Source organism: Streptomyces sp. CB02366, assembly GCF_001905905.1.
Lineage (GTDB): Bacteria > Actinomycetota > Actinomycetes > Streptomycetales > Streptomycetaceae > Streptomyces.
In genome coordinates, this window is the sequence record NZ_LIVT01000001.1 from 1 (window position 1) to 57,671 (window position 57,671).

Annotated in this window: 38 protein-coding genes and 2 pseudogenes (1 of these 40 running past the window's edge); 23 read left to right on the plus strand and 17 right to left on the minus strand. The window is 72.4% G+C overall.

Translation table 11 applies throughout. From position 1 onward, the window contains the following. Positions 1–100: 100 nt before the first annotated feature. Positions 101–709, plus strand: a pseudogene (locus tag AMK24_RS00005) (transcriptional regulator); the annotation flags it as partial. A gap of 51 nt (positions 710–760) precedes the next feature. Here the strand turns inward: AMK24_RS00005 and cutA are convergent. The 3 genes from cutA to AMK24_RS00020 form a co-directional block, all read right to left on the minus strand. Beyond that, positions 761–1,087 carry a divalent-cation tolerance protein CutA gene (gene cutA, locus AMK24_RS00010; RefSeq protein WP_073763620.1) on the minus strand — a complete coding sequence of 109 codons (327 nt, stop codon included), beginning with the start codon at positions 1,085–1,087 and terminating at the stop codon, positions 761–763. 265 nt (positions 1,088–1,352) lie between these two features. Continuing rightward, positions 1,353–2,039, minus strand: coding sequence for a GIY-YIG nuclease family protein (locus AMK24_RS00015; protein ID WP_073763623.1), 687 nt, complete (start codon positions 2,037–2,039; stop codon positions 1,353–1,355). A gap of 262 nt (positions 2,040–2,301) precedes the next feature. Further along, a complete protein-coding gene (locus AMK24_RS00020) occupies positions 2,302–2,982 on the minus strand; it encodes a hypothetical protein (protein ID WP_073763626.1) in 681 nt (226 codons plus the stop codon). A 273-nt stretch (positions 2,983–3,255) separates the two neighbouring features. Between AMK24_RS00020 and AMK24_RS35105 the strand changes: the two genes are divergently transcribed. The 5 genes from AMK24_RS35105 to AMK24_RS00045 all read left to right on the plus strand — a co-directional run bounded on the left by AMK24_RS35105 (position 3,256) and on the right by AMK24_RS00045 (position 7,901). After that, entirely contained in the window at positions 3,256–3,522 is a 267-nt protein-coding gene (locus tag AMK24_RS35105) for a helix-turn-helix transcriptional regulator (RefSeq protein WP_073763628.1), read from the plus strand. Positions 3,523–3,642: 120 nt separating this feature from the next. Beyond that, a complete protein-coding gene (locus tag AMK24_RS00030; RefSeq protein ID WP_107427325.1) occupies positions 3,643–5,079 on the plus strand; it encodes a tyrosine-type recombinase/integrase in 1,437 nt (478 codons plus the stop codon). Positions 5,080–5,238: 159 nt separating this feature from the next. After that, positions 5,239–6,129, plus strand: coding sequence for a LysR family transcriptional regulator (locus AMK24_RS00035; protein ID WP_073763630.1), 891 nt, complete (start codon positions 5,239–5,241; stop codon positions 6,127–6,129). 90 nt (positions 6,130–6,219) lie between these two features. Beyond that, positions 6,220–6,675, plus strand: coding sequence for a VOC family protein (locus tag AMK24_RS00040; protein ID WP_073763632.1), 456 nt, complete (start codon positions 6,220–6,222; stop codon positions 6,673–6,675). Between the two features lie 215 nt (positions 6,676–6,890). Beyond that, on the plus strand, positions 6,891–7,901 hold the full coding sequence (locus AMK24_RS00045; protein ID WP_073763634.1) for a helix-turn-helix domain-containing protein: 1,011 nt from the start codon (positions 6,891–6,893) through the stop codon (positions 7,899–7,901). Between the two features lie 51 nt (positions 7,902–7,952). Here AMK24_RS00045 and AMK24_RS00050 read toward each other — a convergent pair whose 3' ends face one another. After that, positions 7,953–11,759 carry a S8 family peptidase gene (locus tag AMK24_RS00050; RefSeq protein ID WP_073763636.1) on the minus strand — a complete coding sequence of 1,269 codons (3,807 nt, stop codon included), beginning with the start codon at positions 11,757–11,759 and terminating at the stop codon, positions 7,953–7,955. 628 nt (positions 11,760–12,387) lie between these two features. Between AMK24_RS00050 and AMK24_RS00055 the strand changes: the two genes are divergently transcribed. The 3 genes from AMK24_RS00055 to AMK24_RS00065 all read left to right on the plus strand — a co-directional run bounded on the left by AMK24_RS00055 (position 12,388) and on the right by AMK24_RS00065 (position 17,768). Continuing rightward, complete coding sequence (locus tag AMK24_RS00055; RefSeq protein ID WP_073763638.1) at positions 12,388–13,365, plus strand: terpene synthase family protein; 978 nt, start codon at positions 12,388–12,390, stop codon at positions 13,363–13,365. A 216-nt stretch (positions 13,366–13,581) separates the two neighbouring features. Beyond that, positions 13,582–15,873 (plus strand): peptidoglycan recognition protein family protein, encoded by a 2,292-nt coding sequence (locus AMK24_RS00060; RefSeq protein WP_073763640.1) that lies wholly within the window; start codon positions 13,582–13,584, stop codon positions 15,871–15,873. 356 nt (positions 15,874–16,229) lie between these two features. Further along, the gene (locus AMK24_RS00065) at positions 16,230–17,768 is read left to right on the plus strand and encodes a glycoside hydrolase family 6 protein (RefSeq protein WP_073763642.1); all 1,539 of its coding nucleotides are present in this window, start codon (positions 16,230–16,232) and stop codon (positions 17,766–17,768) included. A 76-nt stretch (positions 17,769–17,844) separates the two neighbouring features. Here the strand turns inward: AMK24_RS00065 and AMK24_RS00070 are convergent, their stop codons facing one another. The 7 genes from AMK24_RS00070 to AMK24_RS00100 all read right to left on the minus strand — a co-directional run bounded on the left by AMK24_RS00070 (position 17,845) and on the right by AMK24_RS00100 (position 25,107). Next, complete coding sequence (locus AMK24_RS00070) at positions 17,845–18,867, minus strand: CopD family protein (RefSeq protein WP_384579976.1); 1,023 nt, start codon at positions 18,865–18,867, stop codon at positions 17,845–17,847. A gap of 302 nt (positions 18,868–19,169) precedes the next feature. Continuing rightward, complete coding sequence (locus AMK24_RS00075; protein ID WP_073763646.1) at positions 19,170–19,385, minus strand: EF-hand domain-containing protein; 216 nt, start codon at positions 19,383–19,385, stop codon at positions 19,170–19,172. Positions 19,386–19,424: 39 nt separating this feature from the next. After that, on the minus strand, positions 19,425–20,303 hold the full coding sequence (locus AMK24_RS00080) for a polysaccharide deacetylase family protein (protein WP_073763648.1): 879 nt from the start codon (positions 20,301–20,303) through the stop codon (positions 19,425–19,427). Positions 20,304–20,738: 435 nt separating this feature from the next. Beyond that, positions 20,739–21,254, minus strand: a complete 516-nt coding sequence (locus tag AMK24_RS00085; protein WP_073763650.1) for an ATP-binding protein — start codon at positions 21,252–21,254, stop codon at positions 20,739–20,741. Between the two features lie 274 nt (positions 21,255–21,528). After that, a complete protein-coding gene (locus tag AMK24_RS00090; protein ID WP_073763652.1) occupies positions 21,529–22,296 on the minus strand; it encodes an enoyl-CoA hydratase/isomerase family protein in 768 nt (255 codons plus the stop codon). 91 nt (positions 22,297–22,387) lie between these two features. Continuing rightward, positions 22,388–23,632: a L,D-transpeptidase gene (locus tag AMK24_RS00095; RefSeq protein WP_073763654.1), complete on the minus strand. Its 1,245-nt coding sequence runs from the start codon at positions 23,630–23,632 to the stop codon at positions 22,388–22,390. A 233-nt stretch (positions 23,633–23,865) separates the two neighbouring features. Next, positions 23,866–25,107 (minus strand): L,D-transpeptidase, encoded by a 1,242-nt coding sequence (locus tag AMK24_RS00100; RefSeq protein ID WP_073763656.1) that lies wholly within the window; start codon positions 25,105–25,107, stop codon positions 23,866–23,868. Between the two features lie 153 nt (positions 25,108–25,260). On the opposite strand from AMK24_RS00100, the gene glgX reads away from it, so the two are divergent. From glgX to AMK24_RS00115, 3 genes are all read left to right on the plus strand, one after another. Then, a complete protein-coding gene (glgX, locus tag AMK24_RS00105; RefSeq protein ID WP_073763658.1) occupies positions 25,261–27,543 on the plus strand; it encodes a glycogen debranching protein GlgX in 2,283 nt (760 codons plus the stop codon). A 94-nt stretch (positions 27,544–27,637) separates the two neighbouring features. Continuing rightward, positions 27,638–29,569, plus strand: a complete 1,932-nt coding sequence (locus tag AMK24_RS00110; protein ID WP_079190379.1) for an ABC transporter ATP-binding protein — start codon at positions 27,638–27,640, stop codon at positions 29,567–29,569. After that, positions 29,566–31,446, plus strand: a complete 1,881-nt coding sequence (locus AMK24_RS00115) for an ABC transporter ATP-binding protein (RefSeq protein WP_073763660.1) — start codon at positions 29,566–29,568, stop codon at positions 31,444–31,446. The genes AMK24_RS00110 and AMK24_RS00115 overlap by 4 nt, the downstream gene beginning before the upstream one ends. A gap of 131 nt (positions 31,447–31,577) precedes the next feature. On the opposite strand, the gene AMK24_RS00120 is transcribed toward AMK24_RS00115, so the two are convergent. Next, positions 31,578–32,093 (minus strand): GNAT family N-acetyltransferase, encoded by a 516-nt coding sequence (locus tag AMK24_RS00120; RefSeq protein WP_073763662.1) that lies wholly within the window; start codon positions 32,091–32,093, stop codon positions 31,578–31,580. Between the two features lie 297 nt (positions 32,094–32,390). Between AMK24_RS00120 and AMK24_RS34475 the strand changes: the two are divergent. Both AMK24_RS34475 and AMK24_RS00130 read left to right on the plus strand, forming a co-directional pair. After that, positions 32,391–32,552: pseudogene (locus AMK24_RS34475) on the plus strand (TetR/AcrR family transcriptional regulator); the annotation flags it as partial. Between the two features lie 382 nt (positions 32,553–32,934). Further along, positions 32,935–34,974, plus strand: a complete 2,040-nt coding sequence (locus AMK24_RS00130; protein ID WP_073763664.1) for a M4 family metallopeptidase — start codon at positions 32,935–32,937, stop codon at positions 34,972–34,974. A 142-nt stretch (positions 34,975–35,116) separates the two neighbouring features. Here the strand turns inward: AMK24_RS00130 and glgP are convergent, their stop codons facing one another. Continuing rightward, on the minus strand, positions 35,117–37,786 hold the full coding sequence (gene glgP / locus AMK24_RS00135) for an alpha-glucan family phosphorylase (protein WP_073765535.1): 2,670 nt from the start codon (positions 37,784–37,786) through the stop codon (positions 35,117–35,119). 729 nt (positions 37,787–38,515) lie between these two features. On the opposite strand from glgP, the gene AMK24_RS00140 reads away from it, so the two are divergent. The 4 genes from AMK24_RS00140 (at position 38,516) to glgB (ending at position 46,415) form a co-directional block, all read left to right on the plus strand. Further along, positions 38,516–40,534, plus strand: a complete 2,019-nt coding sequence (locus tag AMK24_RS00140; RefSeq protein WP_073763666.1) for an alpha-1,4-glucan--maltose-1-phosphate maltosyltransferase — start codon at positions 38,516–38,518, stop codon at positions 40,532–40,534. Continuing rightward, positions 40,531–42,237 carry a maltose alpha-D-glucosyltransferase gene (treS, locus tag AMK24_RS00145; protein WP_073763668.1) on the plus strand — a complete coding sequence of 569 codons (1,707 nt, stop codon included), beginning with the start codon at positions 40,531–40,533 and terminating at the stop codon, positions 42,235–42,237. Before AMK24_RS00140 ends, treS begins: the two co-directional genes overlap by 4 nt. A 222-nt stretch (positions 42,238–42,459) precedes the next feature. Next, complete coding sequence (locus tag AMK24_RS00150; RefSeq protein ID WP_073763670.1) at positions 42,460–43,881, plus strand: maltokinase N-terminal cap-like domain-containing protein; 1,422 nt, start codon at positions 42,460–42,462, stop codon at positions 43,879–43,881. A gap of 53 nt (positions 43,882–43,934) precedes the next feature. After that, complete coding sequence (gene glgB, locus AMK24_RS00155; RefSeq protein ID WP_073763672.1) at positions 43,935–46,415, plus strand: 1,4-alpha-glucan branching enzyme; 2,481 nt, start codon at positions 43,935–43,937, stop codon at positions 46,413–46,415. Positions 46,416–46,493: 78 nt separating this feature from the next. Here the strand turns inward: glgB and AMK24_RS00160 are convergent, their stop codons facing one another. The 3 genes from AMK24_RS00160 to AMK24_RS00170 all read right to left on the minus strand — a co-directional run bounded on the left by AMK24_RS00160 (position 46,494) and on the right by AMK24_RS00170 (position 50,616). After that, positions 46,494–47,390: an NAD(P)-dependent oxidoreductase gene (locus AMK24_RS00160; protein ID WP_073763674.1), complete on the minus strand. Its 897-nt coding sequence runs from the start codon at positions 47,388–47,390 to the stop codon at positions 46,494–46,496. A 172-nt stretch (positions 47,391–47,562) separates the two neighbouring features. Next, on the minus strand, positions 47,563–48,864 hold the full coding sequence (locus tag AMK24_RS00165) for an LAETG motif-containing sortase-dependent surface protein (protein ID WP_073763676.1): 1,302 nt from the start codon (positions 48,862–48,864) through the stop codon (positions 47,563–47,565). 387 nt (positions 48,865–49,251) lie between these two features. Further along, positions 49,252–50,616, minus strand: a complete 1,365-nt coding sequence (locus AMK24_RS00170; protein ID WP_073763678.1) for a cation:dicarboxylate symporter family transporter — start codon at positions 50,614–50,616, stop codon at positions 49,252–49,254. A 157-nt stretch (positions 50,617–50,773) separates the two neighbouring features. On the opposite strand from AMK24_RS00170, the gene AMK24_RS00175 reads away from it, so the two are divergent. From AMK24_RS00175 to AMK24_RS00185, 3 genes are all read left to right on the plus strand, one after another. Beyond that, on the plus strand, positions 50,774–52,516 hold the full coding sequence (locus AMK24_RS00175) for a sensor histidine kinase (protein ID WP_073763680.1): 1,743 nt from the start codon (positions 50,774–50,776) through the stop codon (positions 52,514–52,516). Continuing rightward, the gene (locus tag AMK24_RS00180) at positions 52,513–53,187 is read left to right on the plus strand and encodes a response regulator (protein WP_073763682.1); all 675 of its coding nucleotides are present in this window, start codon (positions 52,513–52,515) and stop codon (positions 53,185–53,187) included. Before AMK24_RS00175 ends, AMK24_RS00180 begins: the two co-directional genes overlap by 4 nt. A 191-nt stretch (positions 53,188–53,378) precedes the next feature. Further along, the gene (locus AMK24_RS00185; RefSeq protein WP_107427326.1) at positions 53,379–54,083 is read left to right on the plus strand and encodes a helix-turn-helix domain-containing protein; all 705 of its coding nucleotides are present in this window, start codon (positions 53,379–53,381) and stop codon (positions 54,081–54,083) included. 93 nt (positions 54,084–54,176) lie between these two features. On the opposite strand, the gene AMK24_RS00190 is transcribed toward AMK24_RS00185, so the two are convergent. Beyond that, positions 54,177–55,202 (minus strand): ATP-dependent 6-phosphofructokinase, encoded by a 1,026-nt coding sequence (locus tag AMK24_RS00190; protein ID WP_073763684.1) that lies wholly within the window; start codon positions 55,200–55,202, stop codon positions 54,177–54,179. Positions 55,203–55,552: 350 nt separating this feature from the next. Between AMK24_RS00190 and pta the strand changes: the two genes are divergently transcribed. Further along, the gene (gene pta, locus AMK24_RS00195; protein WP_073763686.1) at positions 55,553–57,634 is read left to right on the plus strand and encodes a phosphate acetyltransferase; all 2,082 of its coding nucleotides are present in this window, start codon (positions 55,553–55,555) and stop codon (positions 57,632–57,634) included. Continuing rightward, positions 57,631–57,671, plus strand: partial view of an acetate kinase gene (locus AMK24_RS00200; protein ID WP_073763688.1) — the 5' portion only. Its footprint extends 1,213 nt past the window's final position; 41 of the gene's 1,254 nt are visible here — the first part of the coding sequence; its start codon is at positions 57,631–57,633; the stop codon falls past the right edge of the window. Before pta ends, AMK24_RS00200 begins: the two co-directional genes overlap by 4 nt.

Below are 57,671 nucleotides of genomic sequence, written 5' to 3' on the forward strand. Positions count from 1 at the left end.
GCACGGCCGCGGTCGCGACGGGATCGGAAAATGATCGAAACGGTGCCGTCGAACCCGGTTTCAGCTCGGGCCATAAGGCGTAATGTTCAGTCATGGACCGGAGTGCGCGAAGAAGGCTGGACACCCCCCTCTGCGCGCCCTGGCTCTGGGCTACGCGAGCTACGGTGCCCCCAGCCCCGCGAAGGCGCTGGAGATGCTTTCGCAGGCAGCTCAGGACGTACGCGGACGTGGCAATGCAACCGCCGCAGCGTGGGCCCTGGGCCGGTACGCGGAGGAGGCCGCTCAGTCGGGCGATGACGCTGGCGCCCTTCGCGCGCTGGACCAAGCCAAGTTCGCCTATGACTTCGCCGACCATACGAGCGAGCAGGCATGGGTCCGCTTCGTGACGCCGTACCGGATGGACTCCTTAACCCTCTCGGTCTACGGCGAACTCAAGCGTCAGGAGCTGACGGCCACCGCCGACTCCGCAGTCGAGCGCCTCGGCGGTGGACTACCCGAGTCCGGTGTGGTCGTCCTGGGTGACCTGGCGTCCGCACTTCTGCGCGGCGGCGACGTAGACCGCGGGGCCTACGTCGCGCACCAGTTCGCAGCAGCGGCGGAGTCGAAGCCCAACACCATGGGCCGTCAGCGGGCGCAGACCATCGCTGCCGGGCTTCCCGACACCGAGCATGATCTGGCCAGCCACCTGCTGACGTTCGCGACACCGTGAAGCGTCCAAGCGCACAGGCTAGGTGAGAGCGAAGCGCTGTCGTGGTGACCTCTACTGCGGACGCGTCTCGTCGACGACCCAGGACAAGTACGCCTCCGACCCTCCGGTCACAGGCAGTGTGACCCACTGGGGGACGTCGTACGGGTGCCTTTCGTGAAGCCATGCCTCCAGTGCAGGGAGGCGGTCCGACGATGTCATATAGGAGATCCGCCACTCCTGCGCCGCTTCGACCTTCCCCTGCCACCAGTAGAAGGCGGTGATGGGCGCATCGATGTGAACGCCCGCCGCCAGTTTGCTCTCAACAGCGCCTCTGGCGAGGGTCTTCGCCTGCTCCTCGTCGTCACTCGTCGTCTGCGCGATCACGATCTCGGGGTCCATGCGGCTACCTCTCCAGGTCGGGTACCGCGACCTTATCCATGTGTTCGACGTAGGCCAGCGAGTGCTAGCCGGCGGGAGACCGCGCAAACGCACTGATTGCTTCTGAAGCACCTGTAGTCCCGCGAAAGGAGCGCTTCTTTGACGTCACTGTGAAGGCGCAACTGGTCGGCAGCGACCCGGGTGATGCGTTGCCGGGGCGCAGCCTCGCCGAGACCGGTCTGGACATCAGAACCGCCTGACCGGCCACGATCCCACGAGCTCAGCCTCAATGGGTGGCGTCGTACTGCTGAAGGAAGGTCCGCGCCGCCTTGTTGATGGCCTTCACTGGGTCTGCAGTGCGCTGGAAGTTGAACCACTCCCCTACGATCCGCAGCCGGGTGAACTTCTCGTGGAGGTGGCTCTCCAACGGAAATCCGCCCGGCGACTGCCAGCGCAGCACTATAGGAGACGCCGACCCAATCTGGAGCTGCTTAAGGCGCTTCTGGATGTTCCCGGCAACACCGATCTTTATGGACTTCGGGTCGGCTTCGGTGGACACGGCATAGACCCACCGGGAGTCCATCTCATTGGTGCTCTCCGCCTCGGGGACACGTGATGCCCGGACCTCTGAGCAGGGCTGGCAAACCCCTCTCAGGCCACTGCACGAGCACTGGCCGCAGTCGTCGCAGGGCACGCACGGTTGCTGGTCGGCTGGAGGTATCGCCTCGAGGTTCACGGAGAGGACAAGACCCAGGCCGTGGTGCTCACGCTTGTCGACTACACCGACCGCGGTGAGTTCAGCAAGGACTGGTAGCAGCGCGTCCGAGTCGGCCAGGCCCACAACGCGGGCAATGTGGTCTAGGTCGAAGGTGTCGCTGCCCTCGTCGACCTGTTGGTCTGCGGTGAGGACGGCGTATGTAAGGCGGGCGGTGGGGCTCAGGTCCTGATTGAGAAGGGTGACGGCGTCGACCAAGACGGCGTAGGGATGTCGGCGGTAGACGCGGATGATGAGCCTCCTTCGGCGGAGGCAGCCCGCAGTGTTCGGGCCGCCATGTGGTGAAAACGCCGGGCGCGCGGATCTGTTCCAGACCTGTGGGGTTCAGCGCCCTCGACCGACCGCCCCTGGAGAGCCGTCGAAGTACCGCCGCCTTGTGGCGACCGCACGGCGCCCATTCGGTGCCCGGCCGAGGGTGGACCTTCACTCGCGAGTGGGCGAGCATTACGCGCCCGCGCCCTCACTCTTCGTACGGGGCCTCCGAGCGAGAGTCCTCCAAGTCGGCGGCCTCTGCCTCGGCTATCTGTGCGGCGATCTCCCTGCGAATGGCCGCCGTGTCCGCAGGCGACCACACCGAGCCGCTCCCGAAGGGCAGCACACGGTCGTGGGGCTGGTAGAGCTCCTCGCTTTCCAGACTGCGGCAACAGGCACGGCACTTCCACGGACGGCGCAGAGTGATCCACTGTCTGAGCCCGCACCAGGGGCACAACACGAAGTACGCGCTGGGCCCGTAAGCGGCGGCCCAACTGGCATAGCCCGAACGGCTGCGAGCCACGTTGATGTCGCCATGGGTGCGTTCCGCGACCCAGCCAAGGAGAACCATCTCGCCACCGGGCCACGCACAGGCGCAGGGGCCGTCGCAGTGGCAGGCGCGCGCCTTGCCTAGCTCGACGGCCTTTTCCTTACGAGGCGTGGACGGTCCCTTGACCTCAAGCCATGTCCCGATCTCGGGTAGCCAGAAGTCCGGCAGGTAATGCGCCCCTGACGGCAGGATGATTCGCTCAGGCTCGTACTGCCAGAGGATGCTGTGGGTGTCGAGGGTGCAGGCCCAGTCGGCTTCGAGCCGAGAACGGAAAGTGGTGCCGCTGTACTCCGTCGGTACGGCTTCGATGGGCTGGCCGTCTGTGGGGAGGTCCGTCACGGCGTCTCCGTTCCAGGTCAGTTATGCGCCGACCCACAGTCTGACCGCTAATCTCGCGCTTCATGAACCGGGCTGTCCGACGAGTGGCCAGTCCCGCTCTCGTTTGCAGACCCATGCCTCGGCCTTAGCGCAGCGGACAACCACCGTTAGCTGCTTCGGCATCACAAGAACCATTTCGGCAACGCCCTCTTTATCGCAAGAACCCGGTTCGTCCAACTCGGCCTTTCCCTGGAATCTCGTCCTGTCATCGCCCCACACGACAGGAGTCGACCCATGCCGGAGCCGCGCGGAGCATCCCAGACCGCTTTCTTGACCCTTCCCAGTGCTGCCGAGTACCTCGGTATCTCACCCAACACGTTGTACGTCTGGCGACACCGCCGACAGGGGCCTCCCAGCTTCCGCATGGGACGGCGCGTGATGTACCGGATCACGGCGCTCGACGAGTGGGTCCGCGATCAGGAGCGAGCGGACTCCCGCTCCAACCGCGCCCTCGACCCGCTGAGCCGGAAGCCGCAACGGCGCTCGAAGGCCACGCAGTAGCGCGGTGGCTAACGCGTCCGGCCTCCCCGAGAAGAAGTTCTCCGCACGGGGATTGGATCGTGCCGCAGATCGCGTTAACACCGACCAGCTCATGATCACGCACCACTGGAGGGCCCCGTCATGGCGGGTTACATAGAAGACCGATGGCTGAAGAAGCGCCCCGACAAGCTGACCGGGAAGCGGGAGCGGACCGCGATCTACGGCACCGGGAAGCGCTACCGAGTGAAGGGGATTCCCGGCATCCAGGACCGGTCGTTCCACACCAGCGAGGACGCGAAGCAGTGGCTCGCCAGCGCCAAGACGGACTCCAGCCGTGGTGAGTTCGTCGATCCCCGCAAGGGCGAGATACTTGTCGCCGACTACATCGCCGAGTACTGGTGGGCGGGCCGCTCCGACGAACCCTCGACGGCGGACCCGATGCGCAGCCGCATCTGGAACCACATCATCCCGTTGGTGGGCGACTACGCCCTGCGTGAGATCGACGCGTCCGCTCTACGGACCTTCAAGGCAGCACTACTCACGAGGGTCGAAGAGTCGACGGCAGAGGTGATCTGGGGACACCTGTCCTCGATCCTCGGCAGCGCCGTCGACGACCAGCGTCTGCTGCGCAACCCGATGAAGGCGAAGAACAGCGTCAAGCCCCCACGAGCAATCGACAGCAAGGCCAAGGCGTGGTCACGTGAGGTCGTCGACGCCGTCCGCGCGGAGTTGCAGGACCGCTACCAGATCGCGGTCGATCTCGGCATCGGCCTCGGGCTGCGCCAAGGCGAAGCGTTCGGTCTCGCCGAAGAGGACTTCGACTTCGCGGCTGGAGTCGTCCACATCCGCCGCCAGCTCAGGTGGGACATCAAAGGCCGCCCCTACTTCTCGCTCCCCAAGGGGCGCAAGACCCGCGAGGTCCCCCTGCCGGCCAACCTCGCCCTCCGGGCCCGAGCTCACTTCCGCCGGTTCCCGTCGACTTCCTGCACGTTGCCCTGGCGAAACCCGGAGGCCCCGACCACCGCGCTCGAGGAGCGCCAGCGGAAGCCGATCACGGTCGAACTGATCCTCACCTCGTCGCACGGCAATCGCATCTACTACCGCACCTGGAACGACCGCAGCTGGAAGCGTGCGCTCGCCGCCGCCGGGCTGATCAAGCCCGTGGGCGAGAAGGTACGGCACGACGGCAACCGGGTTCGCCGGGTCCTGCTCTACGCCGCCCCACGCGAGGACATGTTCCACGTCCTCCGCCACACCTACGCGAGCGTGCAGCTGGAGGCCGGTGAGTCGGTCGTCAGCCTGTCCAAGTGGCTCGGGCACTCGACACCGAAGGTCACCCTCGACCACTACGCTCACTTCATGCCCGGTGCGGGGCAGCGAGGGATCGCCGCGATGGATGCCTGGCTGCGGGACCCCTCCCGGCCGAAAGTCCCTGAGAAGTCCCTGCTGGCATGCAGGGCAGCTCATCTACCTCCGAACATGCAGGTCAAGGGCATAGTGCAACAAGGCACGGACATGTCCGTCAAGTACAAGGAGACGGCGCGCGGCGGGCTCGCGGTGAACATCATCGAGTGCTGAGGCCGTGGGCCCTGACCGGCGCGCTGCCGTCCTCGGCGGCGCCGGGGCCTTCCGCGTCCGCACGGCGGGGGGTCCCCGGCGCCCTCGCCCCGGCAGCGGCCCGGGAGCCGGTCGCCGCCCGGCGTCGGCGGCCCGGCAGCGGCTGTTTAACCTGCGGGGATGGAACTGCGGGAGATCGAGGTGTTTCTGACCCTGGCCGAGGAACTGCACTTCGGGCGGACGGCCGAGCGGCTGGGGATCAGCACCGCACGGGTGAGCCAGACGGTCAAACAGCTGGAGCGGCGGCTCGGGGTGGCGCTGTTCCTGCGGACCAGCCGGTCGGTCGCGCTGACCGGCATCGGCGGCACGCTGCGGGAGGACGTGCGGGCCGGACACCAGCGGATCCAGGACGGAATCGCCCGGGCCGTCGCCGCGGGGCGGGGAGTCACCGGAGTGCTGCGCGTGGGCTTCTCCAGCCCCCTGGTGGGGGAGGCCGTCATGGCCGCCGCCACGTCCTTCCGCGGCCGTCACCCCGGCTGTGAGACGCGTATCCGGGAGGTGCATCTGTCCGATGCGTTCGGCGCGCTGCGCGGCGGGGAACTCGACGTGCAGATCACCGAACTGCCCGTGCGCGAGGCCGGTCTGGACAGCGGGCCGGTACTGCTGCGCGACGAGCGCATGCTGGCCGTGTCCGCCCGGCACCCCTTCGCCCGGCGGGACGGCGCCACCGTGGAGGACCTCACCCGGGACACCGTGCTCGTACCGGCCGGCGCCCCCGGCTACCTGCTGGACGCGCTCGTCCCGCCGCAGGCGCCCAGCGGCCGTACGGTGCGGCGCGAGGAGACGGCGACGTCGCGGCAGGAACTGCTGACGCTCGTCAGCGCCGGTGCGGGAATGGCCGTGGTGGGCCGCCAGGCCGTGCGCTACCACGCCCGGCCCGACATCGTGTACCTGCCGCTGACCGGCCTGCCTCCCATCGAGTACGGGCCCGTCTGGCCGGCCGGCGCCCTGACCGGCCGGGTCCGCGTGTTCATCGAGCTGCTGCGGGCCGACGTGCGGACCGGTCGTTGAGCCCGGCTCAACGACCGTTGCGGATCTCGTCGTTGGCGGGGGCGCCGGGGGCGCCGAGGATGGACTCACCCGACGACGAGAGGAAACGTCATGACGAACCCGGTCCCCGACGCGTACAGGAGCGGCGTCCCCTACCTCAACGTGCACGACGCCGCGGCGGCCCTGGACTTCTACCGGACGGCGTTCGGCGCCGAGGTGAGCACCCGGATCCCGCGGCAGGGCGGCAAGATCGCACACGCCGAGTTCCGGATCGGCGAGGCCGTGTTCATGCTGCGCGACGAGCACCCCGAGTACCGCTTCCGCAGCCCGCGCACGGTGGGCGGCACGCCGGTCAACCTGCTGGTCTTCGTGCCGGACGTCGAAGCGTTCACCCGGCGGGCCGCCGCCGCCGGGGCGCAGGTGATCCGCCCGGTGGAGCTGCAGTTCCACGGCGATCTCCAGGCGGAGCTGGAGGACCCGTTCGGCCACTCCTGGTTCTTCACCACCCGCGTCGCGGACATGGACGAGCGGGAGCTGCGGGAGACCGCGTCCGCGGTGAACCTGTGACCACCGGGCGGATCCCTTCGCGCGGCCCCCGGCCGCCGGGAGGGTGAAGCGCCTGGGCCCGCACCGGCGGGACGCGGGCCCCTCCCGCGGGGCGGACCGGGGCGACTCCGTGCCCTGGCGCCCCACGGGCGCTCGACAGGGCCGCTCGCATCCTGTTCGATCATGGACGTCACCGTGGGCGTCCGCCCGGGGCGGGCGGGGGCGAGGGAGGGCGCATGCTGGAGATAGCGGGCATCGGGGCCGCGGAGGAGCGGATCTACCGCCTCCTGGTGGAGGTGCGGAACGCGGATGTGGACGAGATCGTCCAGCGGCTCCACCTCCGGGAGAACGAGGCGGCGCTGCTTCTGTCCTCCCTGCACGACAAGGGCCTGGTCGAGCGCCCGCCGGGCGACGGCGGCACGCGGTACGTGCCCGTCCCGCCGGACGTGGCGCTGCAACCGCTGCTGGCACGCGGCCAGGAGGCGCTGGAGGGGGCCCGGCGCGGAGTGGAGCAGCTGACCGAGGAGTACCGGGCGGCGGGCCGCTGCCATGACGCGGGGCAGCTGGTGGAGGTGATCACCGGCGGCGGCGCCATCCGCCGGCGTCTGCGCCGGCTCGCCTACGGGGCCCGCAGCGACCTGCGGTGGTTCTGCAAGGCCGATCCCGTGGCGCTGCGCGCCCAGGACAACACCGAGGAGTTCGAACTGCTCGCCCAGGGCATCCGCTACGAGGCGATCTACGAACGGGCCTGCCTGGAGGAGCCCGGCATGGTCGACAACGTTGCCCAGGGCATCCGCGCCGGGGAGACGGCGCGCGCCACCAGCACCCTGCCCGTGCGCATGGTCATCATCGACAGCTCCGTCGCCGTCTGTCCGCTGATGCCGGGCAAGGCGTCCGGAGCCCGCGGCGAGCCGACCGCCGCGATCATCCGCAGCAGCACCCTCCTGGACGCCCTCATCGCCCTGTTCGACATCCAGTGGGCGGCGGGAACCCCGCTGCACGTCACGGCGGAGGGCGGGCTGGCCGACTTCGCCGGGGGCATGGGGCCGGGCGGCAGCCTCGCCGACGACGAGCGCTATCTGCTCTCCCTGGTCGTCGCGGGGGTGGCGGACAAGGCGATCGCCACCCAGCTCGGCGTCAGTCACCGCACGGTGCAGCGCCGGATCACCGCGCTGATGCAGCGGGCGGGCGCGACGACGCGTACGCAGCTGGTGTGGCAGGCGGCGCGGCGCGACTGGTTGTCGTAGGGCGTGCGGAAGCCGCGACCGGGGCCGGTCGCGGCTTCCTGGTCCCGCGTACTACCTCAGCGCGTACGCCCGTTCGATCTCCTGCGTCACCTCGTTCCCCGCGTCGTCCCAGGCGCGGACCCGCAGCGTGACGTACCCGCTGGTGCGGTCCGCCCGGGGGTGGGCGACCCGGACGCGGTAGGCGCCGTCGCCCCGGGCGGAGGCCGTCGCCGTCCGCCAGTGCTCGCCGTCGTCGTACGAGACGGACACCTGCACGCCCTTCACGGAACGGCCCGTCAGACCGTCCTGGTGGCGGGCGCTCACGTCGAAGGCGAAGGATCGGGAGCCGGGGGCGGAGCCCCGGAGGTCGGTGGCCACGTCGTAGTCGAGCTGGAGGAGGGGGAGCGGCGACTTCTCGCCCTCGGCGGGGCGGGGGGCCGTGAACGACCAGCGGGTGCCGGTGGCCCGCGAGAGGGTGCCCTCGGGGCTGGTGCGCTTCACGTCCAGATCCAGCTGGTAGCGCCCGTCGTCCCCGCCCGCCGGGAAGACGCCCCACGCTCGCGGGCCCTCGGCGAGGACCTTGCCCTCATGGCGCAGTACGGCACGGGTCTCGTCGGGGTAGGGGGTGGCGGCGTTCCCGCCGGGCAGGGCGTAGCCGTAGTGGCCGGAGGCGGTGTCGGCGAACTCGGGGATCCCGATGGTCAGCTTGTCGCCCTCGCGCTGGGCGAGCCCTTCGACACCGCGGGGGATCGCCGGGCGCACCACGGGGGCGTACCAGCTCTCCGCGGTGCGCTCACCGGGCCGGTAGGTGCGCAGGGGGCCGAACATGCCGGTCCCCATCGCGTGGACCGCCCAGGCGGTGCGGGGGTTGACCCAGTGCAGCCACCGGGTGTCGGCGGGGCCGCTCAGGTACTCCGTCCGTACCTGGCCGGTGCGGACGTACCGGGACAGCATGGCGACGCCGACCTCCTGCCACGGGCGGTAGGCCTGACGGTTCTCCGTGACGTAGCCCGTTCCGCTCGTGTCCGGGTAGCGCGAGACCACGGTGGCCGTGTTCTCCGGTCCCACCCGGTGGACCACGCGCTCGGGGACGCGTTGTTCGGAGACCTGCAGGACGTCGTAGAGGTAGGGGCTGTCGGGGGTTCCCTTCAGTTCCAGGACGGTGCCCGGCGCGCGCAGCCGCTGTGCGGCGGTGCGGGGGGCGAACAGGGCGATCGCCGGCAGCCGCGCGCTCACCGGCTGCCAGATCGCGGGCTGGTACATGTCACCGGTGGCGCCGCTGATGACGGCGGCCGCCGCTCCCGCACGGGCGGCCTCGGCCACCGCCTCGTCGTAGAACGGCTCCTCCAGTTTCACGAGCACCGCGGCTCCGCGGACGTCCGTCCCCCGTGCACGCAGCGCCGCGTAGTCCTCGGGGCGCCCCGCGCCGGCGTCGACCACCCGCAGGCGCCGCACGCCCTGCACGGCGGGGGAGTTGTGGAGCAGGCGGACGGGGACACCGGTCGCGGCGGAGCGGGAGACCGCGCGTGCGCCGAGCGTGGGTGCGGCCAGCTGCCAGCGGGAGGTGAACTCGAAGACCGTTCCCTCGGGGGCTCTCTCGGTGGGCGTGACGTAGAGGGACTGCCCGCCGCTGAATCCCTGCACGAAGGAGTTGACGACCTCGTGGTCGCCGCTCTTCCAGCGGGTGAAGAAGTGCAGCACGCCCTGCTGCACGGCCGGCTTGGGGGTCCGGATCTCCACGGGGACCGCCTTGCGCGCGTCGAGCACCAGCTCCATGTCCCCGCTCACCTGCACACGCGGGTCGACCACCAGGCTGTAGGCGGCGTTCTCCTCCGTGTACTGCGAGATGAGGCCCTGCAGGGAGTACGTGCCTTCCGGCAGGTTCACCGTCAGGCTCCGCCCGGCCGCCACCTCTTCGTAGACGTCGGAGGCGCCCGTCAGACTCTGCATGATCAGCGGCGAGATCGCGGCCGGCTTCCCGGCGCGGTCGATGCCGCGCAGCGTGACCTTGTGCATGACCGGGGTCTTCGCCGCGGAGAGAACGGTGTGCGCGACGGTCTGCCCGTCGGCCGAGACGGCGGTGAGGCGGCCGCCGTAGACACCTTCCGCGAGGGCGGGCGCGTCGAGGGTCACGGCCACCTCGGCGGTGCCGTGGGCGTCCACGGTGACCTGCTCGGGGAGCTCCAGGACGCCTGCCGGGGCCGGGGAGCCGTAGAGCTTGTCGAAGGTGGCGCGCAGGGTGAGCGTGACGGGCGCGTCGCCGTCGTTGGTGTAGGTGACGCCCACCTTCCGCGGGCCCGCGTCCGGCTCCATGGAGCCGAAGGCGGCCGTGCCGGTGGCGTGTACCCGCTGGCGCACCGAGCGGGCCACGTCCACCCGGCCGGCGCCCTGCTCGTAGACCGTCCGGCCGGGAGCGGTACGCGTCGTGCTCATCAACGCGTCCTTGAGCTGCCGGGCGCTCCAGTCGGGGTGCTGCCCCGCCAGGATCGCCGCCGCACCCGCCACGTGCGGGGTCGCCATGGACGTACCCGACGCGGCGGTGTAGGCCGCGTCCACCGGGCGGCCCATGGACGTACCGGCGGCGCGGGCGGCGACGACGCCGACGCCGGGAGCGGTGAGGTCGGGCTTGGCGCCGTCGTCCCCGACGCGCGGGCCGCGGCTGGAGAAGTCGGCCAGCGCGTCGTCGCGGTCGACGGCGCCCACGGTCAGGGCCTTCTCCGCGGCGCCCGGGGAACCCACGGTGTAGTCGGCGCCCGTGTTGCCCGCCGCGACGACGAAGAGGGCGCCGGTCTCCTCGCTGAGACTGTTGAGGGCGAGGCTGAGGACGTCCGTGCCGTCGGTGGGCTGGCCGCCCAGGCTCATGCTGACGACGTCGGCGCCCGCGCGGGCGGCCCACTCCATGCCGGCGATGATGGCGGAGTACGAGCCGGCGCCGCTGTCTTCGAGCACCTTGCCGACCAGCAGCCGTGTTCCCGGCGCCACGCCCTTGCGCGAGCCGTCCGAGGCGGCCCCGCTGCCGGCGATGGTGGAGGCGACGTGGGTGCCGTGGCCGTGGCCGTCGTTCGCGGTGGGGTCGGTGGTGAAGTTGCGTACGTCGCCGAGTTTCCCGGCCAGGTCGGGGTGGGTGGCGTCGACGCCGGTGTCCAGGACGGCGACGGTCGTGCCCTTTCCGTCGTAGCCGGCCCGCCATGCCTCGGGGGCGCCGATCTGCGCGGTGCTGCGGTCGAGGGAGGCGTGGGCCTTCCCGTCCAGCCACAGCTTCTCGACGCCGCCCTCGAAGGCGGCGTTCTTGAGGGAAGGTCTCCTGGAGGCGTTTCGCGCGTCGCCCCCGGCGAGCGCGTCGTCGTCGATGGCCTTCCAGAAGCGCCCTGCCTGCTTCTTGTCCGCCTTCAGCGCCGAGCCGCGCAGGCTCTTGATGACCTGGCCCTTGCGCGAACCGGCGGGCGCCGCCTTGGCCGTGGGGTCCGTACCGCCGGTGTAGCGGGCGATCAGGGGGATGGCGGAGGCGTGGGCGTCGTCGTAACCCTGCTCGATCAGGGAGGTGATGTTGAACAGCTGCCGGTCCAGCTTGCCAGAGGAGATGTACGGCATCGCGGCGCGGGGCAGCACGTACAGCTGCTTGTCGATCTCCAGCTGGGTGAAGCCGGCCTCCGGAACTCCCGGGGCCGACTCGACGGACACGGTCTTCCGGCCGTCGGAAAAGGTCTCCAACCGCACCCGGTCACCGGTCACCAGCGTGATGGAGGCGACCTGGGGGCGGGCGGCGGAGTTCGTGCCGGGAGGCGCGGGGGCGGCGCTCGCGCCGGAGGAGGTGGGAGCCAGGGTGGCGATGAGGGCCCCTGCCGTCAGAACGGCGGCATGGCGAAGCCGTATGTGCATCGGAACCTTTCCAGGGGGCAAGGAAACGGACACGCGGTGCGGCTCCAGAATCGGGCTCCCCCGACAGCCGCACCAGCTTTTCCGGTGTCGCGCTTACGACATGTCGCTCCTACGACACGGGGCGCGTCCACCCGCGCGGCGCGTGCCCGGCCGGGGCGCGCCGCCGCGTCAACGCCCTTGCGCGCGGCTCTGGTTCAGGCCCGTCGAGCGCGATCGGCCGGATCTCGCTCTTCCAACGCCCCCGGGACGGGGCGCCGCCCGGACAACACGCCGGGGCATGACCTCAGTAGTGCACAGCCGGCTCAGTACTGATCAGGGAATCAGGGGCGATCAGACATTTTCGGTCACACATGCTTCCCTCCGCGCCCCCACTCGGGGTTGACTGGGCATCACCCATGGTGACGCGCTCGCCCACCGGCTCGCCTGCCCTGCCCCGGCGTCCCCGGCCCCCGGCAGAGGAAGGAGGAGGACCGCGATGGCCCTCCCACCTCGCACGGCCGCCCGCCGGCCGGCCTCCGGGCGGGCCCGTCCCCGGCCCGGTCACCCCGAATGAGCCGTACATCATCATCCGCCTGTATTCATCAGACGAGGGGCAGCAATGAGCCAGATCACCTTACCCGCGTTTCACATGCCGTTCGAGAGTGCCGGCTGCCATCCCGGTCTGGCCGAAACGCGTGAGGCCGCCTGGGAATGGGCCGAGTCCGAAGGACTGGACCTCTCCGTCCCGGCCCGCCGGAAAATGATTCGCACCCGCCCGGAACTGTGGATCTCCCTCATCTTCCCGAAGGCCTCCCAGGAACATCTCGACCTGTTCTGCCAATGGCTGTTCTGGGCCTTCCTCGTGGACGACGAGTTCGACGACGGCCCGGCCGGGCGCGACCCCCTGGTGTGCGAGGCGGCGATCGCCCGCCTGGTGGACGTCTTCGACGGGGCGGCGCCCCACGGACCGATGGAGCGGGCTCTGGCCGGGCTGCGGGACCGGACCTGCACCGGCCGATCGCCGCAGTGGAACCGGCAGTTCCGTCGGGACACCGCCGCCTGGTTGTGGACGTATTACGCCGAGGCCGTCGAACGGGCCGCCGGACAGGTGCCGAGCAGGGCCGACTTCCTCCAGCACCGCCGCGATTCGGTCGCCATGCAGCCCTTTCTCTGCCTGCACGAGATCACCGCCGGCATCGACCTCCCGGATTCCGCCCGGAGCCTGCCCGCCTATATCGCCCTGCGGAACGCGGTCACCGACCATTCGGGACTCTGCAACGACATCTGCTCCTTCGAGAAGGAAGCGGCTCTCGGTTACGAGCACAACGCCGTACGGCTGATCCAACGCGACCGGGGGTGCACCCTCCAGGAAGCCGTCGACGAGGCCGGGATCCAACTGGCCCGGGTGGCCGAACGGGTGCACCGGGCGGAGAAGGAACTGATCGAGGAAATCGAGGCGGCGGGCATCGAGGGCCCGACCCGGCAGGCCCTCGAACGCTGCGTCCAGGACTACCGGGGGCTCGTCCGGGGCGACTTCGACTACCATGCCCGCGCCGAGCGTTACACGCGCCCGGACCTGGTGGAGCGCGACGAGCGGGACTCCCTGTCCCGCCACTTCGCCGCCTGAACCGCCCGCGCCGCCCGTACCACCGACCCGTCCGCACGCCGCCGCCCGCCACGGGGCCCGGAGCACCGCTCCCCGGGCCCCGTGGAAGACTGTGGGCCGCAGCATGTCCCGGGTCGCCCCACCGGCCGGGCCGACGGCGACGTCGTGCCCCCGGTCAGCGCCTGACCGGTCGGAACGCTCTGCCTTCCCATCAGCGACGTCCCCGGGAAAACACACATGAGAGTGCAGCGAAGAGTTTGGACCACGGCCGCCGTCACCACGGCCGCCGTGGCCGGTGTCCTGGTGTTCCAGGGCACGACCGGCGCCTTTGACGGCGAGCGCGGCGAGCGGGGGGCCGACGCCAAGTCCGCCCCCGTCACGCCCGATGTGCACCGGGCCGCGCTGAAGGCCTCCGCCGACGGCAGCTCCGCCTCCCTCACCCGTCGCGACACCGCGCCCTTCAGCCTGCTCGGCGTGACCTGGACCGACCCCGCCGCCAAGGTGGACGGCCGGGTCGAGGCCCGTACGCGTTCCGCCGCCACCGGCGAGTGGACCGGCTGGCTGCCGCTGGACATCGAGATCGACGGGCGTACCGAGGCCGGCCGGCCCGGTGTCCGCGGTACCACCGAGCCCCGCTGGGTCGGCCCCTCCAACGGCGTCGAGGTCCGGGTGACCACCGCCGAGGGCTCCCGGTCCGGGCTGCCCGCGGGGCTGCGGCTCGACACCGTGGACCCGGGCGGCTCCCCGGGCCCGCTCGCCGCCGAACCGGCCGCGTTCACCGTCGACGAGACCCCCGGCGAGGAGCCGACGCCCGAGGAGCCGCCGGTCACTCCGCCCGCGGAGGAGCCGAGCGGGACGCCCACGGACGAGCCGGCGCCCACCCCGACCACCGAGTCGCCGGCCCCGCCGAGCCCCGACCCCGTCCCGAGCACCGAGTCCCCCACCCCCTCCGCGTCGCCGACGACGCCCACCGCCTCGCCGACGCCCACGTCGACGCCCGGCCCGCCGTCCACCGTTCCGCAGCCGCCGATCGTCTCCCGCGCGGGCTGGAAGGCGGACGAGTCGCTCAGCACCGAGGCGCCCGACTACCTGGACCAGGTCAAGGCCGTCTTCGTCCACCACACGGCGCAGACCAACGCGTACTCCTGCGCCGACTCGGCGGCCATCGTGCGCGGCCTGCACACGTACCACGTGAAGTCGAACGGCTGGAAGGACCTCGGCTACAACTTCATCGTCGACAAGTGCGGCACGGTCTTCGAGGGCCGCAAGGGCGGCGTGGACCGGCCCGTGATGGGCGCGCACACCTACGGCTTCAACCGGGACACCACCGGAATCGCCGTGATCGGCATGTACACCGACACCAAGGCCGCGACCGCCGCGACCACCGCCGTCGCCCGCGTCGCCGCGTGGAAGCTCGGGCAGTACAAGGCCGACCCGGCCGGCACGGTCCAGCTCACCGCCGGGGCCAACGGCAACAACATGGCCCACAAGCAGTTCGTCGCCGGGCAGCAGTACGGCTTCCAGCGGATCTCCGGGCACCGCGACGGGTTCGCCACCGAGTGCCCCGGCCTCTCGCTCTACCAGCAGCTCCCGGCCGTCCGGACGCTGGCCGCCGGGCCCGTCGCCGGGCTCGCCATATCCTCGGTGACCGGGGCGAACGCCTCCGGCTCGACGTACTACACCCGGTCGCAGGTCACCGTCGGCTGGAAGGCGACCACGCCCGCCGCGCTCGTGAAGAGCTACGAACTCCTCGTCGGCGGGAAGCCCGTGGCCACCGTCGCGGGCAACGTCACCTCGGCGACCGCCACCCTCGCCGTGGGCAAGCACGCCGTCCAGGTCCGGGCCACCCACCAGTCGGGGAAGACCTCCCTGTCGCCGGTGGCGACCGTCGTCGCCGACCGCACCGCGCCGGTCTTCTCCGCCAAGCCGTCCCTCGCCCTGCGCACCGGCACGGTGAACACCACCGCCGCCCCGGTCACCCTGAAGTGGAAGGCCGTCGACGCCGCCTCCCTCAAGGAGGTCCGGCTCACCGCGCCCGTCGCCAAGACATACGGCCCGACCACGGGCAGCGCCTCGCACACCGCGAAGCCCGCCAAGGCCACCACCTGGAAGATGACGGCGTACGACCGGGCGGGCAACACGGCGGCCGCCTCGGTCTCCGGCGCCCCGGTGATCCTCCAGGAGTCCGCCGCCAAGAAGAGCGGGAAGTGGACCACCAAGTCCTCCAGCAGCTACCTGGGCGGCAAGTCCTACTCCAGCAGCACCAAGGGCTCCGCCCTGACCTGGACGTTCACCGGCCGTTCCGTCGCCTGGACGGTGTCGCGGGCCGCCACCTCGGGGCAGGCGTACGTCTACGTCGACGGCAAGAAGGCCGCCACCGTGGACCTGAAGTCCTCGGCCACCAAGTACCGGCAGGCGATCTGGACCACGTCCTGGTCCTCCGCCGGCAAGCACACGGTCAAGATCGTGGTCGTCGGCACCAAGGGCCGCCCGGCCCTGACCACGGACGGGCTGGTCTACCTGAAGTAGGGGGCCCGCACCGCCCGATGGGCCGCGCCTTCCGCGCGCGGCGCCGAGGGGGCGGACGACGGAACAGGACGGTCCACGGACCGGAACGCCGTCGTCCGCCCCCTCTCGTGCTGTCGGGCGGGTCGCGGGGATGGACACGCCCGCACGCCTCCGGTTGGATGATCACCGTTCGCATGCGAGCGCATGTTCGAATAACTGGGGGCGGCGGTATGGAGCGCACACGAAGGCCTCTTCCCGGCGAGGGGGGCGGCGGAGGGCCCCCTCCCCTGAGGACCCCTCAGCCGTCCCCCGCGGGCGCGGCGCCGAAGCGCCCGCACCCGTCTCCCCATCCTCACGAGCAAAGGACACCGACACCGGTGCGTACGAGATCCCTGCTGTACACCCTCACCGCGTTACCCCTGCTGGCCGCCTCCCTGATGCTGCCGGCCTCCACCGCGCACGCCGCGCCCGAGCCGCTGCTCTACGGAGAACTCGCTCCCGAGGGCGACTTCGGCACCGCCCCTCCGACCGGCACCTGGTGGTCCTCCACGGGCACCGGCGCCGACTACACCGGCGGCACGATGAAGACCTCCGTGGGCCCCGAGAAGACCGAGGTGTACCACGCGATGCTGGGGCGCGACGGCGTCCGGCTGCGCGAGGGCGCGCTGTACACCCTCTCCTTCGACGCCCGCTCCTCGGCTCCGGCGGACATCGTGGCGACCGTCCAGGAGTCCGGCGGGAAATTCACCGCACCCCTCCGCGAGTCCATCACCCTGGGCACCGTGAGCAAGCGGTACCAGTGGACCTTCCGCTCCACGATCGATACGACCGCCGGTCAGGGCGGCCAGATAACCTTCCAGCTCGGCGCGCAGAAGGAGCACCGCGCCTTCGCCTTCGACAACGTCTCGCTGACGACGTCCACACCGCGCGAGGGCTTCTTCGTCGACCCCGAGTCCAACGCCAGGAAGTGGGTGGACGCCGCCCCCGCCCCCGAGCACGATCCGTACCGGCTCACCCGCGCCAGGATCCGCACCGAAGTGGCGGACCGGATGACCGTCAAGTGGTTCGGCGACTGGAACTCCGACGTGCGCCTGGCCGTCGACACGTACGTCACCCGGGCCACGGCCGCCGGCCAACTGCCCACACTCGTCGCCTACAACATCCCCGGCCGGGACTGCGGCGGCGCCTCCGACGGCGGCGCGGACGGCCCCAGGCTGTACAAGGAGTGGATGGACGCCTTCATCGCCGGCATCGGCAAGCGGCCGGCCATCGTCGTCCTGGAGCCCGACGCGGTGGCCCAGGCGGACGTGGAGCAGAACTGCCTCACGACCCAGCAGCGCGAGGCCCGCTTCGACATGCTCTGGTACGCCAACCAGCACCTCGACGCGCAGGGTCCGTACGTCAAGACGTACCTCGACGCAGGCAACGCCACCTGGACGCTGGGCGAGCGCCGCGAGGACGACCCGGCGGACAAGGGCATCGGCCTGAGCGACATGGCCGACCTGCTGGGCCGCTCGGGCATCTACCTGGCCGACGGCGTGGCGGTGAACGTGGCCAACTACCACTCCACCGGCATCTCCGACGACTACGGCCGCCGGCTCGCCGCCCGCGTCAAGGAGCGGCTGGGCGTGGACACGACCTGGGTCGTGGACACCTCCCGCAACGGCAACGGCGCGTACCGGATCCCCGGCGACGAGACCAGCGGCCAGGTCGGGTTCTGCAACCCGCCGCTGCGCAAGCTGGGATCGCCCTCCCGGACCGGTGAGGGCGGCGCCGCGTTCTACCTGTGGATCAAGAACCCCGGCGACTCCGACGGCCGGCACGCCGACGACTCACGCTGCTCGGCCACCGGGCCGCAGGTCAAGGCCGGCGACTTCTCGCCGGAGTTCGCGCTGCGGCTCATCGACGGCACGTGAGGAAGGCCCGGCGGGGCCCCACCGCGGTGGGGCCCCGCCGGGGAGGCGCGCGGCGGCGGGACCGCCCCGGCAGGGGTCAGGGCCGCAGCGAGATCCAGTGCGGGTCGGGGACGGCGGTGAGGACCGCCGAGACCACCACCACCAGGGCCAGCACGGCCTGTTCGCGGCGGGCGAGCCGGTGCGCGACGGAGGGGTCGGCGTCCTGGAGCATCCGCCGCCGGGCGGCCACCGCCAGCACGCTGACCACGGCCATGAGCGCCAGTTTGACCAGCAGGGTGCGCCCGTAGGCGGAGGTGAACACCACGTCCAGGGGCAGGCGGCGCAGCGTCGAGACCGTGCCGGTGGCGGCGAGGGCGACGTACAGCCAGATCGCCAGGCGCGCGTACCGGCCGAGCAGCGTGCGGGCCGCGACGGGCGAGCCGCGCCAGAGCCACATGGTGCGCAGGACGTACAGCAGGCCACCGGTCCACAGCGAGGCGGCGGTCAGGTGGACGACGGTGAGGGCGGCGCCGAACTCGGGGCTGTACGCCTCCGGGTGGGCGCGCAGGGCCTCCGCGCCGATGACGACGGCGAGCGGGGCGAGCGCGAGGGCCGGGCGCTTGCTCGCGGCGCAGAGGGCCGCGACGACCAGGCCGTTGGCGATGAGGAGGAGCAGTCCGCCCTCGCGGGTGCCGTACGTCTCGGTGATGCCGAGGCCGCTGACGGCGGCGAGGAGGACGATCTGCCCGGCGGCGGCAGCGGCCCCGGCGAGCGAGGCGGCCACCGCCCAGCTCCGTACGCCGGTACGGGGGCGGCCCCTCACGGGCCGGATGAGCTGCGGGGCCAGGAGGTCGCCCAGATGGAGGGCGAGGGCGGCGAACAGGACGGCGCGGAGCACGGCGGCGAGCCCCGCCCCGGGTATCCGGAGCTCCCCGGTGCCGCGGGCCGCGAGGCCGGGGCCGAGCAGGGCCACGAGGAGCGCGAGGCCGACCGCGGCGCCCACCAGCAGCGGCCCGGCCCACGGGCGTGCGGACCGCGGCCCGGCCGGTCCTTCGGGCAGCGCGTGGGCGCGGGCCGCGCCGGGGTCCGCGGGTCTCGGCGGGGCCGTCGTCGGGGACATGCCGGGCCCGGTCGGCGGGGCCGGGTCCGAGGAGGGTCCGGAGAACATCACGGCCCGATCTTCACTCCTGGACAAAGACGCGGCAAGCCGCACATGACGGGTGTTCCGGTCGAAACCCACCGGGAACGGGCCCTCCGGGACGTACTCCCCGCACCCGTCCGCACCAGTGTCCGGGCCTCGGCCGGATCACGGAGAGGCGCCGCCCGGTCGGCCGGGAGCCGGGCCGGGGCGGCCCGTGCGGATCGGCCGCGACGCGTCCGGAACGACGGCGGTCCGTTCGGTCCGGCCGCGGCCCGTCCGGTTCAGCCCTTGTTCTGCGCGGCCCAGAACTCGTCGAAGGTCAGCTGGCCGTCGCCGTTGGCGTCGTGGGCGTTGATGATCGCCTGCGCCACCGTCTCGGTGACGAAGGGGTCCCCCAGCTGGGCCATGGCGCTCTTGTACTCGTTGGCCGTGATGAGCCCGTCGCCGTTCGCGTCGAACTTCTCGAATACCGTCCGCGCCGACTCGATGTCCGCCACAGTTCCGCCCCTTCGTGATGCCGAATGTCAGGGGTCAGGTTATCGGGCCGCCCCGGCGGCCCCGGCGGCCGGTCGGGCCAGCAGCTCCGTGGCCGTCACGGCGTGCAGCCCGCGCCGCCCGATCTCGGCGAGGAGCAGCGGCAGCGCGGCGACGGTGACGGGACGCCCGAGGCTCAGCTCCACCACCGATCCGTTGCGCAGCTCCCCCGCGACCTTGCGGGTGACGGCGGCGACGCGGGTGGCCGCGTGGTCGAGCGATTCCACGTCGCAGCCGAGGAGGTGGGGGTAGCCGGCCCGCCGCGCGAGCCGTTCGACGAGCGGGGAGGCGTACGTGGTGGGCGAGGGGCGGAACCAGGCGCCGACGGACCCGGTGAGCCGGCGCAGCCGCCGTGCGCAGGAAGCGATCTCCTCGTACGCCGCCCGCTCGTCGAGGGCCGCGAGGTCGAGGTGGTGCTCGGTGTGGTTGCCCAGCTCGTGGCCGCCGTCGAGGATGCGGCGGGCCAGGCCGGGGTGCCGGGCGAGCCAGGTCCCCACGGCGAGCACGGTGACGCGTGCTCCGGCCTGTTCGCACCGGGTGAGCGCGGCGAGCGTGAGGTCGGGGTCGCCCCGCCCGTCGAAGGTGAGGGCGACCCGGGGCCGGTCGCGGGGGCCGTGCGCGATGCGGACGGGCAGTCCGGGGAAGCGTCGGGGGGCGGGCGCCGGGGAAGCGGCGCCGGGCGTCGCCCGGCCGGTCGCGGCGGGCCGAGGAGCCGCGCCGGGCCCGGGCCCGTCGGAGGCGCCGGGGGCGGCCGGGCCCGGGCGGGCGGGGCCGGCCGCCCCGTCGCCCCGGGCGCATCCCGCCAGCAGGGCGGCGGCCAGCGCTCCGGCCCCGGCGCCGAGCGCCTCACGGCGGCCCGGCGGCGTCCCGTACCCGTCCATGCCCGACCACCTCGTGCTCCCCGACTGCCACCGGCTGCCACCGGCTCCCGCCGGTTCCGGAGACACAGTAGAGGCGGCATGGGCGAAATGCGGAGATTGGGCAGTTCATCGAATGATCTATGAATCATTCAGGGGACGCCATAATGATGCATGAAATGCCAGGTAAGTGACGGAGCACACCTGCGATTCACGTATCCGATGTCTGTTTAGCCCTAGAAAATACCGACAAGTCGCTTTGGCACCGAGGTCGCCCGTCTGCCATAGTCGGAGCCACGACCCCCATTGACCCGGGCAAGGTCGCCATAAGCGGCCGTGAACACACCCCCCATTTCACGGCCCCCGTCAGAAGCCCCCGCAGCGCCGCACCCCGGCCGACCGGGGGCTTCTGCGTATCCGGCGGCCGGACGCGGGCCGCCCGACGCGGAGGACCGGCGGTCAGCGGTCGGAGATGCGCATCTCGAACCAGGTGGTCTTGCCGCGGGGGAGCAGGTCCACCCCCCAGCGGTCGGAGAGCTTGTCCACCAGGAAGAGGCCCCGGCCGCTGACGTCCATCTCGCGCACCGGCATCAGGCACGGCAGCCCGCGCGAGGGGTCGCGCACCTCGACGCGGATCCAGCCCCGGCGGCGCACCATGCGTAAACCGAAGACCCGGGCCCCGGTGTGGCGCACGGCGTTGCCGACCAGCTCCGAGACGAGGAGCACCGCGTACTCGGCGGTCTGCGGCGAGAGGGCCCACTGGCGGAGCACGACGCAGGAGGTGAGCCGCCGGGCCGTCGCCGCCGACTCCGGGCGCGACGGCAGCCGGACCTCCTCCTCGGTCGGATTTCCGAACAACTCCAGCGCCTTGAACGCCTGTTCGTCGTCCATCGTCGACGTCCACCGTGCCGCGGTCGCGCTGCTGCGCGGTCGCGGCTGATCCACACCCTCCAGGCCCGCCATGCCCACCATCATGGCCGCACACATCGCCCCCCGGGGCGGATCCGCGGGAATCCGCACCCCCCGAACAGGCCGCCCGAGGAAGGCTTTTGGCATATGCCCCCGGCATGACGCCCTTCTGAAAGACCCCTCTGAGCTGCGGCGACACCTCGCCTTCCGAGGGCAGCCCGGCAAAAGACGGCTCCGGGCCTTAAGGTTGCCTTAAGGCCCGGATAATCCGCTCTCACGGATGAACTCCCCGCGCGGGACCGTCCGTCCCGACTACCGGGGCACCCGTTACGACTACGGCTCAGCGGAACGTGGCCTTGCCCGGACCCTCCTCGACGAAGCTGCGCATGCCCCGCTCGCGGTCCTCGGTGGCGAACAGGCCGGAGAACCAGTTCCGTTCGATCGTGAGCCCGGTGTCGATGTCCGTCTCCAGCCCGGCGTCGATCGACTCCTTGGCCGCGCGCAGCGCCAGCGCGGGCCCCTTGGCCAGCTTGGCGGCCCAGGCGTGGGCCTGCTCGTAGACCTCGGCCGCCGGGACCACCCGGTCGACCAGGCCAAGCGTGAGGGCCTCCTCCGCCGTGACCATGCGGCCGGTGAAGACGAGGTCCTTGGCCCGGGAGGGGCCGATGAGGCGGGCCAGCCGCTGCGTGCCGCCCGCGCCCGGGATCAGCCCGAGGAGGATCTCCGGCTGGCCGAGCCTGGCGTTGTCCGCGGCGATCCGGAAGTCGGCGCAGAGCGCCAGTTCGCAGCCGCCGCCGAGCGCGTAGCCGGTGACGGCGGCGACGACCGGCTTGGGGATGCGGGCGACGGCGGTGAAGGCGTCCTGGAGGCCCTTGGACCGGAGCACCATCGCGGTGTGGTCCATCGCCTGCATCTCCTTGATGTCCGCGCCCGCCGCGAACACCTTCTCGCCGCCGTAGAGGATCACGGTCCGCACGTCCTCACGCCGCGCCGCCTCCTCGGCCAGTTCCCGCAGCCGGTCCTGGATCGCGACGTCCAGGGCGTTCATGGGCGGCCGGTCGAGCCGGATGGTGCCGACGCCGTCGCGTACTTCGAGAGTCACAGTCATGCCGAAAGGTTAACCACCGCTAACGGCGGCGGGCCCGGCGCCGTTGGTCACAGCACCGGGCCCGCCCGGATTCCTCAGGAGCGGAAGGGGTCTACTTCTTCCACTCCTCCCAGTCCATGTTCCAGCCGTTGAGGCCGTTGTCCGGCTGGATCACCTTGTCGTGGGAGTTCTTCACGATGACCACGTCGCCGATCAGCGACTTGTTGTAGAACCAGGCCGCCGGCGTCTGGCCGTCGTAGCCGCCGCGCACATCGCGCAGGCCGACGCAGCCGTGGCTGGTGTTGGTGTTGCCGAAGATCGAGGACGCGCCCCAGTAGTTGCCGTGCAGGAAGGTGCCCGAGGTGGAGAGCCGCATGGCGTGCGGGACGTCCTTGATGTCGTACTCGCCGCCGAAGCCGACGGTGTCGCCGTTCATGCGGGTCACCTTGAGCTTCTCGCTGATGACCATCTGACCGTTGTACGTGGTCGTCGCCGGGGCGCCCGCCGAGATCGGGATGTCCTTGATCTGCTTGCCGTCGCGGACCACCTTCATCCGCTTGGTGCTCGCGTCCACGGTGGAGACCTGGCTGCGGCCGATGGTGAACTTCACCGTCTTGGACTGCTTGCCGTAGACGCCCGGCCGGCCCTCGACGCCGTCGAGGCCGAGTTCGACGGTCACCTTGGTGCCCGGCGCCCAGTACTTCTCCGGCCGGAAGTCGAGGCGGTCGTTGCCGAACCAGTGGCCCTCGATCTCGACGGCCGGCTCGGCCGTCACCCTGATCGCCCGCTCCACCGCGTCCGGGTCGGTGATGCCCCGGGTGAAGTTGATGGAGACCGGCATGCCGACGCCGACGGTGGAGCCGTCCTCCGGCGTGTACTGCCCGATGAAGGTGTTGGCCGGGACGAGCGTGGTGAAGGTGGTGTCCTTCGCCGACTCACGCCCCTCGGAGTCCTCGGCGACCGCGTGGACCGTGTACTTGGTGGCGGCGGCGAGGTGCCGCTCGGGCGTCCAGCTCGCGCCGTCCGACGAGATCTCGCCCTCGACCTCGTTGCCCTTGGGGTCCGCGACCTTCACCGCGGTCAGCTTGCCCCGCTCGGCGCCGATCTTCAGGGCGCCGCTGGTCGCCACCGACTCCGCCCCGTCCTCGGGCGCGATGGACACCACCGCCTGCGAGGCGGCCGTGTCGCCCTTCTCGGCACCGCCCGCGGCGCCCTTCTTGTCCCCCGCGTCGGCACTGCCGCCGCACGCCGTCACCAGCAACAGCATCGCCCCCAGGACCAGGGCCAGGAGCCCCGTCCCGCCGCGCCGCTTCCCGCTCGCCCCGGCCGATGCCCCCGATATCGGCTGCCCGTTCACTGTGGTCGTCTCCCCTCGCACGGCCCGGCTCCCGCCGTGGCCCGCTCCCCCGCGCGCTACACCTGCACGCCCATCGCAAGATAATCACACCGCGAGTGGGGGGAACTCCCTCCGGAATGTCACCGTTCCGTCCCAACTGGTCCGGAGGTTCTCCGGGGAGCCGCGCAGGTGGCGCGGGGACGCCCGGGGGCGGGCGCCGGACCCCTGGGGGTTCGGCGCCCGCCCCCGGGGGGTCAACGCAGGGCGGAGCCCGCCTTCCACTTCTTCCAGCCCATGTTCCAGCCGCCGAGCCCGTTGTCCGGGGCGACCTTCCGGTCCCGGGAGTTGACCACCTCGACCACGTCGCCGATCAGGGTCCGGTCGAAGAACCAGCCGCCGGGCGCGGAGGCGTCGCCGCCCTTGGCGTCGCGCAGCCCGATGCAGCCGTGGCTGACGTTCTCCTCGCCGAAGACGGACTCGTCGGCCCAGTAGTTGCCGTGCAGGAAGGTCCCGGACTCGGTGAGCCGGATCGCGTGCGGCACGTCCTCGATGTCGTACTCGCCCTTGCCCTCCTTGTCCGTGAAGCCGACGGTCGCCCCGTTCATCCGGGTCACCTCGTGCATCTCGGTGACCACCATCCGGCCGTTGTACGTGGTGGTCTTCGGGGCCCCGGCGGTGATCGGGACCGTATCGACGAGTTCACCGTCCCGGCGCACCTCCATCGTCTTGGCCTCCGCGTCGACCCGGGAGATCTGGGAGCGGCCGACCGTGAACACGACGGTCTTGTCCTGGCTGCCGTAGACGCCCTCGGCGCCTTCGACGTCCCGCAGCCCGACGTCGACGGTGACCTCGGTGCCGGGCTTCCAGTACGTCTTGGGCCGGAAGTCGAGCCGGTCCTTCCCGAACCAGTGGCCGACGACCTCGACCACCGGATCGGACGTCACCCGGATGGCCTTCTCCACCGCCGCCCGGTCCTCGATCGGGCGGTTGAAGGAGAAGGAGACGATCATGCCGGTGCCCACGGTGGACCGGTTCTCCGGTTTGAAGTAGCCGATGAAGCGGTGCTCGGGGACGAGCGTGGTGAAGGTGGAGTGCCGGGCAAAGCGGCGTCCCCGGCCGTCCACGGCGACCGCGTCGATGCTGTACTTCGCGGCCAGGGCGAGCCGCCGCGCCCCGCGCTCCGGGGCCCAGGACCGCCCGTCCTCGGAGACGCGGCCCGCCACCGTCTGCTGCTGCGCGTCCTCGATCCGCGTGACCTCGACGCTCTCCAGCCGCCCGTCGGGGACCTTCACGGCGATGCGGGTCTCCTCGTCGACGTCCTTCGCGCCGTTCTCCGGGAAGACGCTGATCGCGTCGCCGGGGGATCTCGCCTTGCCGTTGAGCAGGGCCTCCCGGGTGTCGGTGCAGCCGGTCAGGAGGGCCAGCACGGTCAGCAGTCCTGCCCATGTCAGCACGGCGGCCGAGCCGGGCCGTGCGCTCTTCGCAGTGTGGTTCACGCTCCCCCAACGACCAGGGCCGGTCGGGGGAAACGTGAGTGGGGGGCCGCCGATGGGCAGAACAGGGGGGAGGACTACGGCGACGGGGGCCGCGGCCGGGACGCCGCGCCCCCCTTCTCCGGTGCCCGTCCTACGAGCCGCGGGAGGCTACACGTGTCGAGCGCAGCCGAGCAGGAGGCAGTACAGGACCCCGAGCGGAAGGCGGTGCGGGCCGCGGACGGGGAAGCGGCGGCCGCCGTACGGGCGGCGGTCGCGGAGGACCGCCGCGGCGGGCGGGCCGCGGCCGGCGCGCCCGCCGTGTGGCCCGGGGCCCCGACGCCGCTGGGAGCCCGCTTCCGGGCCGGCCCGGACGGGGCGGCGGGGACCAACTTCGCGCTGTGGGCGGGCGGGGCCGAGGCGGTGGAGGTGTGCCTGTTCGACGAGCGGGGCGTCGAGACGCGGTGCCCGCTGACCGAGCTGACCCACGAGATCTGGCACGGTTTCGTCCCCGGCGTGCGGCCGGGGCAGCGCTACGGCTACCGGGTGCACGGCCGCTGGGACCCGTGGACGGGGGCCCGCTGGAACGCGGCGAAGCTGCTCCTCGACCCGTACGCCCGTGCCGTGGACGGGACCTTCACGCTGCCGCCGGAGGTCTACGGGCACGTCCGGGACTGGCCGGACCAGCAGGTCGCCGACACCGTGCGGGACGACCGGGACTCGGCCCCGCACGTCCCCAAGGGGGTGGTCGTCCACGATGACGACGACTGGGCGGAGGACCGCCGCCCCAAGACCCCCTGGGCCGATTCCGTCATCTACGAGCTGCACGTACGCGGGTTCACCCGGCTCCACCCGGACATCCCGCCCGAGCTGCGCGGCACCTACGCCGGGCTCGCCCACCCCGCGGCGATCGAGCACCTGACCCGGCTCGGGGTGACGGCGGTGGAGCTGCTGCCGGTGCACCAGTTCGCCCACGAGGACCATCTGCTGCGGCGCGGGCTGCGCAACTACTGGGGCTACAACTCCATCGGCTACTTCGCCCCGCACGCCGACTACTCCGCCTCCGGCACCGCCGGCCAGCAGGTCGGGGAGTTCAAGCGGATGGTGCGCACGCTCCACGGGGCCGGGATCGAGGTCATCCTCGACGTCGTCTACAACCACACCGCCGAGGCGGGCGAGCGGGGCCCGACGCTCTCGCTGCGCGGCATCGACAACCGGGGCTACTACCGGCTCCAGCACGACCCTCGCCGCTACGCCGACTACACCGGCTGCGGCAACACCCTGCACGTGGTGCAGCCCCAGGTGCTGCGGCTCATCACCGACTCGCTGCGCTACTGGGTCACCGAGATGGGCGTCGACGGCTTCCGCTTCGACCTGGCGGCGGCGCTGGCCCGCTCGATGCACGACGTGGACATGCTCTCCCCGTTCCTCGCGGTGATCGCCCAGGACCCGGTGCTGCGCCGGGTCAAGCTCATCGCGGAGCCGTGGGACGTCGGCAGCGGCGGCTACCAGGTCGGGGCCTTCCCACCGCTGTGGACCGAGTGGAACGACCACTACCGGGACGCCGTACGGGACTTCTGGCGCGGGGCGCTCCCCGACGTACGGGACCTCGGCTACCGGCTGACCGGCTCCAGCGACCTGTACGCCTGGGGCGGCCGGCGCCCGTACGCCTCGGTCAACTTCGTCACCGCGCACGACGGGTTCACCCTGCGCGACCTGGTCAGCTACGAGCAGAAGCACAACGAGGGCAACGGGGAGGGCAACCGGGACGGCACGCACGACAACCGGGCGTGGAACTGCGGGACGGAGGGCGAGAGCGACGATCCTCACGTCGACGCGCTGCGCCGCCGCCAGCTCCGCAACCTGCTGACCACCCTGCTGCTCTCCACCGGGGTGCCGATGCTGGTGGCGGGCGACGAGATGGGCCGTACGCAGGGCGGCAACAACAACGCCTACTGCCAGGACAACGAGACCGGCTGGCTCGACTGGTCGCTGCTGGAGCAGCCGCGGTGGCGGGAGCTGGCCGCGCTGACGGCGCGGCTGCTGACGCTGCGCCGGACCCATCCGGTGCTGCGGCGGCGCGCGTTCTTCTCGGGGCGGGCGCAGGCCCCCGACGGGCTGCGGGACCTGGCGTGGTTCGCCCGGGACGGCCGGGAGATGACGGAAGCCGACTGGTACGCCCCCGCCGCCACGCTCGGCCTCTACCTCTCGGGCCGGGACATCCCGGGGCGGGACGCGCGGGGCGAGCCGGTGACCGACGACAGCTTCCTGGCGGTGCTGCACGCGGGCGCGGAGCCGACGGTCTTCGCGCTGCCGGGTGCGCCGTGGGCGAGCGCCTACGCGCTGGTCGTGGACACCTCGCTGGAGGAGCAGGCCGAGGCCCCCGGCACGGTCCTGGAGGGCGGTACGGAGCTGGCGGTGCCGGCCCGCTCGGTGCTGCTGCTGCGCGTGCTGGAGTGAGCGCGCGGCGGGGGCGCCGTCAGCCGGGCCGGCGGCAGGGTCCGGCCGAAATCCACAGGACCGATGACAGGGGTGAAACGTAAGGTCGGCCCTGATGCCCGAAAAACCTGCAGAGCGCACGGACCGGTCCGCCGTGCGCTCCCTCCTGCGCCTGTGGCCCTATGTCCGACCCGTGCGGGTGCGCCTGTTCACGGCCGCCTTCGTGGCGATCCTGGCGTCCTGTCTGAGCCTGGTGATACCGCTGGTCCTGAAGTGGATGGTGGACGGCCCCGTGGCCGACCGCGATCCGGGCGGGGTGTGGCTGGGGGCGCTGTACCTGCTGCTTCTCGGCATCGCCGAGGCCCTGCTGTTCGGGTTCCGGCGGTGGCTGGTGGCGCGTCCGCTGGCCGGGGTCGAGGCGTCGATGCGGGCGGACCTCTACCGCCGTCTGCAACGGCTGCCGGTCGCGTTCCACGACCGCTGGGCCTCGGGCCAGCTGCTGTCGCGCGGGACGACGGACCTGATGCTGCTGCGGATGTTCCTGGCGTTCCCGTTGACCTTCCTGGTCGTCAACACGGCCACGATCCTCGTCGGGTTCGTCCTCCTGTTCGCCCAGGACTGGACGCTCGGCCTGGTGCTGCTGGCCCCCGCCGTGCCGCTGGTGATCCTGTGCTCGCTGTTCGAGACGAAGTACTCGGTCGTCGCGCGGCGGGCCCAGGACCAGGTCGGCGACCTGACCACCGTCGTCGAGGAGAGCGTGCTCGGCATCCGCATCGTCAAGGGCTTCGGCCGCCACCGCAGCCAGGCGCGGGCGTTCACGGCGCTGTCGCACCGGTTGCGCACCACCGAGCTGGGGAAGGCCCGGCTGCTCGCCGGGATCTGGGGGCTGATCACCTCGATCCCGGAGCTGGCGATCGGCGCCGCGCTGGTGCTCGGCACGATCCAGGTGGCGGACGGCTCGCTGTCGGCCGGCACGCTGGTGGCGTTCCTCTCCACGGCGCTCGCGCTGCGCTGGCCCGTGGAGTCGATCGGCTTCCTGCTGGCGATGAGCCAGGAGTCCGCGACCGCCACCGACCGGTACTTCGAGGTGATGGACGTGGCGGAGGAGCCCGGGGCCGTGACGGGGCGCGAGGACGCTCCGGCCACCGGTCCCGGGATGGTGTTCGAGGGGGTCGAGTTCCGCTACCCGGACGCCGATCCGGACTCCCCGCCGGTCCTGGCCGGGATCGATCTGCACATCCGGCCCGGTGAGACCGTGGCCCTGGTCGGGGGCACGGGATCGGGCAAGACGACGCTGACCGCCCTGGTGCCCCGGCTGCACGAGGTGACCGGGGGGCGGATCACGCTGGACGGCGAGGACATCGCCACCATGGAGCGCTCGCACCTGCGTGAGCTGGTGTCGGTGGCGTTCGAGGAGCCGACGCTGTTCTCCGCGACGGTCGGGGAGAACGTGACGATGGGCGCCGCCGACGCGGACGAGCGGCAGGTGCGCCGGGCGCTGTCGGTGGCCCAGGCCGACTTCGTGCACGACCTGCCCCGGGGGCTGGACACGGAGGTCGGCGAACAGGGGCTGAGCCTGTCCGGCGGCCAGCGCCAGCGCCTGGCGCTGGCCCGCGCGGTGGTCGGCGAGCCCCGGTTCCTGGTGCTGGACGATCCGCTGTCCGCGCTGGACGTCCACACGGAGACGCTGGTGGAGGCCGCGCTGCGGCGGGTCCTGGAACGGACGACGGCGGTGGTGGTGGCGCACCGCCCCTCCACCGTGATGCTGGCCGACCGGGTGGCGCTGCTGTCCGGCGGCCGGATCGCCGCGGTCGGCACCCATCAGGAGCTGATGCGGGACAACGCGGAGTACGCCTGGCTGATGTCGGGCGCCGGGGACGGCGGCCCGGAGCGTACGGAACGGGCCTGCGAAGGAACCGGGGCCGCCGGGGACGCCGGCCGGTCGCCGGGCGACGAGGACGCCGGTCCCCCCGGTCGGCGGCCGGACGACGAGGAAGAGCGGGGCGCCGAACGGCAGGTTCCCGCCGAGGAGGGCAGCTCCCGATGACCACGACCACCGACGACGCCTCGCTCCCGGCCGCCGACGACGACCGCCTGCGGAAGGAGCCGCCCGCGCCCGGACCGCCGCCGTCCGACGACCCGTTCGACCGGGACGAGCTGCCCGCCCCGCCCGGGGCCACCCTGGCGCTGCTGTTCTCGCTGCTGGCCCCGATGCGCGGCCGGGTCGCGGTGACGGCGCTGCTCCTGGTGGTGCAGCAGGCCGCGATGCAGGCGGGTCCGCTGCTGGTGGCGTACGCGATCGACCGGGGGGTTCCGGCGTTCCGGGACCACGACCACGGGCCGCTGATCGCGGTCGCGGTCGGCTACGCGCTGTGCTCCGTCGGCGCGGGCGCCCTCCAGTACGCCTTCATCCGGGCCGCCGCCCGGATCAACCAGGACGTGCTGCTCGACCTGCGCGGCCGGATCTTCCGGCACGCCCAGGCCCTCAGCATCGACTTCCACGAGCGCTACACCTCGGGCCGGCTGATCTCGCGCTCCACGACGGACGTGGAGTCGCTGCGGGAGCTGCTGAACGAGGGGCTCCAGGAACTGATCGGCGTGGTCCTGTCGTTCGTGTCGATCGCCCTGGTGCTGCTCTGGCTGGACCCGGGCATCGGCGCGATCGCCGCGCTCTCCTTCGTGCCGCTGTACCTGATGGTCCGCCTCTACCGGCGGCGGGCGTCCGTCGCGTTCGCGGCGCGGTCCACGGCGATCGCGGCGGTCATCGTGAAGTTCGCGGAGACGATGAACGGCATCCGTCCGGTCCAGGCGTTCCGCCGGGAGCGGAGCAACGACGCCGCCTTCACCGTGCTGAACACCCGTCACGAGCGGGCGAACGGCGACGCCATACTGGAGATGGCGCGCTACGTCACCGGCTCCCGGCTCATCGCGAACACGGCGGTGGCCGGCATGGTGCTCTGGGGCGCCTGGCGGGTGGCGGACGGCACGCTGGCGCTCGGGGTGCTGGCGGCGGCGGTGCTGTACATCAGGCGGCTGTACGACCCGATCGACCGGCTCGGGATGTTCCTCAACTCCTACGAGTCGGCGGCGGCTTCGCTCGCGAAGGTCGCCGGTCTGCTGGCCCAGACGCCGAACGTGCCGGAGACCGACCGCCCCCGGAAACTGCCGCCGCGCTCCGGGGACCTGCCGGGCCGGGAGGTCGTCTTCGACGGGGTGCGGTTCGCCTACCGCACGGGCGGCGAGGTGCTGCCCGCGTTCGACCTGCGCATCCCGGCGGGCCGTACGGTGGCGGTGGTCGGCTCGACGGGCGCGGGCAAGTCCACGCTGGCGAAGCTGCTGGCCCGGTTCTACGACCCGACCGAGGGGCGGGTCCTGCTGGACGGCACGGACCTGCGCGACCTGGACACGGCCGAGCTGCGCCGGGGCGTGGTGATGGTGACGCAGGAGGCGTTCCTGTTCTCCGGGACGGTCGCGGAGAACATCGCGATCGGCCGCCCGGACGCCACCCGTGAGGAGATCGAACAGGCCGCCCGGGCCATCGGCGCGCACGATTTCATCGCCGCCCTGCCGGACGGCTACGACACCGACGTACGCAAGCGCGGCGGCCGGATCTCGGCGGGGCAGCGGCAGTTGGTGGCCTTCGCCCGCGCCCTGCTTGCCGATCCGGCGGTGCTGATCCTGGACGAGGCGACCAGCTCCCTGGACGTCCCCGGCGAGCGGGCGGTCCAGAAGGCCATGGACACGGTGCTGCACGGCCGTACGGCGGTGGTCATCGCCCACCGGCTCTCCACCGTGGAGATCGCGGACCGGGTGCTGGTGATGGAGCACGGCCGGATCGTGGAGGACGGGGCCCCCGCCGAACTGATCGCCGGTACGGGCCGGTTCGCGGATCTGCACCGGACGTGGAGGGAGAGTCTGAGCTGAGGGGCGGGCCTGCCGCCGTACGAGCGGCGCGGGTCCCGCGCGTTCGCGGGCGTGGGGAACCCGCCGTGTTCCGGCGGGCGACGCGCCGGCCCGTCGCCCCCGTGCGACGGGCCGGCCGGTTTCCGGGTCCGTCAGACGCCGAAGGGCGCCGGGTAGCGGATGACGCCCCGCAGGGCGGGGGCGGCGGGGTCCAGGGCGAGAACCATCATGGCTTCGTCGGGCACCTCGAAGGGCGGGTGGACGCCGTGGTTCGAGGCCGGGGTGAACCCGAAGCGCGGGTAGTAGCCGGGGTGCCCCAGGCAGGTGACGAGGTTCTCGCCGCGGGCACGGGCGGCGTCCAGGGCGGCGCGGATCGCGGCGGACCCCGCTCCCGTCCTCTGGTGGGCGGGGAGCACCGCGCACGGGCCGAGCACGAGAGCGGGGCCGTCGCCGATGTGGCAGCGGGTCAGCAGCGCGAAGCCCGCGACGGCGCCGTCCGGGGTCTGCGCCACCAGGGAGAGGCCGTCGATCCAGGCGGGGTCGGCGCGCAGGGCGTCGACCAGGTCGGCCTCCAGCGGGGTCGGGAACGCGGCGAGGTTGACCGCGCGGATCGCGGCGATGTCGGCGGCGGTCTCGGGGCGGGTGGTCCAGGCGAGGGGAGTGTCCATGGGGAGAGTCTGGTCCGTTCCACGGGGGTACGGGGAGCCGGGGCCCCAGTGGTGCGGTCGTACGCCGCCGCTCGCGGCAGCGCCGGACGCGCCCGTGGCCTCCTGCGGAACACGCGCCCAGCGGGTGCGCGGACGCGGGGAGACGTGAACGCGGCGAAGGCGGGGCGCGGCGGGTGGATGCCGGCGGGATGCGAACCCGCGGACGAGAGAGGGCAGGTCCGTCCCTGCCTCGCCGAGTCGCCACGAGGGGGACCTCCCCCGCGGCGATCGCCCTGGACCGCCCGGCCACGGCATCGCACCCCGCAGCGGGCGGCCGTCGTCACGCTCGCCCCGCAGGCGGCCGTCCCGCACCTGCTGACGAACGGGCCCGGCACCCTCGCGGCGGCGGGGCTGGAGGACCCGGACCGCTTCGTCCGCGACCTCCTGGACACGGTGTACCCGCCGGGAGCGGCCGGCTGAGCGGCCTCCCGCCCCGGTCCGATTCCGTCGGACCGGCGCATTCCGGCGCGCGAATCTGGCCAGAACCCGCCACCGTCTCACCAGGCGGTCACCCCGCCCCCCGCCGGCCGCGCCGCCGCGGCGGCCCGTGGGCGCGAAACCTGTGACCACCCTGTGAATGCCGGGCCGCGCAACGCCCGGTAACACTGCGGCAATGATCGGTGAAACGTCCGCTTAACGAACACGACCTTTCCGGCAACGAACGAAAACCGGCCAACTTGTTGACGCGCTCCTGACAGGTGCGGTCATCTGCTGACACTCTTCACCCCGTTCTGCGCACCGCCTGCACCGTCCGGACGGCCCGTCCAGGCCGCCCGGTACCCCCCTCGCAGAAGGAGTCCGCGTGAGATCCACGCCCAGCCGTCGCGCCACCGCGACCGGCGCTCTGATCGCCGCCGCAGCCCTCATAGCCGTCGCCGTCCCGTCCGGCGCCGCGACCGCCACCCCCGCCGCGACCCCGTTCGGCGGCGTCACCGCCGGCACGAAGGCCGACCCGGGCGCCCTGCCCGCCAAGCTCTCCCCCGCCCAGCGCGCGGAGCTGCTCCGCGAGGCCGACGCCGCCAAGGCGGCCACCGCCAAGGAACTCGGCCTCGGCTCCACGGAGAAGCTCGTGGTCCGCGACGTCGTCCAGGACCGCGACGGCACGACGCACACCCGCTACGAGCGCACCCTGGGCGGGCTCCCCGTCCTCGGCGGCGACCTCGTGGTCAAGGAGTCCCCGGCCGGGAGGACCGAGGGCGTCAGCAAGGCGTCGAAGGCGACCGGCGCGCAGCTGAAGGCCGTCGGCCTCACCGCCGACGTGGCCCCGGCCGCCGCCGAGAAGCAGGCGCTCGGCGCGGCGAAGGCCGAGGGCTCGACGGCGAAGAAGGCGGCCCAGGCCCCGCGCAAGGTGATCTGGCTGGGCGGCGGCTCCCCGCAGCTCGCGTACGAGACCGTGGTCGGCGGACTCCAGCACGACGGCACCCCGAACGAGCTGCACGTCCTCACCGACGCCACCTCGGGCGAGAAGCTCTACGAGTGGCAGGCCGTCCACAACGGCACGGGCAACACGCAGTACAACGGCCAGGTCACCCTGGGCACCGCGCCCTCGTACACCCTGACCGACACCACGCGCGGCAACCACAAGACGTACAACCTGAACCGGGGCAGCTCCGGCACCGGCACCCTGTTCTCCGGCCCGGACGACGTCTGGGGCGACGGCACTCCGCAGAACGCCGAGACGGCCGGCGCGGACGCCCACTACGGCGCGGCCGAGACCTGGGACTACTACAAGAACGTGCACGGCCGCAACGGCATCCGCGGTGACGGCGTCGGCGCGTACTCCCGCGTCCACTACGGCAACAACTACGTCAACGCGTTCTGGCAGGACAGCTGCTTCTGCATGACGTACGGCGACGGCGACGGCAACGTCAAGCCGCTGACCTCCCTGGACGTGGCCGCCCACGAGATGACGCACGGCCTGACCTCGGTCACGGCCAAGCTCGTCTACAGCGGCGAGTCCGGCGGTCTCAACGAGGCCACCTCCGACATCTTCGCCGCGGGCGTGGAGTTCTACTCCAACACCACCGCGGACCCGGGCGACTACCTGGTCGGCGAGAAGATCGACATCCGCGGCAACGGCACCCCGCTGCGCTACATGGACAAGCCCTCCAAGGACGGCTCGTCCAAGGACGCCTGGTACTCGGGCATCGGCAACGTCGACGTCCACTACTCCTCGGGGCCGGCGAACCACTGGTTCTACCTGCTCTCCGAGGGCAGCGGCGTCAAGACCGTCAACGGCGTCACCTACGACTCGCCGACCTCCGACAACCTCCCGGTGACCGGCATCGGCCGGGACAAGGCGCTGCAGATCTGGTTCAAGGCGCTCACCACGAAGTTCACCTCGACGACCAACTACGCCGCCGCCCGCACCGGCACGCTCGCGGTCGCCGGTGAGCTGTACGGGACGACCAGCCCCGAGTACGCGGCCGTGGCCCACGCCTGGGCCGGCGTCAACGTGGGCGCCCGCCCCGGCGGCGGAAACCCGGACCCGGGCGGCAAGGTGTTCGAGAACAACACCCCCGTGACCATCCCGGACGCCGGTGCGGCCGTCACCAGCGCGGTCACCGTCTCCGGTGTCACCGGCAACGCGCCGAGCACCCTCAAGGCGGACGTGAACATCACCCACACCTGGCGCGGTGACCTGGTCATCGACCTGGTGGCCCCGGACGGCACCGCCTACCGGCTGAAGAACTCCTCCTCCGGCGACTCCGCGGACAACGTGGTGGCGACCTACACGGTCAACGCCTCGTCCGAGGTGGCCAACGGGGTCTGGAAGCTGAAGGTCCAGGACATCGCCAGCCAGGACACCGGCCGGATCAACAGCTTCAAGCTCACCTTCTGATCCCCACCCCGCAGGGCCGAGCGGCCCGGCGGGGAGGGAGCACAGACGGAACGGCCCGGGAGGAGTCCGCCCCCTCCCGGGCCGTTCGCCATGCCGGGCCGCCCGCGGCGCACCGGCGGTGCGGGCGGCGCGGAACGCCCGCTCAGCGCATCAGCACGCCCGCGCCCTCCCGCGCCGCCTCGGCCGGCAGCGCGACCAGCCCCAGTTCGGCGCCGGTGGCCAGCAGCGGGTGGGCGGGCAGGACGCGCACGGTGTAGCCGTAGGGTCCCGTCCGGTCCAGCGCGAGCGGGCCCTCGAACAGCCAGCGGTCCTCCAGGTCCTGGCCTCCCGCCGGCTTCAGCGGGAAGACCTGGGCGTCCGCGATCGCGTCCCCGGAGTCGACCCGGCCCGCCACCACCTGGACCTCCACGTCGTCCGGGTCGAGCCCGCCGAGGGCGATCCGCGCCCGCAGCGCCAGGGTGGCCCCCAGCTCCGCCGAACCGCACTCGGCGGTGTCGGTCACCGACTCCACGTGGTCGACCGAGACGCCCCGCCACGCCGCGTGGACCTTGGCCTTCCAGGCGGCGAGATCCCGCGCGGCGGCGGGCTCCAGGGCCCGCCGGGACCGGGCGGCGGGGGCGTACAGCCGCTCCACGTACTCGCGGACCATCCGCCCCGCGAGCACCTTCGGCCCCAGGTTGACCAGAGTGGAGCGGACCATCTCGATCCAGCGGTCCGGCAGCCCCTCGGCCCCCCGGTCGTAGAAGCGCGGGGCGACCCGGTCCTCGATCAGGGCGTACAGGGCGTTCGCCTCCAGCTCGTCCCGGCGGTCCTCGTCGACCGCGGAGCCGTCCGCGGTCGGGATCTCCCAGCCGAAGTCCGGGTCGAACCACTCGTCCCACCAGCCGTCGCGCACCGACAGGTTGAGGCAGCCGTTCAGCGCCGCCTTCATCCCGCTCGTGCCGCACGCCTCCAGCGGGCGCAGCGGGTTGTTGAGCCAGACGTCGCAGCCGGGGTAGAGCTTCTGCGCCATGCCCATGCCGTAGTCCGGGAGGAAGACGATGCGGTGGCGTACGCGCGGGTCGTCCGCGAACCGCACCAGCTCCTGCACCAGCCGCTTCCCTCCGTCGTCGGCGGGGTGGGCCTTGCCCGCGACGACGATCTGGATCGGGTGCGTGGGGTGCAGCAGCAGCGCCCGCAGCCGGTCGCGGTCGCGGAGCATGAGCGTGAGCCGCTTGTAGGAGGGGACGCGGCGGGCGAAGCCGATGGTCAGGACGTCCGGGTCGAGGACGCCGTCGATCCAGCCCAGCTCGGCGGTGCCCGCCCCGCGCCTGCGCCAGGAGGCGTAGAGGCGGCGGCGGACCTCGGTGACCAGTTGGCCGCGCAGGTCCCGGCGGAGGTCCCAGATCTCCTGGTCGCCGATGCCGCTCACCGCGTCCCAGCGGCGGGGCGTGGAGCCGGAGGCGGATGACCCGCCGGCCACCGGGCCGCCGGCCAGCACCTGGTGGGCGCGGTCCTCGCCGACCTGGCCGGCGCCGAGCCGGAACACCTCGGGGGCGACCCAGGTCGGGGCGTGGACGCCGTTGGTGACGGAGGTGATCGGCACCTCGGCGGCGTCGAAGCCCGGCCAGAGCCCGGAGAACATCTCCCGGCTGACCGCCCCGTGCAGGGTGGAGACGCCGTTGGCGCGCTGAGCCAGCCTGAGGCCCATCACGGCCATGTTGAACAGCTCGGGCTCGCCGCCGGGGTAGGTCTCGGTGCCCAGCCCGAGGACCTTCTCGACGGGCACGCCGGGCAGTTCGCCGTCGTCGCCGAAGTGGCGGGCGACGAGCCCCCGGTCGAAACGGTCTATCCCGGCGGGCACCGGGGTGTGGGTGGTGAACACGGTCCCGGCCCGGACCACTTCGAGCGCGGCGTCGAAGTCGAGCCCGTGGGCGGACAGTTCGCGGATGCGCTCCAGTCCGAGGAAGCCGGCGTGGCCCTCGTTGGTGTGGAACACCTCCGGTTCGGGGGTGTCGGTGAGGCGGCACCAGATGCGGACGGCCCGCACCCCGCCGATGCCGAGGAGCATCTCCTGGAGGAGGCGGTGGTCGCTGCCGCCGCCGTACAGCCGGTCGGTGACGTCGCGTTCGCCGGGGGCGTTCTCCTCGACGTCGGAGTCGAGCAGGAGCAGCGGCACGCGGCCGACCCGGGCGAGCCAGATACAGGCGTGCAGCGAGCGGCCGCCGGGCAGGGCGAGGACGACGCGCGCCGGGGCGCCGTCCGCCTCGCGGACGAGGTCGAGCGGGAGTTCATTGGGGTCGAGGACGGGATAGTGCTCCTGCTGCCAGCCGTCGCGCGAGAGGGTCTGGCGGAAGTAGCCGTGGCTGTAGAGGAGTCCGACGCCGATGAGCGGGACGCCGAGGTCGCTGGCGGCCTTGAGGTGGTCGCCGGCCAGGATGCCGAGGCCCCCGCTGTACTGGGGCAGTGCGGCGGTGACGCCGAACTCGGGCGAGAAGTAGGCGACGGCCCGGGGGAGTTCGGCTCCGGCGGCCCGCTGTTCCTGGTACCAGCGGGGGCCTTCCAGGTACTCCGTCAGGTCGGCGGAGGCCGCGGCGAGGCGGCCGAGGTACTCCTCGTCCCCGGCCAGTTCGGCGAGCCGCCCGGCGGACAGCGAGCCGAGCAGGCGTACGGGGTCGGCGTCCGCGGGCCGCCAGCCCTCGGGATCGGTGGACCGGAAGAGCTCACGGGTCTCGGTGTGCCAGGACCAGCGCAGGTTGCGCGCGAGGTCGTGGAGGGGTCGGAGGGGTTCGGGGAGGACAGGACGCACGGTGAATCGACGAATGGCCTTCACGTACTCCACCTTTACAGGGGACTTGCGCATCCGAGGGGACGCACCACGGTGTGCGCCCCTTCCGTCACCCCTGACGGTAGCGGCCGTCCGTGGCGGCCTGCCACGGCGCGCGGACGGCTCACCGGGTCCGGCCCGCCCCTCCGCGCGCCTCCCCGCGAGCCCGTGCGGAAGGCGCGCGAAGGCCGCCGCCGTTGTTCCCCGGCCGCCCCATCCGCCCCGTCCATGCTCCCCCGCCACTCCGCTCACCTGTGGGTTTGGCCGATTCACCCCCGTACGCAGCCTTGTGGACCTCACGGGCACAGGGAAGGCTGCCGTGTGGCGCCGCAGAGCGGGTATCCGGAACCCGTGGGGGCGCTTCGGGGCCCCCGCACCCACCGGGGGCGTGCGCGCCGCGCGCGGTGGAGCCCGGCCCCCGGGTGGGAACCGAGGGGTCCGTCCGGCGCCGGATTTCCCCCTCGCGGAGGCGGGGAAGGCTTTCCCGGTACCCGGCGCCACCCGGAGAGCACACGTTCTCCGCGCGTCCCGAAACATGCGCGAAACCCCCGCGACCCACCCATTCGAGTGCCATTCGAGTGAACGCGGACAGGAGCGGCCATGCCCACAGCCCGTCAACGGCCAGCTGAGCAAGTACAAAGGACAGATCCCCGTCTTCGCGGCACACGCGGTCGGTCCCCCGCCCGCGTGCCGTCCCCCGTGCACGCAGAGCTCCTCCAGCCCTCAGGTGATTCCATGATCGGTCGTATTCCCGTCCTGGACGTCCGTCCTCTCGTCGACTGCGGCAGACGGGCGGCGAAGGCCGTCGTCGGTGAGACCTTCCAGGTCAGCGCCACCGTCTTCCGCGAAGGCCATGACGCGGTGGCCGCCAACGTCGTGCTGCGCGATCCGGGCGGGCGGGTCGGCCCGTGGACCCCGATGCGCGAGCTGGCGCCGGGCACGGACCGCTGGGGGGCGGACGTCACCCCGGACTCCGAGGGCCGCTGGACGTACACGGTGGAGGCGTGGAGCGATCCGGTCACCACCTGGCGCCGCCACGCCGAGATCAAGATTCCGGCGGGCATCGACACCGACCTGGTGCTGGCGGAGGGCGCGGCGCTGCTGGAGCGGGCCGCCGCGGGCGTGCCGAAGAAGCACGGCCGCGAGGCGGTGCTGGCCGCGGTGGACGCGCTGCGCGACGCCGCGCATCCGGCCGGGTCCCGGCTGGCGGCTGCGCTGACCCCGGCGGCCGAGGCGGTCCTCTCCCGGTATCCGCTGCGCGAACTGGTCACCCGCTCCAAGCCGCTGGCGGTCCGGGTGGAGCGCGAGCGGGCGCTGTTCGGGTCGTGGTACGAGCTGTTCCCCCGCTCCGAGGGGGCGAAGCGGGTGCCGGTGGACCCGGCCGACACCTCGCCCGACGCGCCGACCCGGCTGGTCAGCGGCACGTTCCGGACGGCGGCCGAGCGGCTGCCCGCCGTCGCCGCCATGGGGTTCGACGTGGTGTACCTGCCGCCGATCCACCCGATCGGGACGACCCACCGCAAGGGGCCGAACAACAGTCTGACGGCCGGGGAGCACGACCCGGGGGTGCCGTGGGCGATCGGCTCGGCGGACGGCGGGCACGACGCGGTCCACCCGGAGCTGGGCACGCTGGAGGACTTCGACCACTTCGTGTCGGTGGCCCGCACTCTGCGGATGGAGATCGCGCTGGACTTCGCGCTCCAGTGCTCGCCGGACCACCCGTGGGTCCAGGAGCACCCCGACTGGTTCCACCACCGGCTCGACGGATCGATCGCGTACGCCGAGAACCCGCCGAAGAAGTACCAGGACATCTATCCGATCGCCTTCGACAAGGACATGCGCGGCCTGGTGGCGGAGACCGTACGGATCCTGCGCTTCTGGATGGAGCGCGGGGTGCGGATCTTCCGGGTCGACAACCCGCACACCAAGCCGGTGGTGTTCTGGGAGAAGGTCATCGAGGAGATCAACGGCGCCGACCCCGACGTCGTCTTCCTGGCGGAGGCGTTCACCCGCCCCGCGATGATGCGCACCCTGGGCGCGATCGGCTTCCAGCAGTCGTACACGTACTTCACCTGGCGCAACTCCCGGCAGGAGCTGACGGAGTACGTCACGGAGCTGGCCGGGGGCGCCGCCGCCTCCATGCGGCCCAACTTCTTCGTGAACACCCCCGACATCCTCCCCGGATACCTCCAGGAGGGCGGCCGCCCGGCCTTCGAGGCGCGGGCGGTGCTGGCCGCGACGCTGTCCCCCTCGTGGGGCGTGTACGCGGGGTTCGAGCTGTGCGAGAACACCCCGGCCAAGCCGGGGAGCGAGGAGTACCTGAACTCGGAGAAGTACGAACTGCGTCCGAGGGACTGGGAGGCGGCGGAACGCGAAGGCCGCACGCTGACCCCCCTGATCACCTCGCTGAACCGGATCCGCCGGCGCAACCCCGCTCTGCGGCAGCTGCGCGACGTCCACTTCCACCACGCCGACAACGAAGCGCTGATCGTCTACAGCAAGCGTTCCGGATCGAACACCGTTCTGGTGATCGTGAACCTCGACCCGCACCACACCCAGGAGGCCACGGTCTCGTTGGACATGGAGCGGCTCGGCCTTTCCCCGCACGAGCGCGTACCGGTGCGCGACGAGCTCACCGGCGATACCTACCACTGGGGCAGGACCTTCTATGTGCGCCTCGAGCCGGGCGTCACGCCCGCGCACATCGCGGTCCTGCGACCGTCCCCGCCGACCGGAGGGTCACCCACACCATGATCGTCAATGAGCCCGTCCCCGACACGTTCGAGGACACCCCAGCCAAGGACCGCGATCCCGACTGGTTCAAGCGCGCCGTCTTCTACGAGGTGCTCGTCCGGTCCTTCCAGGACTCCAACGGCGACGGAATCGGCGACCTCAAGGGCATCACCGCCAAGCTGGACTACCTCCAGTGGCTCGGCGTCGACTGCCTCTGGCTGCCGCCGTTCTTCAAGTCGCCGCTGCGCGACGGGGGCTACGACGTCTCCGACTACACCGCCGTGCTGCCGGAGTTCGGCGACCTCGCCGACTTCGTGGAGTTCGTGGACGCCGCGCACCAGCGCGGCATGCGCGTCATCATCGACTTCGTCATGAACCACACGAGCGATCAGCACGAGTGGTTCCAGCAGTCCCGCACCGATCCGGACGGGCCGTACGGCGACTACTACGTCTGGGCCGACGACGACAAGCAGTTCCAGGACGCCCGGATCATCTTCGTGGACACGGAGACGTCCAACTGGACCTTCGACCCGGTGCGCAAGCAGTACTACTGGCACCGCTTCTTCTCCCACCAGCCCGACCTCAACTACGAGAACCCGGCGGTCCAGGAGGAGATCCTGGCGGCCCTGCGGTTCTGGCTGGACCTGGGCATCGACGGCTTCCGGGTCGACGCGGTGCCCTACCTCTACCAGCGCGAGGGCACCAACTGCGAGAACCTGCCCGAGACCCACAACTTCCTCAAGCGGGTCCGCAAGGAGATCGACGCCAACTACCCGGACACCGTGCTCCTCGCCGAGGCCAACCAGTGGCCGGAGGACGTCGTCGACTACTTCGGCGACTACGCGTCCGGCGGCGACGAGTGCCACATGGCGTTCCACTTCCCCGTCATGCCGCGCATCTTCATGGCGGTGCGCCGCGAGAGCCGCTACCCGGTCTCCGAGATCCTGGCGAAGACCCCGGCGATCCCGAAGAACTGCCAGTGGGGCATCTTCCTGCGCAACCACGACGAGTTGACGCTCGAAATGGTCACGGACGAAGAGCGCGACTACATGTACGCGGAGTACGCCAAGGATCCGCGGATGCGGGCCAACATCGGCATCCGCCGGCGGCTCGCCCCGCTGCTCGACAACGACCGCAACCAGATCGAGCTGTTCACCGCGCTGCTGCTGTCGCTGCCCGGCTCCCCGATCCTCTACTACGGGGACGAGATCGGGATGGGCGACAACATCTGGCTGGGCGACCGGGACGCGGTGCGCACCCCGATGCAGTGGACGCCCGACCGCAACGCCGGTTTCTCCTCCAGCGATCCGGGGCGGCTCTACCTCCCCACGATCATGGACCCGGTCTACGGCTACCAGGTCACCAACGTCGAGGCGTCGATGGCGTCGCCGTCCTCGCTGCTGCACTGGACCCGCCGCATGATCGAGATCCGGAAGCAGAATCCGGCCTTCGGCCTGGGCGAGTACACCGAACTGCCCTCGTCCAACCCGGCGGTGCTGGCGTTCACCCGCGAGTACCAGGACGACCTCGTGCTGTGCGTGCACAACTTCTCGCGGTTCGCGCAGCCGACCGAGCTGGACCTGCGGTCGTTCAACGGACGCCATCCGGTCGAGCTGATCGGCGGGGTGCGCTTCCCCGCCATCGGCCAGTGGCCGTACCTGCTGACCCTTGCGGGACACGGCTTCTACTGGTTCCGGCTGCGCAAGGACGCGCCGCCGGCCTGATGTTCCGCCCACCCCGTGCGGGACGGTTTCCTCCGTTCCGCACGGGGCACTCTGAGCGAAACGGAGGACCCGCCGAAGGGCCTTCGGAAGCTTCACGGTTCCGCCGTTCGAGTCCGTACGGACCCTCCTCTCCCGACACGTCCCGCACAGCCGGACAGCCATTGCCGCAATCCGGGACACTCTTCGCATCCTGTGGTGTGCCCGGGGAAAGGACGCGATGCCATGTCGGAGGCTGCATCCAGTCACGTCGCCCTGGCGAAGAACACGAGGAACAGCGCAACGACCGGAAGTACGGCGGACGGGGATCTGCTCCCCTCCCTCGCCCCCCTGCTCCACGCCTGGCTGCCCCGGCAGCGGTGGTTCGCCGGCAAGGGCCGGCCGGTCACCGGCTTCTCGCTGGTCTCGGCCACCGAGATGCTGCCCCTGGACGGCTCGGCGGGGCCGGGGCTCCTGCATCTGCTGCTGCGGGCCGAGCAGTCCTGCCGGGACAGCGGGCCGGCCGAGGACTGCTACCAACTCCTGCTCGGCGTAAGGACATCGCTGCCTCCGATGCTCGCGGACGCGTTGATCGGCCGGGTGGAGCGGGGCCCGCTCGCCGGACGGACCGTCTACGACGCGCTGCACGATCCGCGGCTGGCCGGCCTGCTGCTGGAACGTCTCCGCAGACCCGGGAACCTCGGTTCGCTGCGCTTCGAGCGGACCGCCCCGCTCCCGGACGGCCTGGCGCCCCGGGTGCTGGACGCCGAGCAGTCCAACTCCTCGCTCGTCTACGGGGACGCGTACATCTTCAAGATCTTCCGGCGCGTCTTCCCGGGCACCAACCCGGACCTGGAGCTGCCGCTCGCGCTGGCCCGCCAGGGGTGCCTGCGGGTGCCGGCCCCGGTCGCCTGGTTCGAGGCGCCGGAACCCGAACCGCTCACCCTCGGCGTCCTCCAGCCCTTCCTGCACGGGGCCCGCGACGGGTGGCAGCTCGCCCTGGCCGCGCTGGCGGCGGGCCGTGACTTCCTGCCCGAGGCACGGGCGCTGGGCCGGGCCACCGCCGAGGTGCACACGGCGCTCGCCGCCGCGCTGCCCGCCCCGGCGCTGCGCGGCACCCAGACCCGGCAGCTCGTCGCGGAGATGACCCGGCGGCTGGAGGCGGCCGTACGGGCGGTCCCGGCGCTGGCGCCGTACGCCCCGGGGCTGCGCGCCGCGTTCGACGCGGTGACCGACCTCGGGGTCCGGGGCAGCGGCTGGGCCCAGCAGCGGGTGCACGGCGATCTCCACCTGGGCCAGACGCTGCGCTCGTCGGACGGCTTCTGGTCGCTGATCGACTTCGAGGGCGAACCGGCCCGCCCGCTGTCCGAGCGCCGCAGCCCCGCTCCCCCGGTGCGCGATGTGGCGGGCATGCTGCGGTCGTTCGACTACGCGGCCCGCTCGCACCGTCCGTGGAACCCGGAGTGGGCGGCCCGCTGCCGCGCCGCCTACTGCGAGGGTTACGCGCAGGCGTCGGGCACCGATCCGCGGGGCGAGCCGGAGCTGCTGCGCGCCCACGAGACGGACAAGGCCGTGTACGAGGTGCTGTACGAGGCCCGGCACCGCCCCGACTGGCTGCCGGTCCCGATGGCGGCCATCCAACGGCTGGCCCGCTCCGCCGCCGCCTGAGCCGCCCCTCTCTCCCCCTCTTCTCCCCTTCACTCTCCGAGGAGGCAGTCCCTGTGACCGCCCGCAAGCCGTCCCGCAAGGCCCCCCGCAAGACCACTCGGATTCCGGCCGAACCCCCCGCCGGGGCGCCGGCCGCCGAGACCACCGCCGAGACCCCAGCGACCGCCCCGGCCCGGGACTCCGCCGAAGCCGCCGCCCCGGCCGAGGTCTCCGCCGCCGCGTCCGCCCGGGCGTCGTCGGCCCCGGCGCCCGCGGCCACCGCGACCGCCACCGGGCCGGCCCCCGCCGAGCGCGCGCGGGCCGGGCGGGCGGAGGCCGGCCCGCCGCGTCCCCGGCAGGCCGCCGACCGCCAGGGCGCCCGCCCCGCCCCGGCCCTGGACACCGCCGACCGGGGGCGGCTGCTGGCCGGCGACCACCACGCGCCCCACGACGTGCTCGGCGCGCATCCGATCCCGGGCGGGGTGCTGGTACGGGCACTGCGGCCGTTCGCCCGTTCCGTCACCGTGCTGGCGACCGGGCTGCGGGCCGAACTGCACGACGACGGCGACGGGTTCTTCTCCGGTGTGCTGCCGGTACCGGAGATCCCCGCCTACCGGCTGGAGGTGGCGTACGACGCCGACACCGTCGAGGTCGAGGACCCGTACCGCTTCTGGCCCGCCATCGGCGAGCTGGACCTGCACCTGATCGGCGAGGGACGCCACGAGGAGCTGTGGAAGGCGCTCGGCGCGGTGCCGATGGTCCACCAGGGGGTGGCCGGAACCCGGTTCACCGTCTGGGCCCCGAACGCGCGCGGTGTGCGGGTGACCGGCGACTTCACCTACTGGGACGGCACGGGGACGCCGATGCGCTCGCTCGGCTCGACCGGGGTGTGGGAGCTGTTCCTGCCCGGGGTCGGGGAGGGCGCGCTGTACAAGTACGACATCTGCCGCCCGGACGGTTCGCACACGGTCCGGGCCGACCCGATGGCCCGGCGCACCGAGGTGCCGCCAGCGACCGCGTCCGTCGTCACCGCCTCGCACCACGTGTGGCAGGACGCGGACTGGATGGCGCACCGGGGCGACCGTCCGGTCCACGAGGCCCCGTTCTCGGTGTACGAGGTCCATCTGGCCTCCTGGCGGCCCGGGTTGACGTACCAACAGCTCGCCGAGCAACTTCCGGCGTACGTCAAGGAGCTGGGCTTCACGCACGTCGAGCTGATGCCGGTCTCGGAGCACCCCTTCGGCGGTTCCTGGGGCTACCAGGTCACCGGGTTCTACGCGCCGACCTCGCGGATGGGCACACCGGACGACTTCCGCTGCCTGGTGGACGCGCTGCACCGGGCCGGGATCGGCGTCATCATGGACTGGGTTCCGGCCCATTTCCCCCGCGACGACTGGGCGTTGGCCGAGTTCGACGGACGCCCGCTGTACGAGCACCCCGACCCGCGGCGCGCCGCCCACCCGGACTGGGGCACGCTGGAGTTCGACTACGGCCGCACCGAGGTCCGCAACTTCCTGGTCGCCAACGCCACGTACTGGTGCGAGGAGTTCCACATCGACGGGCTCCGGGTCGACGCGGTGGCCTCGATGCTCTACCTCGACTACTCGCGCGAGGACGGCCAGTGGTCGCCCAACGAGTTCGGCGGGCGGGAGAACCTGGACGCCGTCGCCTTCCTCCAGGAGATGAACGCGACCGTCTACCGCCGCAACCCCGGCGTCGTCACCATCGCCGAGGAGTCCACCGCCTGGGACGGCGTGACCCGGCCCACCGACAGCGGGGGCCTGGGCTTCGGGCTGAAGTGGAACATGGGCTGGATGCACGACTCCCTCCAGTACATGGCGAAGGAGCCGGTCCACCGCAAGTACCACCACAACGAGATGACGTTCTCGATGGTGTACGCCTACAGCGAGAACTACGTGCTGCCGATCTCGCACGACGAGGTGGTGCACGGCAAGCAGGCGCTGGTGTCGAAGATGCCCGGCGACTGGTGGCAGCGGCGAGCCAACCACCGCGCCTACCTGGGCTTCATGTGGGCCCACCCCGGCAAGCAACTCCTTTTCATGGGGCAGGAGTTCGCGCAGGGCGCGGAGTGGTCCGAGGGGCACGGCCCGGACTGGTGGCTGCTGGACCCGTCGTACGGGGCGTCCGCCGAACACCGCGGGGTGCGGACCCTGGTCGGCGACCTGAACGCGGTGTACGGGGCGGTGCCCGCCCTGTGGCAGCGCGACACCGTGCCGGAGGGGTTCGGCTGGGTGGACGGCGGCGCGGCCGAGGACAACGTGTTCGCGTTCCTGCGGTACGACGCGGACGGCTCCCCGCTGCTCGCGGTCTCGCACTTCTCCCCCGCGGTCCGCACCGACTACCGCCTCGGGGTGCCGGAGACCGGGGCGGAGGGCTGGGTGGAGGTCCTGAACACCGACGCGGCCCGGTACGGCGGCAGCGACGTGCGCAACGAGGAGCCGGTGAAGGCGGAGGCGGTGCCGGCGCACGGGCGGCCCTCCAGCATCTCGCTGACGCTGCCGCCGCTGGCGACGGTGTGGCTGCGCCCGGCGTAGCCCGCCCGGGGTGAACGGTCCGGGGCCCGCACCGCGTCGGTGACGACGCGGTGCGGGCCCCTCCCCCGTGGCGGCGGGTCAGTGACCGGCGGCGATCACCTCGACGATGCTCGACCAGGACTCCCCGCCGTGGCCCCGGGCGATCGCCCGGTCGGTGACGGACTTGAGCCCGGCGAGCTGGGAGACGTCCAGGCCCCGGTCCTTCGCGGTGTGCAGGATGTGGTCGACACTGGCCGCCATCATCCCGAGGTTCGCACCCTGGCCCGTGTACGTACGGGTGTCGATGTCAGTGGCGGTGTAGGCCGCGATCGGCGGCAGGATGTTCGCGATGGTGGCGAGGTACGGGGCCAGCGACGCGCCGTCGATGCCCTCCGCCCGGGCCAGCGCGAAGGCGTGGACGAGGCCGCCCATGGCTCCGTAGAAGAAGTCGAGCATCGCCATGTCGTAGGCGGCGGCGAGTCCGTGGTCCTCGCCGAGGAAGGTGGCGGGCGCGCCGAGCGCCTTGAGGGTGGCCTCGTGGGCGGTGAAGGCGGCCCGGTCCCCGGAGTGGAAGATCAGCGCCTCGGCCGAGCCGACCACGTCGACCGGCACCATGATCGCCCCGTCGAGGTAGGCCAGGGAGTGCTTCTCGGCCCAGGCGGCGGCCTGCCGCGAACGGGCCGGGGTGTCCGAGGTGAGGTTCACCAGGACCCGCCCCTTCAGGACCCCGGCCAGCGGCTCCAGGACCGCGTCGGACGCGTCGTAGTCGACGAGACAGACCACCACGAGCGCGCTCGCCCGGACGGCGTCCTCGGCGGACGCGGCCCGCACCGCCCCCAGGGCGACGACGTCCTCGCCCTTGCCGGGCGAGCGGTTCCAGACGGTGGTGGGGTGGCCGGCGGCCAGGAAGGCGCGGGCCAGGGAGCGCCCCATGTCGCCGAGGCCGAGGACGGTGACGGGGGTGGCGGGTGCGGTGGTCGTGTTCGCTTGCGTCATGGGGACCATGCTGGACGGGCGAACAGCGCCTGAACAGAACGCACTTGACTGTCAGATACGTACTTCCGGGAAAGGATGCAGGCCGGCGGCGGTCCCGCCCTCGGGGCGGGCGGGCCCGTCCCCGGAGTTGGCGTCCGGGCGGGACGGCGGACGTCGGCTCCGGGGATCGCGGTCAGTTCTCCCGGGAGGCGGACCGGCGGCGCACCGCCCAGACGATGCCGCCGCCCGCTGCCACCGCCGCGCCCGCCATGCCCACCAGCGGGAGGGTGGAGTCGGAACCGGTCGCGGCGAGGTTCCCGCCGGCCCCCGTCCGCGGGGTCGTGCCGACGGTCGTCGAGCCGCCCGTGGCGCCGGAGGAGCCGGAGCCCCCGGTGCTCGTACCGCCGGTGGAATCCGGGCCGCCGGTGGACGGGGAGCCACCCGTGCCGCCGGTCGAGCCGGCGGAACCGGAGGAACCTGAGGAACCTGTCGAGCCGGAGGCGTCCGAGCCCTTGCCCGTCTCGACCACGATCTGCGCGGTGTCGTTGGCCGGGTTCCGGTCGAAGGGGCGCTCCTGTCCGGTGAGGGAGACCTCGCCGGTGGTGCGGCCGACCGCCTTGTCGATCCGCAGGACGAAGGGGTAGCTCTCGCCGCCGTCCACGTCGACCCAGGACTGGGAGGTACCGCAGCGGTAGTGGGTCTTGGTGACGGCGTCGCAGTAGCCGTGCGCCTTGACGACGGAAGTGCCCTTCGGGATGCGGACGTCGACGGTGGTGACGCTCTCGTCGCGCGTGCCCTGCACGCGGGCGGGGCCCTTGTTGGCGAACGTCACCGTCGCGGTGACCTCGTCGCCCGCCGCGCCCTTCGCCTCCGCGCCGGTCAGGGCGAAGTCGGCGGTGTTGGCGGCGCTCACCCGGGCCTGGGCGACCGGCTCGCGGTGAGCGCGCCGGTCGGCGTCGGCGGCCGGAGCCCTCTCCTGGAGGGTGAGCGGGTCGCCGGTGCCCCGGACCGGCTCGCTGGAGCCGCCGTCGCCCGGGTCGGGCTCGTCGACGCCGATCGTCACCCGCAGCTCGTCGCGGAACGCTGTTCCGAGCGCCTTGATTGATACGGGCTTCGCCGTGCCGTAGACGACGCCCGGCTTCAGCGGCTGCTCGATCCTGCAGGAGGCGACGTTCGACTCGGGCATCTCGTCGTAGGAGGAGACGGTGTAGTAGCTGCAGTTCTCGTGCGTCTCGTCCGCCTTCAGGCCGGGCGAGACGGCGTACGTCACCCAGACCGCGGGCACCTGCGCCGTCCCCTTGTTGAGGAAGGTGAGCGGCGTCGAGAACGAGCTTCCGGGCTGGACCCCCTCGACCGGCGCGATCGTCCCGGCCCCGAGGTCCGGCTCCGGTTCGTCGGCGAGCGCGGGCACGGCGCCCAGCGCCACCAGCGCGGCGGCGGCTACGGCGGCGGTTCCGCCGCGCAGGGTGCGGCTGCGGGAAGGGCGGATGCGCATGGGAGTCCTTCGGTCGTGGGGCTCGTGGTCGGACTGCGGTCCTTCACCTCTCCAGACAGGCGCGGGAGGAGGGGGGTTGCTCCGGCCGGCCCCGTCGTGACAGAACACGGACACGAGGGGCGGGGCCGGTGGCGGATGCGGACGGGTCCGAATGCGAACGGGTCCGGTGGCGGATGCGGACGGGTCCGGTGGCGGACGGGTCCGGTGGCGGTCGGGGACGCAAGGACACCCGTACCGGGGGGGTACGGGTGTCCTTGGCGGGGTGCCGCGGCAGCCGGGGGAAGCCGCCGCGGCCGGGGCCGCAGCGGCGACGGGGGGAGCCGCTGCGGCAAGGGGTTCGTCGCGGGGCCGGGGCCTCCGCGACCGGTGGGGACCGGTCGGGACCGGTCAGACTTTGGCGGGCTGCCCGGCGGACTCCCGCTGCTCGGGGACCTCGTCCGAGGGGGCCGGGCCGTGGCCGTCGTCCACCAGGGTCTTCTCGTCGAACGGGATCCGGCCCGCCAGCACCTCGCCCACCCGGTCCTTGTCGATCTCCTTGGTCCAGTGGCCGACCAGGACCGTGGCGACCGCGTTGCCCGCGAAGTTGGTCAGGGCGCGGGCCTCGCTCATGAAGCGGTCGATGCCGACGATCAGGCCGACGCCGTCGACCAGTTCGGGGCGGTGCGACTGGAGGCCGCCGGCCAGGGTCGCCAGGCCCGCGCCGGTCACGCCCGCCGCGCCCTTGGAGGCGATGACCATGAAGACCAGCAGCGAGATCTGCTCGCCCGCGCTCAGCGGGTCGCCCATCGCGTTGGCGATGAACAGCGAGGACATCGTGAGGTAGATCGCGGTGCCGTCGAGGTTGAAGGAGTAGCCGGTCGGCACGGTGATGCCGACGACGGGCTTGCTGACGCCCATGTGCTCCATCTTCGCGATCAGCCGGGGCAGCGCCGACTCGGACGAGGATGTGGAGAGGATCAGCAGGAACTCGCGGCCCAGGTACTTCAGCAGCGCGAACAGGTTCACCCCGGCGACCAGGCGCAGGAGCGCGCCGAGCACCACGAAGACGAACAGCGCGCAGGTGACGTAGAAGCCGATCATGATGATCGCCAGGGACTTCAGGGCGTCGAGGCCGGTCTCGCCGACCACCGCGGCGATCGCGCCGAACGCGCCGACCGGGGCGGCCCACATGATCATGGCGAGGATGCGGAAGACGAGGCGCTGGATGTGGGTGATGCCGCGCAGGACCGGCTCGCCGGTCTTGCCCATCGCCTGGAGCGCGAAGCCCGCGAGGAGCGCGATGAGGAGGGTCTGGAGGACCTCGCCCTCCGTGAACGCGGAGACCATCGTGGTCGGGATGATGCCGAGGAGGAAGTCCGCGGTGGACTCGCTCGCGCCCGACGCCTGCGCCTCGCCGGCGGCCCGCGCCTGCTCGGTGATGTGGAGGCTGGAGCCCGGCTCCAGGACGTTGCCGACCAGCAGGCCGATGGCGAGGGCGACGGTCGACATGACCAGGAAGTAGCCCAGCGCCAGTCCGCCGACCGCGCCGACCTTGGCGGCCTTGCGGACCGAGCCGACGCCCAGGACGATCGTGCAGAAGATGATCGGCGAGATCATCATCTTGATCAGGTTCACGAAGCCGGCCCCGATGGGCTTCAGTTCGACGGCCACCCCGGGGGCCGCGAAGCCCACCAGGATGCCGAGCGCCACGGCGGCGATCACGGCGATGTACAGGTAGTGGGTGCGGTCCCGTTTTTCGGCTGCCACAGCCATGGTGGGGCTCCTCGGCTCGGTCACGTCGCCCCCGTCCCTGGGGGCTTCGGTGACTATCCACCGCCCTGTGACCCCGGTCACCCTTGCGTTCATATCGTTCACAGTCGTTTTCCGGCCATTCGGAGGAGGTCCGGCCGGGCCAGGCAGACTGTGGGGCATGCGTCTCCCCCGTACCCGCCCCCGGAGCCTGGCGGGCCAGCTCTTCGCCATGCAGGTCGTGCTCATCGCCGCCGTGGTGGCCGGATGCGCCGTCTTCGCGTACGCCTCCGGAAGCGCGCAGGCCGAGGAGACGGCCGCCCGCCAGGTGCGGGTGGCGGCCCTCGCCGTGGCCGATTCCCCCTCCGTACGGGAGGCGATCCGTACCCCGGACCCGTCCGCCGTACTCCAGCCGTACGCGGAGCGGGTGCGCGAGGACACCGGCATCGCCTTCGTCACGATCATGGACCCGCGGCGGGTGCGCTGGACGCACCCGGACACCGCGCGGATCGGGGACACGTTCCTCGGCAACACCGCGCGGGCCCTGCGCGGGGAGACCTTCACCGAGACGTACACCGGCACGCTGGGCCCCTCGATACGGGTGGTCACCCCGATCTTCGACCGGGGGCGGATCGTCGGGCTGGTCAGCGCGGGCATCACCGTGGACCGGGTCTCCTCGCAGGTGCGGGAGCAGCTGGGCGCCCTCGCACTGGCGGCGGGCGGGGCGCTGGCGCTCGGCGGGCTCGGCACGTACGTGATCAACGCCCGGCTGCGGCGGCACACCCACGGGATGAACGCGGCCGAGCTGAGCCGGTTGCACGACTACCACCAGGCCACCCTGCACGCGGTGCGCGAGGGGCTGCTGATGCTGGACGGGCGCCGGCGGATCGCGCTGATCAACGACGCCGGGCGGGAGCTGCTGGGTCTGGGACCGGATGCCGGGGCGGTCGGCCGCAGGGTCGACGAGCTGGCCCTGCCCGCGCCGCTGACCGGGGCGCTGCTGGCGTCGGAGGCGCGGGTGGACGAGCTGCACCTGACGGCGGAGCGGGTGATCGTGCTCAACACCCGCCCGGTGGTGGGCGGGGAGCGGCGGGGCACGGTGGTGACGCTGCGGGACCACACCGAGCTCCAGGCGCTCTCCGGCGAGCTGGACTCGGAGCGCGGGTTCACGCAGGCGCTGCGCTCGCAGGCCCACGAGGCCGCGAACCGGCTGCACACCGTGGTCTCGCTGATCGAGCTGGGCCGGGTGGAGGAGGCCGTGGAGTTCGCGACGGCCGAGCTGGAGCTGGCGCAGGTGCTGACCGACCGGGTGGTGGGGGCGGTGGAGGAGCCGGTGCTGGCCGCGCTGCTGCTCGGCAAGGCGGCCCAGGGACACGAGCGGGGGGTGGAGCTGGTGCTCGCGGAGGACAGCCTGATCGACGACGGGGCGCTGCCGCCGTCGCTGGCCCCCCGGGACCTGGTGACGATTCTGGGCAACCTGATCGACAACGCGGTGGACGCCGCGTCGGAGGGCTTCGAGGGCACGGAGGGGGCGGCGGCGACCGCACCCCGGGCAGCCGGGGGCGCGGCCGGACGGGCGCGGGTGACGGTGACCGCGCTGGCGGACGAGCGGGAGCTGCTGCTGCGGGTGGCGGACACCGGGGCGGGCATCGACCCGGAGGCGGCGGACGAGGTGTTCCGTCGCGGCTGGTCGACGCACGGGGCGGGGCGCGGCCTCGGCCTGGCGCTGGTCCGGCAGGCGGCGCACCGCAACGGGGGCACGGTGGAGCTGGACACGGGTCCGGACGGCGGCGCGCGGTTCACCGTACGGCTGCCGCTCGGGGACCGTGCGGCGGGACCGCGGCCGGGGGGCGGGCACGGGCACGGAGCCGCGTCCGCCCCGGGGGCCGGGGCCGTGGCGGCGTCCGAGGGGGTCACGGCGTGATCCGGGTGCTGGTCGTGGAGGACGACCCGGTGGCGGCCGACGCCCACCAGATGTACGTGGAGCGGGTGGAGGGCTTCACGGTGACGGCGGTGGCGCACACCCGGGCGGCGGCGGTGCGGGCGCTGGAGCGCGCCCCGGTGGACCTGCTGCTGCTCGACCTCTACCTGCCCGACGGCCACGGGCTCGGGCTGCTGCGTTCCCTGCGGGCCTCCGGTCACGGGGCCGACGTCATCGCGGTGACCTCGGCGCGGGATCTGGCGGTGGTGCGGGAGGGGGTGTCGCTCGGCGTCGTGCAGTACGTGCTGAAACCGTTCACGTACCCGACGCTGCGGGACCGGCTGGTGCGGTACGCGGAGTTCCGGGGGGCCGCCGGGGAGGCGAGCGGGCAGGAGGAGGTGGACCGGGCGCTGGGCGCGCTGCGGGTCGCCCATCCGGCCGCGCTGCCCAAGGGGCTCAGCGGGCCGACGCTGGAGGCGGTGACCCGGGTGCTCAAGGAGGCCCCGGAAGGGGTGACGGCCGCCGCCGCCGGAGAGCGGCTGGGCATGTCGCGGATCACGGCCCGGCGCTATCTGGAGCACCTGGTGGCCGTCGGCAGCGCCGCGAGGCGTCCGCATTACGGGCAGGTCGGCAGACCGGAGTTGCACTACCGCTGGCTGGCCTCCGGGCGCTGACCGGGCGGAGGCCGACCGGGCGGCAAGCGCTTGCCGGTTGGTTTCGCCCCTCCGCGCGCCTCTGTGAAGGTTCTGCGGAGGGGAGAAAGAAAGCGCTGGTGGGGCGGGTTTCCCGTACCGTCCGTGCGGTTCGCGCTAGGAGGTTCCTACGAAGCGTGAACTGTTCGGAACGTACCGTAGCCAGGACGGAAATGGACTCCTACGGTGGGCCCGTGCACCCCACCCCGCCCTTCAACGCCCCCGCCGCGCGCCGTCTCCGCGAGGCTCTGGGGATGGCCCCCGGCCATGTCGCCTACGGTCTCGCCGCCCAGTACGGCCTGCGGATCAGCGCCGAGACGGTCATCGCCTGGGAGCGCGGCGCCGCGCTCCCGGGAGAGCGCGAGCTGACGGCCCTGGCCGGCGTCCTGTGGTGCGCCCCGGGCGAGTTGCTGACCGCCGCCACCACGCTGCGCGAGCACCGGGTGAGCCGGGACCTGACGGTGGACGACCTGGCCCGGCAGCTGGGGATGACCGGCTCCTCGTACCTGCGGATGGAGGAGGCGGGGCGCTGGCGGGGCAACGAGAAGCAGTCGGCGGCGCTGTGCCGGGCGCTGGGCCTGTCGGCGGCGCAGTTCCTGACCGCGGCCGGCCGCGACCCGGAGCTGGCGGACCTGTTGAGCAGCGCGGTCACCACGCGCTGGCAGGCGTACGTCCGGCCGGTGTCCAAGATCGTCCCGATGGACCGGGCGCGGATCCAGGAGGTGCTGGAGCAGTTGCACGCCGACTACCAGGCCCTGATGGTCCCCACGCTGACCTGGAGCAGCACGGGGCAGGAACGCTCCGGGGCGCCCGGCGACGCGGGCCGGGCGTTCCTGTCCCGGGTGGTCGAGCAGTTCTGGCGGACCGCCGGGGTGTGACGCCGTACGGGCCGCCCGTGCGGCCCGTACGGTCCCGCCCGGCGAGGAACCGAGGGCGAACGCCGTCCGCGGGCGCTGCTTCCGCCATACGTCCTAGAAGACCGACTCGGCCTCGTACATCCGCTCGGCGGGCACCCGCTTCAGCTGGGTGACGGCCTCGGCGAGCGGGACCATGGCGATGTCGGTGCCGCGCAGGGCGGTCATCCGGCCGAACTCGCCGCGGTGCACGGCCTCCACGGCGTGCCAGCCGAAGCGGGTGGCGAGCACCCGGTCGTACGCGGTCGGGGTGCCGCCGCGCTGGACATGGCCGAGAATGACCGGCCGGGCCTCCTTGCCGAGCCGGGTCTCCAGCTCGATGGCGAGGCGGTTGCCGATGCCCTGGAAGCGCTCGTGGCCGTACTGGTCGATCTCGCCCTTGGCGTACGGCATGGAGCCCTCGGCCGGGTGCGCGCCCTCGGCGACGCAGATGACGGCGAACTTCTTGCCGCGGGCGAACCGCTCCTCGACCATCTTGACCAGGTCGTCGACCTCGAAGGGGCGCTCGGGCAGGCAGATGCCGTGGGCGCCGCCGGCCATCCCGGACTCCAGCGCGATCCACCCGGCGTGCCGGCCCATGACCTCGACGACCATCACGCGCTGGTGGGACTCGGCGGTGGTCTTCAGACGGTCTATGGCCTCGGTCGCGACGCCCACCGCCGTGTCGAATCCGAACGTGCGGTCGGTGGAGGAGATGTCGTTGTCGATGGTCTTCGGGACGCCCACGACCGGCATGCCCGCGTCGGCCAGCATCCGGGCCGCCGTGAGCGTGCCCTCGCCGCCGATCGGGATGAGCGCGTCGATGCCGTAACGCCGGGACAGCTCCGCGCAGTTCTCGGCGGCCTCGCGCAGCCGGTCGCGCTCCAGCCGGGCCGAGCCGAGGATGGTGCCGCCGCGGGCCAGGATGCCGCTGACCGCGTTGAGGTCGAGGGGGCGGAAGTGGCCGTCGAGCAGCCCCTTGAAGCCGTCCTCGAAGCCGATGACCTCGTCGCCGTGACCCACGACGGCGCGGTGGACGACCGACCGGATCACTGCGTTCAGGCCGGGGCAGTCGCCGCCCGCGGTGAGAATTCCGATGCGCATCGAGGTGTGTCTCCTGCTCGCTAGTCGCGCTTTTCCGGGAGGCCGACCGTGGCGGCCTCCGTGCCCTGAACCAGGACGATTGTCCCACGCCCGGCACGGGCTCCGCGCTTTCGGCCGGTCCCGGGACGCCACGGGGCAGGAGGGAGAGGGGGGCCGGTGAGCGCGTCGTCCCGGCCGGGGAGGGGCACTTCTCCGGCGGGCGGCTTAGCGGTCCCCGCAGGTATCGTCAAGAGTCGATGCAGGCCAATGCCGTACCCGGCGGAACACCGGGCGGGCACGGGGGCGCCGCCTCCGTCCGGACGCCTGGTGTTCCGCGGGGTACGGCGCCGAACAGGGACGGGAGAGCACGCGTGGCGCGGAGCGTGTACGTGACCGGGATCGAGCGGGGGGACGGCCGGCAGGTCGTCGAACTGGGAGTCATGGAGCTTCTGACGCGCCAGGTGGACCGTGTCGGGGTCTTCCGCCCGCTGGTCCACGACGGGCCCGACCGGCTCTACGAGCTGCTGCGGGCCCGCTACCGGCTCTCCCAGAGCCCGGCCTCGGTGTACGGCCTGGACTACCACGAGGCGTCCGCCGTGCAGGCGGAGAAGGGCACCGACGAACTGGTCTCGCAGCTGGTCGAGCGTTTCCACCGGGTGGCCCGGGAGTACGAGGCGGTCCTCGTCCTCGGCAGCGACTTCGCCGCCACCCAGCTCCCCGACGAGCTGGCGCTGAACGCCCGGCTGGCCAACGAGTTCGGGGCGTCGGTGATCGCGGTGGTGGGCGGCAAGGGCCAGGACGCGGAGTCCGTCCGAGCCGAGACCCGCAACGCCTACCGCGCCTACGCGGGGCTGGGCTGCGACGTGCTGGCCATGGTGGTGAACCGGGTCGCCGCCGAGGACCGGGCGGCGATAGCCGAGCGGCTGGCGGCCCGGCTGCCGGTCCCCGTCTCCGTGCTGCCGGACGACCCGGCGCTCTCGGCCCCCACGGTCGCCCAGATCACCGCGGCGCTGGACGGCACGGTGCTGCTCGGCGACGACTCGGGGCTGGCGCGCGACGCGCTGGACTTCGTGTTCGGCGGGGCCATGCTGCCGAACCTGCTGAACGCCCTGACGCCCGGCTGCCTGGTGGTCACCCCCGGGGACCGGGCCGATCTGGTGGTGGGGTCGCTGGCCGCGCACAGCGCGGGCACCCCGCCCATCGCGGGCGTGCTGCTGACCCTGGACGAGCGGCCCGGCGAGGAGATACTCACGCTGGCCGCCCGGCTCGCGCCGGGAACCCCGGTCGTGTCGGTGGCCGGCGGCTCCTTCCCCACGGCGGCCGAACTCTTCACCCTCGAAGGCAAGTTGAATGCGGCGACCCCGCGCAAGGCGGAGACCGCCCTCGGCCTGTTCGAGCGCCACGTGGACACCGGCGCCCTGCTGGAGCGGATCTCGGTGGCCCGCAGCGAGCGCGTCACGCCGATGATGTTCGAACACGAGCTGCTGGAGCAGGCCCGCTCCGACCGCAAGCGCGTGGTGCTGCCGGAGGGCACGGAGGAGCGGGTGCTGCGCGCCGCCGACGTGCTGCTGCGCCGGGACGTCTGCGACCTCACCCTCCTCGGCGACGTGGACGTGATCCGCAAGAAGGCCGCCGACCTCGGCATCGACCTCGCGGAGACCCGGCTGATCGACCCGCACACCTCGGAGCTGCGGCAGACCTTCGCCGAGCGGTACGCCGAGCTGCGCGCGCACCGCGGGGTGACGGTGGAGCTGGCGTACGACGTGGTGGCGGACGTGAACTACTTCGGCACGCTGATGGTGCAGGAGGGGCTGGCCGACGGGATGGTGTCGGGATCGGTGCACTCCACGGCCGCCACGATCCGCCCGGCCTTCGAGATCATCAAGACCAAGCCGGACGCGTCGATCGTCTCCTCCGTCTTCTTCATGTGCCTGGCCGACAAGGTCCTCGTCTACGGCGACTGCGCGGTCAACCCGGACCCGGACGCCGAGCAGCTCGCGGACATCGCGGTGCAGTCGGCGGCGACGGCGGCCCGCTTCGGCGTGGAGCCGCGGGTGGCGATGCTGTCGTACTCAACCGGGACCTCGGGCTCCGGCGCGGACGTCGACAAGGTGCGCGAGGCGACCGAGCGGGTACGGGCCGAGCGGCCGGACCTGCGGGTGGAGGGGCCGATCCAGTACGACGCGGCGGTCGAGCCGACCGTCGCGGCGACGAAGCTGCCGGACTCGGAGGTCGCGGGCCGGGCGTCCGTGCTGATCTTCCCCGACCTGAACACCGGCAACAACACCTACAAGGCCGTGCAGCGCTCGGCGGGCGCGGTGGCGGTGGGCCCGGTGCTCCAGGGGCTGCGCAAGCCGGTCAACGACCTCTCGCGCGGCGCGCTCGTCCAGGACATCGTCAACACGGTGGCCATCACGGCGATCCAGGCCCAGGGCGAGGAGCGCCCCGCATGACGAACCCCGCCCCCGATCACGAAAGCACGGCTGCCCC

Bases quoted from the DNA above. Each gene is read 5' to 3' on its own strand.
- cutA (WP_073763620.1), bottom strand. From the start codon at position 1,087: ATGGACCCCGAGATCGTGATCGCGCAGACGACGAGTGACGACGAGGAG.
- AMK24_RS35105 (WP_073763628.1), top strand. From the start codon at position 3,256: ATGCCGGAGCCGCGCGGAGCATCCCAGACCGCTTTCTTGACCCTTCCC.
- AMK24_RS00030 (WP_107427325.1), top strand. From the start codon at position 3,643: ATGGCGGGTTACATAGAAGACCGATGGCTGAAGAAGCGCCCCGACAAG.
- AMK24_RS00035 (WP_073763630.1), top strand. From the start codon at position 5,239: ATGGAACTGCGGGAGATCGAGGTGTTTCTGACCCTGGCCGAGGAACTG.
- AMK24_RS00040 (WP_073763632.1), top strand. From the start codon at position 6,220: ATGACGAACCCGGTCCCCGACGCGTACAGGAGCGGCGTCCCCTACCTC.
- AMK24_RS00045 (WP_073763634.1), top strand. From the start codon at position 6,891: ATGCTGGAGATAGCGGGCATCGGGGCCGCGGAGGAGCGGATCTACCGC.
- AMK24_RS00050 (WP_073763636.1), bottom strand. From the start codon at position 11,759: ATGCACATACGGCTTCGCCATGCCGCCGTTCTGACGGCAGGGGCCCTC.
- AMK24_RS00055 (WP_073763638.1), top strand. From the start codon at position 12,388: ATGCCGTTCGAGAGTGCCGGCTGCCATCCCGGTCTGGCCGAAACGCGT.
- AMK24_RS00060 (WP_073763640.1), top strand. From the start codon at position 13,582: ATGAGAGTGCAGCGAAGAGTTTGGACCACGGCCGCCGTCACCACGGCC.
- AMK24_RS00070 (WP_384579976.1), bottom strand. From the start codon at position 18,867: ATGTCCCCGACGACGGCCCCGCCGAGACCCGCGGACCCCGGCGCGGCC.
- AMK24_RS00080 (WP_073763648.1), bottom strand. From the start codon at position 20,303: ATGGACGGGTACGGGACGCCGCCGGGCCGCCGTGAGGCGCTCGGCGCC.
- AMK24_RS00085 (WP_073763650.1), bottom strand. From the start codon at position 21,254: ATGATGGTGGGCATGGCGGGCCTGGAGGGTGTGGATCAGCCGCGACCG.
- AMK24_RS00090 (WP_073763652.1), bottom strand. From the start codon at position 22,296: ATGACTGTGACTCTCGAAGTACGCGACGGCGTCGGCACCATCCGGCTC.
- AMK24_RS00110 (WP_079190379.1), top strand. From the start codon at position 27,638: ATGCCCGAAAAACCTGCAGAGCGCACGGACCGGTCCGCCGTGCGCTCC.
- AMK24_RS00115 (WP_073763660.1), top strand. From the start codon at position 29,566: ATGACCACGACCACCGACGACGCCTCGCTCCCGGCCGCCGACGACGAC.
- AMK24_RS00120 (WP_073763662.1), bottom strand. From the start codon at position 32,093: ATGGACACTCCCCTCGCCTGGACCACCCGCCCCGAGACCGCCGCCGAC.
- AMK24_RS00140 (WP_073763666.1), top strand. From the start codon at position 38,516: ATGATCGGTCGTATTCCCGTCCTGGACGTCCGTCCTCTCGTCGACTGC.
- treS (WP_073763668.1), top strand. From the start codon at position 40,531: ATGATCGTCAATGAGCCCGTCCCCGACACGTTCGAGGACACCCCAGCC.
- AMK24_RS00150 (WP_073763670.1), top strand. From the start codon at position 42,460: ATGTCGGAGGCTGCATCCAGTCACGTCGCCCTGGCGAAGAACACGAGG.
- AMK24_RS00160 (WP_073763674.1), bottom strand. From the start codon at position 47,390: ATGACGCAAGCGAACACGACCACCGCACCCGCCACCCCCGTCACCGTC.
- AMK24_RS00165 (WP_073763676.1), bottom strand. From the start codon at position 48,864: ATGCGCATCCGCCCTTCCCGCAGCCGCACCCTGCGCGGCGGAACCGCC.
- AMK24_RS00170 (WP_073763678.1), bottom strand. From the start codon at position 50,616: ATGGCTGTGGCAGCCGAAAAACGGGACCGCACCCACTACCTGTACATC.
- AMK24_RS00175 (WP_073763680.1), top strand. From the start codon at position 50,774: ATGCGTCTCCCCCGTACCCGCCCCCGGAGCCTGGCGGGCCAGCTCTTC.
- AMK24_RS00185 (WP_107427326.1), top strand. From the start codon at position 53,379: ATGGACTCCTACGGTGGGCCCGTGCACCCCACCCCGCCCTTCAACGCC.
- AMK24_RS00190 (WP_073763684.1), bottom strand. From the start codon at position 55,202: ATGCGCATCGGAATTCTCACCGCGGGCGGCGACTGCCCCGGCCTGAAC.